Source organism: Kitasatospora sp. NPDC001660 (genome assembly GCF_053596725.1).
The window spans coordinates 1-47,521 of record NZ_JBSFGU010000056.1 but is presented as its reverse complement, the minus strand read 5'-3'; the positions used below and the strand labels follow the sequence as shown (position 1 = coordinate 47,521).

Below are 47,521 nucleotides of genomic sequence, written 5' to 3'. Positions count from 1 at the left end.
GTGCTGCAACAGCCCAGGAATCCAACCGAGTTCCCAGGCGTGGACGGTTCGAGCATCATTTTCGAGACCGACATAGACGCCCTCGCGGTCAGGTACTGGTCAGCTGCCGGTCAGACCCTGTCGGCGGCGAGCAGCACGTACGGGAAGGAGCTGTCCTTCAACGGCTGACCCCCGCTCGCGCGGGGCGGACAGCGAACCCGAACGTGGCTGGCCCCACCGCTCGCGCGGTGGGGCCAGGACCCGGTGTCCTTATCGGTCTTCTAGTCGGTGAGGCGGTGTTCGTCGTGGCAGCACTCGCCCTCGCCGTCTCTGTGGTGCTTGATGGTGGTGGGGTCGGTGGCGGTGTTGGTGGTGGTGTCGCCGCCTCCGGTGACGGTGGCGGTGTTGGTGACCTGCTGGGGGGCGCTGCAGGAGACCCTGACCGTCAGCGTGATGTCCGGGTAGTTCTGGCCGGCGGGCAGCGCGTCGCTGCGGGCGCAGGTCAGCGCGTGCAGGTCGCAGGTCCAGCCGGGGCCGTTGATGTCGGCGGCGGTCAGCCCGGGCGGGAGTGTGTCCGTCATGGTCACCGTGGTGCCGTTGGTCGGCCCGCTGCCGTTGTTTCCTACGGTGATCGTGTAGAGGCCCTCTCTGCCTTGGGTGAAGTTCCCGGTGTGCGTTTTGCTGATGGTCAGCGACGGCGGGGTGCCGCGGATGACGCGGTCGGTGGCGGTGTGGGTGGTGGTGTCGCCGCCTCCGGTGACCGTGGCGGTGTTGGTGAACGCGTGGGGGGCGGCCGGTGAGACGTTGACCTTCAACGTGATGGGCGGGTAGCTGGATCCGCCGGCCAGCACGTTGCTGCGGGTGCAGGTCACCGCGTGCAGGTCGCAGGTCCACCCGGTGCCGTTGATGTCGGCCGCGGTCAGCCCCGGCGGGAGCATGTCTGTCATGATCACGGCGGTGCCGTCGGTCGGCCCGGCTCCGTCGGCGTTGCCCACCGTGATCGTGTAGACGCCTCCCTGGCCCGGGTTGAAGTTCCCGGAGTGGGTCTTGCCGATCGTCAGCGACGGCGATGTCGGGGCGGGGTTGATGGTGGTGGGGTCGGTGGCGGTCGCGGTGGTGCTGCCGCCTCCGGCGGTGGCGGCGGCGTTGGTGACCTGTGCGGGGGCGGTGGGTGAGACGTCGACCGTCAGCGTGATGTCCGGGTAGTTCCGGCCGACGGGCAGGGCATCGCTGCGGGTGCAGGTCACCGTGCCCACATCACAGCCCCATCCCGGGCCGCTGATGCCGGCCGCGGTCAGTCCCGGCGGGAGCAGGTCTTCCACGATGACCGTGCTGCCGTCGGTGGGGCCGGACCCGTTGTTGCCCACGGTGAGCGTGTATGTGCCCTGCTGCCCCTGGACGAAGTTCCCGGTGTGGGTCTTGCTGATCGTCAGCGACGGCGATGTCGGGGCGGGGTTGATGGTGGTGGGGTCGGTGGCGGTGTGGACGGAGGTGTCACCGCCGCCGATGGTCGTCGCCGTGTTGGTGACCTGTGCGGGGGCGGTGGGTGAGACGTCGACCGTCAGCGTGATGTCCGGGTAGTTCTGGCCGCCCTGCAGGCGATCGCGACGGGTGCAGGTCATCCCCCCGGTCAGGGTGCAGGTCCATCCCGGGCCACTGGCGCTGACCGCGGTCAGCCCCGCCGGGGGAACGTCGAACACGTTCACCTCGGTGCCGGTGGTCTGCCCGGCTCCGATGGCGTTGCCCACGGTGATCGTGTACGTGCCCTGCTGACCCTGTGTGAAGTCCCCCGTGTGAGTTTTGGCGATCGTCAAGTAGGGGCCGGTCGCGGGAGGTGAGTTGGTCAGTGCGAAGGAGGTCGGGGGGACGGAGAGTTCGCTGGGCAGGCTGGCGGTGAGGGTGTAGGAGCCCGGTGTCCCGTTGGCGATGAAGCCGGAGGCGGTCGCCACGCCGTTCGCATCGGTGATCTCGGTGACGGAGGTCAGGGTGGCCCCGAAGGTCCCGGACGGGCCGGTTTTCGGCGCGGTGAAGGTCACCGGTGCCCCGGGCACGGGATCGCCGCTGGTGTCGGTGACCGTGGCCTGGAAGGGAACGCGGAAGAGGGTCCCGATGCGGGTGGACTGCGGGGTTCCGGCGGTGGCGGTGACGGAGGAGACCATGCTGTAGTCGATGGTCACCCGGCCGTTGTTGTTGGCCGTGCCGACCGGGGACGTGCTGTAGCTGGTGGCGGTACCCGAGGGAGTGGCGAAGCTGCTGCCGCCGCCGGCGCCGCCCCCGGCGGCGTATGCCGGCAGGGTGGTTTCGGCAGGGATGTATTCGGCGGAGCCCCCACCACCGCCGCCGCCGAAGTATCCGCCGCCGCCACCGCCGCCGCCCCTGCCGCCGATACAGAGCTCGAAAGAGAGATTCGGTGAGCCGCGGCCCCCGGCACCGCCGAAGCCTGTCGTGGCACCGGAGAAGCTGCTTCCCGTCCCGCCGGCCCCGGCAACGCAGAGCCGGTCAAGCCTGGTGAGCTCGCCGCCCGCACCTCCCGTGCCGGGGGACTGGGCGGGGGTACTGCCGCCCTTTCCGCCTTTCCCCGGGCTGGTGAGGTAGATGGAGAAGGTGTGGCCTTGGTCGCCGTCGCCTGCGCTCAGTCCCCCGTCACCGCCGCGCCCCCCGGACGCGAGTCCCGAGCCGTCGCCGGCACCGCCGCCACCACCCGCGACGACCAGCATCTCGCCGTTCGCGCTGACGCTGGACGCCCCACCTCCACCCCCGCCACTGTGATCACGGCCGGGCACGCTGGGTCCGCCCGGCCCGCCGCCGTTGTACCCGCCCGCGGCGATATTGCCGCAGCCCTGCTCGCCGGCGCCCCCGACGTTGACCGTGTAGGTGGTCGCCGCCTTGGTGACCAGCGTGGTGACCACCCGCCCCCCGGTTCCCCCGGGCTGACCGTAGAAGATCGAGCAGATGTGCGGGTCGCCGCCGCCGGCGCCGTCCGCGGTGATTCTCACCAGTGCCCCGGCCGGGACGGTGTAGCTCTCCTGCTGGCGGGTGAACTCGAAGGTGTGGCTCACCACTGCCCGCACACCACCAGCGCGGGGGACGGCCACCGGCGCGGCAGCGGCTGGCAGCACCCCCGCACCGGTCAGCAGCGCGCCCACCGCCGCGCCCATCCCCACGCGCCACGCGCCCCGCCGTCGCCGAAACTCCGCCGGGTCGGCCGCAGCCGACACCGGCGACGAGGCAGCCCGATGAGGGAGCATCAGTGGACGGGCAAAAAGCCGTGATCTGAGTCTGCGCGCCGTGCCCCCGCAGGGATCAGCGCTTCCGCGAGCGTCACCGGTCATCGTGGAGGAACCTCTCCTCGTAGCGAAACCCGCCGCCCTCCCCTTCGGAGCGGAGGGATGACACGGCGCCGGACGGCGCCGTCGGCGGTCACCGGACAGCATAGAAGCGGCAAACTGTCAAATTCGGGAAATATGGGACCGGTTACGGTGCGTTGCAGCAGGGACAGCTCGTGCCGCACGAAGCCGGCGTTCGGCAGGTCATGGCGGCTCGGTGTCGAGGAGGGTCAGCACGGTCCGGGCCGTGTTCGGCTCCTCTCCTGGTAGACGATCCGCAGCACTGCCGACGCCGGAACGACGTGGACGTCGAAGGTCGCGTTCCCGGGGTGGATGGTGGTCCGGCCGGGTTGGCGGGGGTCGACGTGGAGGAAAGCGCCGCCGATGGCCACGGTGGGGGCGCGCGCATCGGGGCCGGTCGTCTGAGGCTCGGCGGCAGTCGGCGCGCGTCGGGCGCAACGGGACGGGGCGGCACGAGACTGGACCGGAACGGGCGGGGCACCGGCGGACGGGAGATGGCGCGGATGAGGTCCCATGTGGTCGTGATCGGCGGTGGGCTGGCGGGAACGCTGGCCGCTGCCGCCGCCGCGCCGTACGTGGACCGGGTCACCGTCGTCGAACGGGACGTCCTGCCGGCCGGTCCCGTGCCGCGCAGGGGAACCCCGCAGGCGCGGCACGCCCACCACCTGTGGTCCGGCGGCTGCCGCGCCGTCGAGGACCTGCTGCCGGGCATCACCGAGCGATGGATCGCCGCCGGGGCCCGGCGCGTCAACCTGCCGGACGGCTGGATGATGCTGGCGGGCCATGTCTGGGTGCGCCGTTTTCCCGGCCGGCACTACTCGATCGCGTGCAGCCGGGATCTGCTCGACTGGGTTATGCGGGAGCAGGTGCTCGCCGGTCCCGGGATCGCGCTGCGGGCCGGCACCCAGGCCCTCGGCCTGACCGGCGACCGGACCCGGGTCGCGGGCGTGCGGGTGCGCGACGAACGGACCGGCGCCGAGGGTGTGCTGGAAGCGGACCTGGTCGTCGACGCGGCCGGGCGCGGGTCGCGGGCCCCGCAGTGGCTCGGCCGGCTGGGGCTGCCCGCCGTCGCGGAGGACCGGGTGGACTGGACCGCGGGCTTCGCCTCCTGCCTGTTCCGGGCCCCGGCCGACACCGCCGCGGCGCCGCCCATCGTCATGCTCCAGCCCGACTTCTGCGCGTCCGGCCCGCTGCGGGCCGCCAACCTGGTGACCGTCGAGGACGGCCAGTGGATGGTCACGCTCATGGGCACCCGCGGAGACGAGCCCGGCGCGCAGCGGCAACGGTTCGCGCAGTTCGCGCGCCAGGTGCGCGATCCGCTCGTCGCCGACCTGATCGACCGGGCCGAGCCCGTCGGCCCGGTGCACACCATGCGGGCCGTGCACTGGCGCCGGCGGCACTTCGGCCGAACCGGGAACTGGCCGGACGGCCTCGTCGTCCTGGGGGACGCCGCCGCCAACTACAACCCGGTCCTGAGCCAGGGCATGTCGGTGGCCGCGCAGAGCGCCGTCGCCCTGCGGGACGGGCTGCGCCGCGGGTGGCGCCCGGGCAGCGCCCGCCAGGTCCAGCGGAGCGTCGCCCGCCTCGTTCGTGACGCCTGGACAGTGGGCACGGTCATGGACCCGCTGTGGCTCGACGCCGACCCGGGCCCGGCGCTGCGGTTGTACCGGCGCGGCTTCGAGCGGCTGGTCGCGGCGTCCAACGAGCGACCGGCAGCCGCCGAGGCCATGTTCGACGTCCTCTCGACGTCCAGCCCCGTCAGCCGCCTCCTGGTACCGGGCATACTGCTGGCCGCCCTCCGGGGCGGGCGGACGGACCCGGGCCCGTGACGCGGGTCGCACGGCCGATGTGTGTCGCACGGCGAACCGGTGGCCGGCCGTGTCGATCGCGATGTCCGCCCGTTCTCCAGTACGTGGATCACGAGAGGTTCCAGCACCCGGACCGGGCTGGCGTCCCCGGATCCGCGCAGGCCGCGGCCGGATACCCACCCGAGCCGTGGCGACTGCGCGGGACGATGTGGGTCTCGCTGTGGCCCGTGCCCGAGCGCGACCTTCCGCCCTGGCGCCTGCCGCCGGGCGTGCGGCCGGTCGTCGTGGCCGGTCGCCGCCTGCTGGCCCTCTTCTGGGTGGACTACCGCCCAGGCGGTGTCCTCGCCTACCGGGAGCTCCTGCTGGCCCTGGCGGTGCGGGACGGACCGCGGATCGCGTTCACGGTTGTGTCGGCCTGGGTGGACAGCGAGCAGGCGGTGGCCGGCGGGCGGGCACTGTGGGGGATCCCGAAGGAGCTGGGCGAGTTCGGCCTCGACCGGCTGGGCCGCGAGACGCGCCTGCGGATGACCGGCGAAGGGGCCGGCCCCGTGCGGGCGGCCCACCGTCACCTCGTCGCGCTCCCCGGCAGGCTGTCGGTGCGGGCCCGGCTGGTCCAGTGCCGTCCGGGCGGGCTGTCCCGGGTGCCGCTGCGGCTGACGGGCGAGATGAGCCTCGGGCGGGTCCGTCTCGTGGCCGCCGCCGACGGCGCCCTCCCCTTTCTCAACGGCCGCCGCCCCCTCACGGCCCTGGCGGTCAGCGACTTCCGGGCCATGGTGGGCGGGGACTCCTCGTCTGCGGAGGGAGGCACGGCATGACCGCGACCGCGTCGTCGAGGAGGCCGCCGCCACCATGGCTGCGGCTGGCCTCCCGAAGCCCGCAACCGGCGGAGTGGGGGCCCGGCGACGTACCGGACCTCTCCGGGACGACGGTGGTGGTGACCGGAGGCAGCGGCGGGATCGGCCTGGCCACCGCCGTCCACCTGGCCCGCAACGGCGCGCGGGTGGTTCTGGCCGTCCGCGATGCCGGGCGAGGACGCCGGGCCGCCGACCAGCTGCGCGGGCAGCTTCCGGACGCGGACGTGAGCCCCGCCGTGTGTGACCTCGCGGACCTCGGCCGGCTCCCGCGGGCGGCGGACGGCATCCTGCGCCTGACCGGCGGGCGGGTGGACGTCCTCGTCAACAACGCGTGTGTGGCCGGGCTGCCGCCGACCCGTACCCGGGACGGCTTCGAGGCGCACTTCGGCGTCAACCACCTCGGCCACTTCGCCCTCACCGCCCACCTGCTGCCCGCACTCACCCGCGCACCCCGGCCGCGGGTGGTCACCGTCGCATCCGTGCTGCACTGGCTCGGGCGGCTCGACGCCCGGCACGCCCACCAGCCACCGACCTACCACCGCTGGCCCGCCTACTGCCGCTCGAAGCTGGCCAACCTGCTGTTCACCGCCGGGTTGGACGCCTGGTCGAACCGTACGGGTGCGGGCCTCTGCGCGGTCGCGGCGCACCCCGGACTGGCCGACACCACCCTCGGGTCCCGCCAGTTGCGTGCCTGCGGCCGACACGTGCAAGCCCGGGCATTGGCCTGGATCCTCGCCCACTCGCAGACCCCGGCCGAGGCTGCGCTGCCGCTGCTGCGGGCCGCCACCGACCCCGCCCTCCGCGGTGGCGACTTCGTGGGCCCTGGCGGTTGGTGGGAACTGCGCGGACCGCCGGTGCGGGTGCGCGCCGCCTCCCGGGCCTGCCGCCCGGAGGCGGTGCGGCGCCTGTGGGAGGTGTCCGAGCGGCTCAGCGGGGTGTCCTACCCCTGTCCGGACGGTGCGCCGGGCACGGCGTGACCGCCCAGCAGCCGCCCGAAGTGCCGGCCACCGCCGACGACGAACCTGGCCCGACGAGGTTGGTCCTCGCCGCGGGCCCGTCCGGTGACGGCCGCAGCCAACATCTGAGCAGCGGGTCCACCGGCGTTGAATCCCGACGCGGGTTTCCGACGCCGGCCACCTGCGGGTTCGCGAGCGATGGCCGGAGTGTCGACAGACGTTCGTCTGTCGACACTCCGCGGTCTCTAGGCCGGTCGCCGTTGCACGGCGTCGGCGATGACCGCCGTCACGAGCTTGTTGACGGCTGCCGTGGTCGGCGGGCCAGGGTCACGGTCTGCGAACAGGAGATGCCCGCCACCGACCAGGGAGAGAGTGAGTGAGTCGACGTCGGCGTCGGCTGCGATGCGGCCCAGCTCACGCTCGTCGGCCAGGTAGGCGGAGATCGCGGTCGTGGCCTGGGCGAGGATCGCGATGCCGCCTCCGGGCCTGGCTTGTCGCAGCCGTGCGCGCAGCTCCTCCCGGAAGGTGATGAGCGGGATGATCGCCACCGGAACCGGCCCGAACAGGGTGGTCAGGGCGGTGGTGAGGTTGTCGGCCACCGTGCCGGTGCCGGCGGACTCGCGCAGCGCACTCGCCTGCGTCTCAAGCTGCGCGGCTCGGTCGAGCACGAGGCCGGTGAGGAAGGCGTCGAAGTCGCTGAAGTGTCGGTGCAGGACGCCTTTGGCGCAGCCCGCCTCGTCGGTGACGGCCCGGCTGGTCAGCGCGTCCGGCCCGTCCCGCAGAAGCACGCGTTCGGCAGCGTCGAACAACTGCTGCCGCGCGTCACGAAGGTGCACTCCAGTCGGCACTCACAGATCCTCTCGTGCGTCAATCCGCTGGCGTCCGTTGCCAGGTGGGCATGTGCCCACCTAAGGTGGGCACATGCCCACCTTACCGCGAGAGCAACCAGAACCGTCCCGAGCGGAGCTGCACAGGGCCCGGCGGATGGCCGAGTCGTTCGGCACGGACGCGCAGCGCTACGACCACGCCCGACCCGGCTACCCCGACGCATTGGTGACGCGGATCGTCGCCGGGAGCCCCGGGTCCGACGTGCTCGACGTCGGCTGCGGCACCGGCATCGCAGCCCGCCAGTTCCAGGCGGCCGGCTGCACCGTGCTCGGCGTCGAGCCCGATGCGCGGATGGCCGACTTCGCGCGAGCCCGTGGCCTGCCGGTCGAGGTGGCGACCTTCGAAGCCTGGCAGCCGGCCGGCCGGACGTTCGACGCGGTCGTCGCCGCCCAGTCGTGGCATTGGGTGGATCCGGTCGCCGGCACCGTCAAGGCGGCACGTGTGCTGCGCCCAGGGGGACGGCTGGCGATCTTCGGGCACGTTTACGAGCCGCCAACCGAGGTGGCCGAACCCTTCGCCGCCGCCTACCGGCGGGTGGTACCGGACTCGCCGTTCGGCACTCAGCCGGCCCGACGTCCGCTGGACATGTACCAAGCGGGGTACGCGAAGTTCGCCGACGCGATCCGTCAGACCGGGCGCTTCAACGACCCCGAACAGTGGCGATTCGACTGGGAACGGCCCTACACGCGCGACCAGTGGCTGGATCTGCTGCCCACCACCGGCGGTCTCACCCAACTCCGTCCCGATCAGCTGGACGAGGTACTCCATGCGGTCGGGGGCGCCATCGACTCTCTGGGTGGGCGCTTCACGATGAACTACACCACCCTGGTCGCGACCGCCGTACGCGTCGGCGGCTCCTGAGCATGTTCGCCAAGTTGCGGCCGGGACGTGTCATGAGAATCAGTCCGAGTGGGGCCGCATCAGCAGCAGGTCCTCGCCCCAGGCGTCCAGCACCGCCGCGTGGCCGGCGGCCCGGGCGGCCGCCTCGACCCGGGCGAAGAGCCGCTGCTGCGGCGCCACTTCGCCGGTCGCGGTGATCCGGGCGACGGTGTCCAGCAGTGCGGCGCCCTCCCAGCCGGGCAGCGGGAACCGGTCCAGCTCCCAGGCCAGGTACTTGTTGTAGGGGCGCGGTCGGCGATCCAGGGCGAAGAGCAGGTCGAGCAGGAATCCGACACTGGCGGCCGCGTCGAGGCGGCCGGCGAGCGGGTTGCCGTCACGGTGGTTCTTGACCGAGCGGTAGAGCGCGTTGGCGTAGGCGTCCAGCAGGGCGGCGCCGGAGCGGAAGGCCTCCTCGGCGCCGAGTCGTCCCATCGCGGCGACGATCCGGGTGACCTCCCCGTCGCGGCGGTCGACCAGCACCCGGGAGCGGGCGATGGCGTACCGCTCCCAGTCGGCGGGCCGGCGGAACCGTTCGAGGGTGGTGACGACCAGGTCGAGCCGCGCGGAGCGGTAGCCGTCGAGCGCAGCCAGCTCGCTCGCCGCGTCGTCGGCGAGGAGGACGTAGAGGTCGTGGTCGGAGTGACGGGTGGTCATGCCGTCGTGGGCCCGGGAGCCCTTGAGGACGAGCCCGACGACGGCCGGGTCGGCCGTCGCCTCGGCGACGAACGCCGCGAAGTCCGGCGTCACGCCAGGTGCTTGCGCATCAGCGTGCACATCGTCTCGTACCGCTGGAGCGAGCCGTCCTCGGCCTCCACGTCCCAGGAGTCGAGCTCGCGGCCGAAGGCCCGGTAGCCCAGACGTTCGTAGAGGGCGCGGGCGCGCGGGTTGCCTTCCTCGACGCCGAGTTCGGCGCGGGTCAGGCCGCGGGCGCCGATCCGCTGCTCGGCGGAGCGGATCAGCAGCGTGCCGATCCCGCAGGACTGCAGGGCCGGGTGGACGCCGAGTTGCCAGAGCGTGCCGGCGCCGGGCCTGACCGTGTAGTCGATGCCGCCGACCGCCACCGGGAGCCCGACCGGCGTGCAGACCGCCAGGTAGTCGATCTCGCCCGCCTCGGCGCGGCGGATCTGGTGGACGAGCTCGCGCACGTGCTTGGGGGAGCCGGCCCAGCCGCAGGACGGCAGGTCCGCGTCGGTGAGGCCGCGCACCGACAGGTGCAGCCTGATCTCGGTCATCGCCGCATCCCTTCGACTCCAACGGCGGCCGTCTCCCATTTCAGCAGGCCGGTCCCCGTGCCGTCCAAGGGTTTCGGACCGGCCCCGACGCCGGCCGGAAGGGCTGTGTCACCCCTGCCACACCGACCGCAAGGCCGCCAAGACCCACCGCAAGGTTCTCCGCCTCGGCCTCACTGGTCCTCAACGAAGAGCGGGATGATCAGACCATCGCGAGGTGGGTCACCGTTGATCCGCCGTTCAGCGGTCAGTCTTCACCCGACGCCGAGAGCCAGCAGCAGCCGCGCCGGCTGCCGAGGTCGGCCGCACAGGCGCATGGAGCAGCCGAAAGGGAATCTGACTGTTGGTACGAAGGACATGCACAGTCACGCTGACCGAACCGACCGGAGCCGGGGACGACCCAGCGCTGGAGAGCCAGGTGCAGGCAGGCGTCCGCTTCACCGGTCCACCAGTACAGCTTCATGCATTCGAGCAGCCCTCGGGCGAGCCGCCGGGCGAGGTCCGGACGGCTGCAGTGCGCTGCCTGCCGGATCGCCTGCTTGATGTGCGTCAGCTCCTGGACACACCACCGAAGGGCTTGCTCTCCGCTCCTGAAATAGGGCAGCGGGGCCGCCGGAGCCTCGTCCACGAATGATCGATGGCCGAGACCCGGGTCTATGGCGTTGCAGGCGCTGTCCATCGCCGCCGCGTACCAGATCATCAGACGGACCCGGGCCGCGTCACGGGCCTCGGAGGCCTCCTCCTCGGCAACGCGTTCGGCGGCGAACTCGCCCAACAGGTCGTGGAGCCGGTACAGCAACGGGCCGGGGCTCTGCAGCAGGTGGACATCGACCAGTAATTCGAGCAGGTCGGCGGTGGTGTCGGCGGAACGCCCGATGAGAGCGGCGGCGGACTCGACGCTGAAGACGAGACCCGGCCACAGGCCCAACAGCCGAAACGCCCGCGCCGCCTCGCGTTCCGACGACTTCTCACCGTCACCAAGGGCGAGATAGCTGGAGGCGAACGTCGCCCGCACACCCAGATGCCCTGCCGACAGCGCCCGCAGCCGCCCGTCACCCGCATCCAGCCGCTGCGCGAGTGTGCTCAGGGACCAGGCCGGTCTCGCCGTGAGACGGGCACCGGTGATCCGCAGTGCCAGCGGCAGCCCCGCACAGGCGGCCAGCACCCGCAGTGCGCCGTGCGGATCGTCCCGCAGCCGACCGGGCCCGCACAGCGCGGACAGCAGTGAGCGCTGCTCCTCGATGTCCAGGGGGTTCAGGGTGGTCTGGATCGCGCTGGGCAGGTCGGTGAGCGTCGTGCGGCTGGTGACGAGCACCGCACACCGTCCGCTGCCGGGCAGTAGCGGGAGCACCTGCGCGGCGTCGCGGGCGTTGTCGAGGAGCAGGAGTACGCGGCGGGTGGCGAGGACGGTGCGCAGGTGGGCGGCGCGTTCGTCGGTGTGTTCGGGAATCGGTCGGCGTCGGGCATCGGTGTCGTCGCTGTGGCTGAGGTCTGTGAGGAAGCCGGCCAATATGTCGCGCGGCTCGCGGGGCTCGCCGGTTCCGAAGCCGCGCAGATCCACGTACAGCTGTCCGTCGGGGAACAGGTGCCGCACCCGGTGGGCGGCGTGGACGGCGAGGGTGGTCTTGCCGATGCCGCCCATGCCCGAGATGACGATGACGGAGGGACTGTCGCAGGCCGCGGCCGCCAGACGGTCGGTCAGGGCGTTCAACTCTCCTGTTCTGCCGGTGAAGTCGGTCGTGTCGGCGGGGAGCTGGGCGGGAACCGGCGGTGTCCGTGCGTGCGTTGGGGAATCGAGCGGTGCCGGATCGTTCTCATCGGTGTCCGTGGTCTCGCCGGTGCCGTTCCCGGTACCGGCGGAGACGGGGTGGAGGGACCCGGGCCGCCAGAGGAGTTCGGGGTCGGCGAGGAGGACTTGCCGGTGCACGGCGCGTAGAGCCGGTCCGGGGTCGACTCCGAGTTCTTCCCTCAGCCGGGTGCGGATGTCCTCGAAGGCGGCCAGGGCGTCTGCCTGGCGTCCGCTCCGGTAGAGCGCGGTGGCCAATTGGACGTGGAACGCCTCGTGCAGGGGGTGCTGTGCGGCCCAGCGGGTGAGCTCGAAGATCGTGCTCTGGTGCCGTCCGAGATGCAGCTCTGCCTCGAAGTGCCATTCGGCGGCCTGGAGCTGAGCTTCCTGCAGGGAGTGAATGTAGGGGAGCTCCTGCTCGGCGAGCGTCGGCAGGTCGTCGAGGGGCGAGCCGCGCCACAAGGTCAGTGCGGCCGCGGTGTGCTCGCTGACGCCGAGCCAGTCGTCCTGTACGCGTGAGGTGCGGGCGGCGGCAAGCCGGTTGGTGAAGTCCTCCGTGTCCAGCTCGTTCTCGTAGATCCGCAGCAGATATCCCGGTGAAACGGTGCGCAAACGGTCGCCGCCGCCCGGTCCGAGGAAGCGGCGAAGCTGGGCGATCTGGTTGTTCAAGGCGTACACGGCAGTTGCCGGCGGCTGCTCCCCCCAGAGGGCTCCCAACAGCCGGTCACGTGACACCGGCCGGTTCGGTTCAAGCAGCAACACGGCAAGCAGCGCCCGGCCCTTGGCCGAACGCAGTGTCAGGGCAGCACCCGACTCGTCCTGAATCGTGAGGTTGCCCAACAGACCAAATCGCACCTACGCCCCCGCCCTTGCGTGCCCCCGGGCGGGCTTCACCGGGCTCGCTCAGGGATCCCGCCAGACCGCCACCGAGATCCATTATCCACACGTTATAGGTCGGTTGAATCTGGCGGACAAGATTGGGTCGAGCCCGAAGAACCGGGCTCTGGCGTTCGGATTCACCGTCGCTCCGCCTGGGGCGCGGGGTCTCGGAAGCCGTGGTCGTACCGAATCAGGGGGTGCCGATCGAACCGAAGTTCCGATCGGGTGATTGCGGGGTGGTCGATGGTGCGTGACCTGGTGCCGGCGTCGGCGTGGACGGAAGGCCGGGGCGGGCGGCCGGAGGGCTGCTGCCACCGCACACGCTCGAATGGAACTGACCGTTCATCGGTTCCTGCCGTTAGCAGTGGGCGTAATCCCGTTAGAAGTGCGGGAGTTGCGCCTTCGAACTATGTCAGCTCGGGGACGTTGGCTTTTCCCGGGCATGCAAGAGTCCGGGGAGTCATTTTGCGTGTAAATCGGAGACTGATATGGCCGCTGGCGGCGGCATTGGCAGTAAATGTACTGGCCACCGTCTCCTCCTCCGCATCGTCGGCGACGGCGGCGGAGTCGGCCGTACCGTCTGCGACGGGGGACCTCCCCTATCCGGCGATCGCCCGCATCACCATCGGCGACCCCGGCCACCCGGGCTCGCGTGCCTGCACCGGCACGCTGATCGCCCCGCAGTGGGTGCTGTCGGCTGCCAGTTGCTTCGCCGACAACCCCAACGACCTCAGCACCGTCCCCGCCGGCCTGTCGAAGAACCAGATCACCGCCACCATCGCCGGCCGTGACTTCGGCGCCTTCGCGCTCGTTCCCCGCACCGACCGTGACGTCGTCATGGTCCGTCTGGTCGATCCTGTTAACGATGTCACCCCGGTCGCCGTCGCCACCACCGCTCCTGCCACGGGCGAGGACTTCCAGGTGCTCGGCTTCGGCCGGACCAGGACCGAATGGGTACCCGCCCAGCCGCACAGCGCGACGTTCACCAGCGGCACCGTCACCGCCTCCGGCTTCGCCCTCGCCGTGAAGACCCCGGCTGACGCCACCGTCTGCAAGGGCGACGCAGGCGGTCCCGCCCTGCGTGCCAAGAACGGCGGCTACGAACTCGCGGCCGTCACCAGCCGTGCCTGGCAGGGCGGTTGCCTCGGTTCGAGCGAGACCCGGACCGGTGCGATCGATGTCCGTGTCGACGACCTCGCCTCCTGGATCCAGCAGACTCAGGCCAGCGACTGGAAGGTGCCGGTGGTCAACACCAACAGCGGCAAGTGCCTGGAGATCGACAACTCGCAGCTGACCGACGGAGCCCGCGCGCAGCAGTGGACCTGCCACGACATGCCCGGCCAGCGGTGGACCTTGCACTGGGCCGGAAACGGCTGGGCAGTGCAGAACGCCAACAGCGGCAAGTGTCTGGAGATCGAGAATTCGCAGCTGACCGACGGAGCCCGGGCGCAGCAGTGGACCTGCTACGACATCCCCACTCAGCGGTGGGATCTCGTCAAGGGCGGGACTGGCTACGCACTGAAGAACCGCAACAGCGGCAAGTGTCTGGAGATCGAGAATTCGCAGCTGACCGACGAAGCCCGCGCGCAGCAGTGGACCTGCTACGACATCCCCACTCAGCGGTGGACCTTCTGGAACTGACCTGAGCTGTCCGTCGAACGGGCCGGGGGTGCACGGACGAGCCGTGCACCCCCGGCCCGGCCTTCGGCCTGAAGGCCGAGGGCGGATGAACGGCGTTTACGGTCGAGGCAGGTCGTCCTGCACCTGTTGCGCCACTGTCCCGGACTGCCGCACCGGCCCGGGACAACCGGGGCGGGGGCGGGTGGTGACGGCCTCCCCGGCGACCGGCCTGCGCCCGACCCTGCTGGTCCGGCCCGACGGCTATGCCGCGTGGGCGGCCGAGGACCCCGACCCGGATGAGGTGCGCTGCGCAAGGCTCTGACGCAATGGCTGGTCACAGTGGACCGCCGGGCGGCGTGAACGGGCCGGCGGTCTCCGAAGCGGATCCCGCCCGCCCGCGTCGGGCAGAGCCACGTCTCACCGTTCTGGTGGGGGCGCTGAAAACCGTCACCGGCGGCGCTCCGCCCACGGCAGCGGGAGTCAGACGAAGGTCCGGCGCAGATGCGCCGTCAGGCGTTCCGGTACGGCCGGGTGGAAGCGTCCGGAGAGGTAGCCGTCCGGGCGGATCAGGAGGGCCTCGCCGTCGCGCGGCGCATAGGCGTCGCGGAACTCGCCCGCCGCGTCGCGCACCCGCGGCGGACGCAGGCCGACCGGGCGGGCGTCCTCCGGTACGTCTGCGGCGGTGACCACATAGGCGTCGAGCAGGCCGTGGGCGGCGCGATGCGCCTCGGCGGCGCAGGCCTCGAGCCGGGTGGCGCCGTCGCCCGAGGCGTGCTCCGAGCCCGCGAACAGCAGCAGCACGTGCCGCGGGGTGCGCAGCAGGTCGAACAGCCGCCGCGGGTAGGTGGCGAGGTCGCTCAGCAGGCCGCGGCAGTCCGGTGCGCGGTCGCCGGGGGCGGGACCGGCCGCGGGTGTGCCGTCCGCCGCCTGCGGCTGGATCAACGGGCTGTCCGGGTAGGCGACCAGCAACTGGGCCTGGCGCCGCAGCATCATCTCGGCGTCGTCCCCGTTGCTGCCGAGGCCGGAGCGGGCATGGCGGACGGAGCGGGCATGGCGGACGGTGCGGTCGACCACCTCCTGCGCGACCGGGTGGCGTTCGGCGTGATAGCTCTCCAGCACGTCGTCCGTGGCCAGACCGCGGACGGTCAGGGCCAGCTTCCAGGCGAGGTTGAAGGCGTCCTGCACGCCGGTGTTCAGACCCTGCCCGCCGATCGGCGGGTGGATGTGCGCGGCGTCCCCGGCGACGAAGAGGCGGCCGTTCCGGTAGCGGTCCACCAGGCGGTGGTTGGTCCGGAAGGTGGACGACCAGCGCAGCGTGGAGGCGGTCGTCGGCTCCGGGGACAGCCGGTCGAGCACGGCCTGGATCTGGTCGAGGCCCGGTCCGCGGCCATTCCCCGGGCCGAGGGCGATCCCGTCCGGCGCGTTCGAGCCGTCTTCGTCCCCGGCTTGGGCGCAGGGGTGCAGCATCGACAGCCAGTACCGCCGGACGCCCGGCATCGGAATGCAGACGAGCATGTCGTCCATCGCACCGTTCGCGTCCAGGCTCACGGCCCGCATGCTGTAGCCGGCGGGCAGTTCCCAGTCGACCTCGACGTCGCCGATCATGTACTGCTCGGGGAAGGCGTCGCCCTCGAAGGTCAGCCCGGCCGCCTTGCGGACCAGGCTGTGCGCGCCGTCGCAGCCCACGACGTAGAGGGCGTGCAGACGTTCGATCCGGCCGTCGGCGTGCGCGAGGACGGCCTCGACCTCGTCCGGGCGCATCTCCACCGAGCAGAGCTCGGTCGGCCGCTCCACCTCCGTGCCGAAGCGCGCAAGATGCTCGGCGAGCAGCCGCTCGGTCGCGTACTGGGGCAGCGTGGCGAAGGGGTAGGGGATCTCGGGCGGCAGAGTCAGCTCGACCGGGGGGCCCGGCTTGCCGTCGATGAAGACCAGCTGGCCCAGGTGCGGCACCGCGTCGTCCAGCGCCCCGCGGACCAGGCCCATGGCGTCCCACACCTCCAGCGTGCGGGGCAGGACGCCGATGGCCTTGGCATAGGGTTCCGGGACGGCCAGCCGGTCGACGATGCGGCAGTCCACGCCGTGCCGCCGCAGTTCGGCCGCCGCCGTCAGGCCTACCGGGCCCGCGCCCACCACGAGTACGTCGACATCGGCCATGATCAGGCTCCCTCGTCGTCCGGATTGGTTCCCGAGCCAGTGTGCTTCGCCAGGTTGTGCCGACCCGACAGGGTTGAGGCCTCCCCGGCCTGCGGTAGTTGCTTATCAGCTGGTCAGGACGGGTTGACGGGATTTCAGGTTCACTGATTCGGCCGTTGCCGGGTTGGCGTAGTGCTTCTGCTCGAACTCGATGGGGCTGAGGCAGCCGAGTCGTTTCCGGATGCTTGGGCCCGACGGCGGACCTCTACCGCAACCCAGGTCGCCGAGCCGCCCGTCGCCCGACGGCGCTTGCTGGGAAGACCTCCGGCATGACCTCCCCCTTCGCGTCCTCCACGTCCTCGGCGACCGCCCGTTCGCTGGGGTCGGTCAGCCTGTACTCGCCGGTTCGACGAGGAGCGTGCCCTGCTCGCGTCACCGCCGAGCAGTTCGAGCAGCCGGAAGCCCTGGCGTCGGCTGATAGAGCCGCCCCGGGCCGGGGCCAGTGTTCCCTGGTCGGCGCTACGCTGCGGCGGCCCCGAGAAGACACCGGAGGCCGCCACCTTGTGGGTGGCGGCCTTCCGGCGTTGCGGCGGTGCGGTCGGGCGGACGTATGTGGGCCTCGCCCATGGCGGGCGGCCGCGGTGCAGTCAGCCCGGACGGCGGCGCGGTGGTCGCGGGCCGGTGGAAGCGGACCCGGGGTTGGTTGGTCTACCAGTGCTCGTGGCGGTCGCAGCGCATGTCGTACTTGTCGTGTTCGTCGTGCCTGTGGTGCTTGATCCTGGTGAGGTCGGTGGCGGTGTGGGGGGTGGTGTCGCCGCCCCCGGTGACAGCCGCGACGTTGGTGACCTCGTCGTCGGCCCTGCAGGAGACATCGACCTGCAGCGTGATGGGCGGGTAGCTGCTCCCGGCGGGAAGGACGTCACTGCGGGTGCAGGTGAGCGTGACCTGGTCACAGGTCCAGCCCGTACCGCTGATGCTGTCGGCCTTGAGCCCCGCGGGGAGGGTGTCCTGCATGGTGACCGCGGTGCCGTCGGTCGGGGCGGCCCCGGCGGCGTTGCCAACGGTGATGGTGTAGGTGCCGTCCCGTCCCTGGGTGAAGTGCCCGGTGTGGGTCTTGGTGATGGTCAAGGACGGGACCGTGTAGGAGATGATCACCTGGCCGTTGTTGTTCGCCGTCCCGATCGTCGACAGCGCATAGCTCGTGCCGGTACCCGTGGGGGTGGCGAAGCTGCTGCCCCCACCACCACCGCCGCCACCCGCCGAGGTGCCGTTGACGTTGACGGCGCCGCTGCCGCCGCCCCCGCCGCCGAAGTACCCGCCCCCGCCGCCGCCACCACCGGCGATTTGAGTGGCGGCGCAGCCGCCGTCAAACCTGCCCCCGGCGCCGCCGCTGCCGACCGTGACACCGGAGAACCCGCTCCCCGGCGCGCCGTTCGTGACCGCACAGAGTGGAACGACGCCGGAGGTCCCGCCGGGACCCCCGGTGCTGGTGCTGGTGCTGCCTCCGCCCCCGCCCTGCCCCGGCGCGGCCCCGGGGCCGGTGGCACTTCCCGCGGTACCGCCGGTGGCATCCGGCGTCGTCCCGCCGTTGCCCCCGTTGCCCCCCGTGGAGCCCGCTCCGGTGCCGCCGGAGGCACCGCCGCCCCCGGCGACCACCAGCAGGGAGCCGCCCGTGCTGACGCTGGAGGCCCCGCCCCCACCCGGACCTTCGAACTGGAAACCACTGAGCGGGAAACTCCCCCCCGGGGCGCCGCCGTTGAACCCGCCGGCACCCGCCGTGCCGGTGCCGTTGCAGCCCTTGCCGCCGGTGCCGCCGACGTTGACGGTGAAGGTCGTCGGGGCGACGGTTTGCGGCAGGGTGGTCACCACCCGCGCCCCCGTCCCACCGGTCCCCGTGACGGAACAGGGGGTGCCGGTGTTGTCGGCGCCACCCGCGCCGTCCGCGATGATCGTCACCACCGCCGCCGCCGGAACCGTCAAGGTCTGCGAAGCGCCGGTGAAGGTGAAGGTCTGCGACGGATCAGCCTCCTGCGCCCGCACCGGCACGGCCCCAGCCGGCGCGGCGGCCACCGGTGGAGCCGCGGCCCCCAGCAGCGCAATACCGGACAGCAGCGCGCCCCCCACCGACACCACCCCCACACCGCGCTCCCCACGCCGTGCACCCGAGCCAGCCGGATCGGACACAACGACGGCACCAGCCGGGGTCGTCCCACCGACCAGGGCCCTGTTGAGCACGGTCGCGGGCCACTGACGGCCGACCCGGTACCATGGCAGATCGCCCAGTCCACGTGTACGAGCACTCATCCGCAGGTTCACCTCTCCTCACAGCAAAGCGTCTCGCACCCCTCACGCGACAAGGCAGAAGTGCGACAGGACACCTGACGAAAGATCATGACAAACCACAATTAAATACCCCGATTCGATCACTTCGAGGTAGCGAGGTCATGAGAAGCCTCGTGTGTCGCAACGCCCCGCGCGAGCCGGCGAGGAACCGGCATCTGGCCAGGTCACCGTCTGGTCCCGGCACCCTCTCCGGCCTCGCCCCATACCTCCACCAGCACACCGCCGACCGCATCGGCAGCCTCGCCCGCCTCATCCGCGAGGCCGCCCTCACAGCGGTCCTCGACGGCACCGAACGCATGCAGCCCGGCGTCAGCCGATCGCGAGCTGTCCGCCGCGTGCTTCGAGAATCGCGCCGGTGATGTAGCTGGCGCGGGAGGAGGCAAGGAACACAACCGCTTCCGCGATCTCTTCAGGGTCTGCGACCCGCCCCAGTACGGTGGTTCGCCCGATCACCTGGAGGATTTCATCTCCCATCTCCTCCGTCCCGGGGGTGTGGACAGGGCCCGGGGCCACGGCGTTCACTCGGACGCCCTGGGCGCCGAACTCGTCAGCCCATACTCGTGTGAGAAGTTCGAGGGCAGCTTTGGAGGCCCCGTAAGCGCCCGTTCCCCGCACCGGCGTGGTAGCCGCCGCTGTACTCACACTCACGATGGCGCCACGGCCCCGCGCAGCCATTCCCGGGGCGAGGGCACCGACCAGGAGCATCGGCGCGCGTGAGTTGACGGCCATCTGAGCGTCGAACATCTCGGTGGTGGTGTCCGGCGTACTGGCGAACCGGTAGATACCGGCGTTGTTGATCAGGATGTCCACTTCGCCTGCTTCGGCGGCAAGCCGCAGGACATCCTCAGAGCTGCTCAGATCCGCAGCGACGAACCGGGCCTTCCCGCCTGCGGCAGCGATCTCTTGGACGGTCTCGGCACCTCGCTGCTCGTCCCGCCCGTGGACGATGACCGAGGCCCCCAACGCTGCCAGGCGAAGCGCAATGGCCCGGCCGATGCCGGCGGTGGCGCCGGTGACAAGAGCGGTGGATCCGTCCAGTTCCGCAGTCATGGAACGCTCCTCCAAGCCGAGAGGAACGACATGCTGTCGGTTGTTCCTCGTGTAACTGATGATCCTGATGGTTCATTCCACGGCGAGGACGGACCCACGCCGGGCCGATCGTTGATCACGGTCCAGCCCGGGGCCGTGGCCCGCGTGGTCGTGGGAGGCCGGTGAGATCGCCAACAGGGGATCATGTTGTCGCGCTTGCGGGGGTACCTTCCAAGGCCGGTCGGCAGCCACCCTGAGCCTCAATCAGGTGCGACCGGCGCAGGCACTCTGCTTGAGCGTCGGAGATTCCCAAGCCGATGGCACAGATTCGCACTGAGGAGCGCACCTACGGCTCCGGGAGCACCGGCGGGGCCTTCGAACTCGGCCGACGCGTCGTCGAGATCGAGAGCGCCTGCCACGAGGCCGAGATCGACGCCGTCCTGTGCCCCGGCGCCGGCTGACCCATCGGCACCGCGGTCCTCGATCGGCGGATGGGGTACACGAGGCCCGGACGCCCGCAAAGGCGTCCGGGCCGTGGCGGGCCTACTTCACGGCGTCCTTGAGCTTGGAGCCGGCGGTGGCCTTGACGCTGTAGCCGGCCGGGATCTGGATCGGTTCCCCGGTCTGGGGGTTGCGGGCCGTACGGGCGGCGCGGTGGGTGCGCTCCAGGGTCATGAAGCCGGGGATCATCAGCTTCTCGGTGCCCTGCTGGACGACCTCCCCGGCGATCTGGGCGAACGCCGAGAGGACGGCGTCGGCGTCCTTCTTGTTGACGGACGCCCGGACGGAGAGAGCTTCCACCAGCTCGGTGCGGTTCATCATGCCCACTTTCGACCATGGAATCGGTGTCCACGGCATGCTGCCAGACAACTCGGGCATCCCGCGCAAGTAAGGGCTCGGCACGCCGACGGGCTGTGTCGCGGGAAGGGTCCCGACCCGGTTCGGCCCGCGCGCCCAGCCCGTCCGCCCGTCGGCCGCACTAGGGCGTACATCACCTTCAGCGTGCCCGCGTAGAGGTAGAAGAGGGCGAGCAGTCCCGCGACGATCCGTTAGGCGATGTTCATGGTTCCCGTTCATGGGTCGCCGGTTCACGGGGACCCGTCGACTGCTTCAGGCGGGGTCGGTGGCAGGCTCGGTCGCGTAGCGGCTCATCGCGTCGATATTGGCCTGCGGCGTGAACGGCCGGCCGTCGGCGAGCACCTCCTGGAGGTCTCGGAAGTACTGCACGTACAGGTCCGGGGTGAATGTGCTGAGCATGACGGCGGGTTGGTCGGTCAGGTTGGCGAAGGTGTGCGGGGTACCGGGCGGAACCATCACGAGCGTGCCCGTGGTGGCGTCGTGCTCCTCGTTCCCGACGGTGAACCGCACGGTGCCGGAGAGGATGTAGAAGCCCTCGTCGTGCTGGGCGTGGCGGTGCTGCGGCGGTCCCTGGGTGTGCGGGGCGAGGACGGACTCGGCGATCGCCAGGCGGTGCCCGGTGTGGCTGCCGTCCTCCAGGACGCGCATGTGCGTGGTGCCCAGAACGATCGTCTCGCCGCCGCCGGGACCCACCACCGATACGGCGGGGTCGGCCTGCGGCGCGTTGGTCTCTGCTTCTTCGGTCATGCCCACAAGTGCACCGCCGGGGGCCTGTCAGTGTCCAAGACCCGTCCCGCAGCGCCGATACGCCGTGGGTATCGTTGCAGCGTGGAGCTACGGACCTTGCGCTATTTCGTGGCCGTCGCCGAGGAACTCCACTTTGGCCGGGCAGCCACTCGACTGCACATGAGTCAGCCGCCGCTGAGCCGGGCGATCAAGCAGTTGGAGGCCGATGTCGGGGCCCTGCTGTTCGCCCGCTCACCCGCCGGCGTCACGCTCACTTCGGTGGGTGCGGTGCTGCTCGACGAGGCGCGGGCCCTGCTCGACCACGCCGACCGCGTCCGTGTGCGCGTGAGCGCGGCAGCCGGCGCGGCGACCATCACCGTCGGCATCCTGGGCGACGGCGCCGACCCGGGAATGGCCAGGCTGGCCGCCGTCTACCGCCGAACCCACCCCGACATCGACATCCGCATCCGCGACACCGATCTGACCGACCCGACGTGCGGGCTGCGCGCCGGACTGGTCGACATCGCCCTGACCCGGGCGCCGTTCGACGAGACCGCCCTGACGGTGTGTGCGCTGCGGACCGATCCGGTCGGCGTGGTCCTGCGCGCCGACGATCCGCTGGCCCGCCGCGACCGGCTGCGGCTGGCCGAGCTGAGCGACCGCCGCTGGTTCCAGTTCCCGCAGGGCACCGACCCCATCTGGCAGTCGTACTGGAACGGCAGCACGCCGCGCGAGGGCCCGGTGGTGCGCGCCGTCCAGGAATGCCTGCACGCCGTGCTGTGGAACGGCACGGTCGGCCTGGCCCCGCTCGGACACGACCTGCCCGCGGAGTTGGCCGTGGTGCCGCTGGCCGACATGGTGCCGAGCCGGGTGGTGGCGGTGTGGAACGAAGGTGACACCAACCCGTTGATCCGATCCTTCATCGAGATCGCGACAGCCGCCTACCGCCACTGAGCGCCGGAAACCGGTGCTGCCGGTGCTCGTGAACAATTCGAGAACAGTGACCCTCGCAACTGCCTCCCGAAATGGGCTGGAGGCAGTGAAGCGGCTGCCCGCGCTGTCGCGGCGCAAGGTGAGGCTCAAGCCGCTGCTGCCGCGAGAGATCGACCAGAAGCTGGTGCCGCCGGTTTGGAAGAAGGTGGTGTTCTCCAACCCCGAGCCGCCGCAAGGGGCGGTCGAGCGCGACGCCCACGTGGTGTGCGTGGTGGGACAGCTCTACCGGGCGTTCGGCCGGGCCGAGCGGCTGGACGAGGCCGGGCAAGCGAGTGACCCAACGTCACCACCGTTACACACGGCGACGGCAGATGGTGCGGCGACCCGTACGGCCGGTCAGGGCGCCACCTGGGCCGCCTCGCCGCCCGCGAGGTCCGTATCCGCGGTGTCGGCGGTGTCGCTGAGTCCCAGGCGCAGGTGCTCGGTGTGATAGACGGCCTGGTCGAGGAGTTCGGCGACGTGGTTGTCGTACAGCGCGTAGACCACGGAGCGGCCCTGGCGCCGGCCGACGACCAGGCCGAGGTTGCGCAGCAGTCGAAGCTGGTGGGAGCAGGCGGACTGCTCCATGCCGACCTCGTGGGCGAGTTCGGTGGCGGCGCAGGGGCCTTCGCGCAGGCGGGCGAGGATCAGCAGCCGGGACGGGGTGGCCAGGGCCTGGAGGGTGGTGGCCACCCGGGCGGCGTTGGCTGCGTCCAGGCGCGTGCGCGGGACGGCGTTCTTCGCGGGAGCGGCTCCATGACCCATGTGCCAATACTACAGGTCATAGATGAAGGACTGTTCATGTGTTCCTGTATCGTGAATTGGGTCGTTAGCCCTGCCCATGGCCTGTGCGAAGGGTCCTGTCTGCCATGTCCTCCACCCTGATCGAGCGCCCCGCCCCCGAGGTGGCCGCCGCATCCGCCGGTGCCGCCCCGCGGCGGCGTACGCGGGTGTTCGCGCTGCCCGAGGCCCGGTGGGCGCTGGCTGCGACGGTGCTGTTCCTGATCGCGCTGCCGCTACAGCTGACCGGCGCCCCGGCGTGGGCGTGGGGTCCGCTGTACGCGCTCGCCTACGCGACCGGCGGCTGGGAGCCGGCCTGGGCGGGCCTTCAGGCGCTGAAGGAGAAGACCCTCGACGTCGACCTGCTGATGATCGTCGCCGCGCTCGGGGCCGCGGCGGTCGGGCAGGTGATGGACGGCGCGCTGCTGATCGTCATCTTCGCCACCTCCGGCGCGCTGGAGGCCATCGCCACCGCTCGGACCGCCGACTCGGTGCGCGGCCTGCTCGACCTCGCCCCCGCCACCGCCACCCGCTTGCTGGACGACGGCACCGAGGAGACCGTCCCGACCGGGCAGCTGACCGTCGGCGACACGGTCCTGGTGCGTCCCGGTGAGCGGATCGGCGCCGACGGGCGGGTGCTGGACGGCGCGAGCGAGGTCGACCAGGCCACCATCACCGGCGAGCCGCTGCCGGTGACCAAGGAGACCGGCGACGAGGTCTTCGCCGGCACCCTGAACGGCACCGGCGCCCTGCGGGTCAAGGTCGAGCGGGACGCCTCCGACTCGGTGATCGCCCGCATCGTGAAGATGGTCGAGGAAGCCTCCGAGACCAAGGCCCCCACGCAGCTGTTCATCGAGAAGGTCGAGCAGCGGTACTCGATCGGCATGGTGATCGCCACCCTCGCGGTGTTCGCCGTGCCGCCGGCCTTCGGCGCCGCGTTCACCGGCTCGCTGCTGCGGGCGATGACCTTCATGATCGTCGCCTCCCCGTGCGCCGTGGTGCTGGCCACCATGCCGCCGCTGCTGTCCGCGATCGCCAACGCCGGACGCCACGGCGTGCTGGTGAAGTCCGCCGTCGTGATGGAGCGGCTCGGCCAGGTGGATGCCGTCGCGCTCGACAAGACCGGCACCCTCACCGAGGGCACCCCGCGCGTCACCGACATCCGCCCCCTGGCCGGTTCCTGCCTGGTCGAGGAGGAGCTGCTGGCGCTGGCGGCGGCGGCCGAGCACCCCAGCGAGCACCCGCTCGCCCGCGCGGTCGTGGACGCCGCCCGCACTCGCGGCCTGGTCCTGGCCACGGCCGAGGACTTCGCCTCCGCCCCCGGCATCGGGGTGACCGCCACCGTCGCCGGCCGCGCTGTCGCGGTCGGCGCCCCGGCCCGGCTGCTGAACGACGCCGAGGACGCCGTCTCGGCCCGTGCCGCCGCCGTCGCCGCCGAGCTGGAGGACGGCGGGCGCACCGCCGTTCTGGTCGAGGCCGACGGTGTTCCGGTCGGCCTGTTGGGCATCGCCGACCGCCTGCGCCCGGACGCCGCCGCCACCGTGACCGCGCTGACGGCCCTGACGGGCACCGCGCCGATGCTGGTCACCGGCGACAACCCGCGCGCCGCCCAGCGCCTTGCCGTCGAGGTCGGCATCACCGACGTGCGCGCCGGGCTGCTGCCGCAGGACAAGGTCACCGCCGTGAAGGACCAGGAGCAGGCCGGCCGCAAGGTGATGGTGATCGGGGACGGCGTCAACGACGCCCCCGCCCTGGCCGCCGCCCACACCGGCATCGCGATGGGCCGGGCCGGCTCCGATCTCGCCCTGGAGACCGCCGACGCGGTGATCGTGCGCGACGAACTCGCCACCGTTCCCGCCGTGGTGGCGCTCTCCCGGCGGGCCCGTTCCTTCGTGGTGCAGAACCTGGTGATCGCCTCGGTGTTCATCACGGTGCTGGTGGTGTGGGACCTGGTCGCCACCCTGCCGCTGCCCCTCGGTGTCCTCGGCCACGAGGGCTCCACGGTCATCGTCGGTCTCAACGGCCTGCGGCTGTTGCGCGAGGCTGCCTGGACCAGGGCCCGCGCCGAGGGCCGCCGGTGAGTCGGCGCACCCGCAAGCGGGCCGCCGCTCCCGCCCGGGGGCGGCGGCCCGCTGCACCGTCATGGTCTGCCGGGGCTGCTGCTGCGGCACCCCGACCGAAGGATCGACGGTATTCGCCGAAGCGCGTGCCATCTCGGCAGACCTGGCCGACCGCGGCTTCGCCGCCGACGACTGCCTCGGCGCCGTCGCTGCCGCCGGTGTCACCTCATTCGCCTCGTCAACGGCGCCCTGGTTGCCCCAGGCGGCAACACTGACGCTGCGTCATATGCGAATCATGCCGAAGATGTTGGACGCACAGGCATAGGTCTCCCCAGTGATCAAAGGGCGGCGTAACTCCGTGATCAGGGGACCTGCGCCTGCCCTGTCTGCCGACCGGCCGCGCCCGCCGCCTGGCTGCGCAGGCCGGCGTGATGTCGTCAGGGAAGGCCCGGTCGGCGCGCGAGGCGGAGTCCGCCGAGCTGCTCACCCGCATCCGCGCCGAACGCCCCGAACGCCCCGAACGCTCGGCCCGCTGGCTGCAGGCCTTCGAACGGGACTGGGCCAAGGCCCTGGATGACTCCCGCCAGACCTACGACCTCTCCCCGCTGCACGAGGTCGTCCGCACCTGGCCCGTCGTCCGGTCGCTCCCGCCATCCCCGCTCCCGCCGCCCCGGTCCTCGCCATGAGGCTGCCGGCCCCGGTCCGGGCGGGCGGCGGCCCTCTTGCGCCCCGGAGCGCGACCTCGTTCTCCAGCGCGCGCTGCCCCGTGAGTGCCACCACCGCGACTGGGTCATGCACCCCTGCCGGCACGTCTGCCGGATGATCTCGGACGGCTCGCCCCGCCGTCCGGCGAAGAACAGACCACACGACCGACCGGGCAGACGGTGGGCGCCGGAGGCATGTGATGTGCGTCATGGGAACTGGCTTGAGTCGTCGCACCAGATAGTGGGCGTGGACTATTCAGATCCAGAGATGCGGACTCGGGTGCGTGCCGGTGACCGGGACGCGTTCGGGCAGCTCTTCGACGCGTACGCGCGCTCGGTGTACAACCATGCGTACCGGCTCACCGGGGACTGGTCGACGGCGGAGGACGTGATGTCGCTGACGTTCCTGGAGGCGTGGCGGCAGCACGGCCGGGTCAGCGCCGAGGGCGGGTCACTGCGGCCCTGGCTGCTGGGCATCGCCACCAACCTGGTCAGCAACCAGCGCCGGGCGGCCCGGCGACACCGGCACGTGATGGCCCAGCTGCCGCCCGTGCCCGAGGGCGTCCCCGACTTCGCGGAGGAGGCGGCCGGGCGGATCGACGACGCGGCGCGGATCGCCGCCCTGCAGGACGCGTTGGCGCGGCTGCGGCGGCCGGACCGCGAGGTGCTGGCCCTGTGCGTGTGGGCCGGCCTGGATTACCAGGAGGCCGCCGAGGCCCTCGGCGTACCGGTGGGCACCGTCCGCTCACGGCTCTCCCGCGCCCGGGCCAAGCTGCACCGCCTCACCGAGGCGGCCGCCCGCCGGGCCCCGCAGAAAAGAGGGGAACTCAGCCGCGATCCGCACCAGATGAAGAGTGGGCCCGCGACCGCGGCCCTGTCCCCCAAGGAGGCACACCAGTGAACGCCGACCAGCGGCCGGATCCGGTCGAGCGCGCCGAACCGCTCGGGCACCTGCCCCTGCCGACCGAGCGCGACCTCCCGCCAGGACGCCACGCCCTACACCGGGAGCGCCTGATGCGCCAGATCGACCTCGACACCCCCGCCACCTCGCCCACCAGGCAGCCCGCCCGGCCGCGCTTGCGGCGACGGCTGGCCTTCACGCTCGCCGGCGCCCTCGCCGCGGGTACGGCCGTGGTGGGCGTGGCACTGTACGACCGGGCGAACAGCGGGCCGCTGAGCTCCGCCGAACTCTCCAGCTGGACCAGCCGCCCGACTCCCGTGGACACCTCGACGGGCCGGGGCGCCGACACCCTCAGGTGGTGCCTGGACGGGATGCCGGACCCCGGCGGGCCCGTCACGATCACCAACGCGGACCTCCGCGGCAAGGTCACCTCCATGGTGGTCGCCCGCGGCGGCACCGTCATGCTCTGCTACGTCGCCTCGAAGAACAGCGGCCTGTCGATGTCGGTCGGTGAGGTGAAGCCCGTCCCGCGCGATGTGATCACCTACGACACCGGCGGCTCCCACGGCAGCGGCTCGGCCACGTTCAACTACGCCGAGGGTCTCGTCGGAGCCGACGTCAAGGCGGTCACCATGACGGACGCCGGGCGAACCTTCGAGGTCACCCTGGACAACGGCCGCTGGACCGCCTGGTGGCCCGGCTCCGACCACGACAACGGCGGCCTGCCCGAATCGGTGACCCTCACCCTCGCCGACGGCACCACCCGTACCGTCACCGGGGACTCGTTGCTCCCCAAGTAGGCCCGGTAGGCCTGGTAGGCCGAGCGGTGGCGGCGTCCGGCCTGTCGACCGGACGCCGCCGCCGCGAGCCCGGGTCGGCTCGGTGATCGATCGTTGGGGCGGGGCCTCAGCCCCAGTGGCCCGCGGCGGCGGCCTCGGCGATGTCCTCGGCCTCCGGAAGTACCGGGCCGCAGGACCGCCCTCGACAGTTCCCAGGAAACTCCCAGGAAGAAGCAACCGAACGGCCGTTCCAGGCTGTCCCCCATGCGACCGGGCACACGGGCCCGGACGGCACAGAAACCGGCACGAACGCAATGAACCTGACTAGCACTCCCCTCCTCGTCCTCACCGTCGTCCTGTTCGCGGCCTCCATAGCGCTGGCCATGGTGCAATGGCTGGGCGGAGGAGCCCTCTTCGGGCCGGCGCGGACAGTGGAGCGACGGCGCACGCCACTGCGCGCACTCTCGTACCTCGGCACCGTGCTGCTCTGCCAGTTCACCGCCGTGGCCATGGTCTTCGTGATCGTCAACGACGAGAACCAGCTCTACGACAGCTGGGGCGACCTGCTGGGCAACTCCAGCCACGTCCGGGCCGTGCCCGTGCCCCCGAAGGACGAAGGGCTGGTCGGCGACCGGAATGCCGCCCCCGCCGGCCCGTCCGGCACCCCCGCGCCGAAGGTGGCGCAGGCCTTCCACGCACCCGACTCGGACGCGGTGCCCAGGAACGTGAAGCAGGCCGACCTCAAGGGCCCGCTCTCCGGAGTCGACGGCGAGGTGCTGGTCTGGACGCCGCCGCAGTACGACGACCCGGCCTACAAGGACAAGACCTTCCCGGTGGTCGAACTGCTCGTCGGGTTCCCCGGATCCTCCAGCGCCTGGTTCGGCGATGCGATGGAAGCGACCAAGCAGCTCGAACCGCAGATGAAGGCCGGTCAGGTGACGCCGTTCATCCTGGTCGCACCGCGCGTCACCCTCCTCGGCAACACCGACACCGGGTGCGCCGACATCCCGGGCAAGGTCAACGCCGACACCTGGCTCTCGCGGGACGTCCCGCAGATGATCGCGGACAACTTCCGGGCCGACACCACCGCGGACCGCTGGGCCCTGTCCGGCTACTCGGCCGGTGCCCACTGCGCCCTGCGCCTCGCGCTCTCCCACCCCAACCGGTACCGCGCCGCGATCAGCATGTCCGGCTACAACGACCCGGCCGGCGAGCCCGGCTCACTGACCGCCAAGGACCCGAAGCTGCGTGAGAGTGCCAACCCGCTCCACATCCTCACCCACGCCCAGACCCCGCCGAACGTCGCGCTCTACGTGACCGGAAAGCGGGGCGACGGACTGGAGGACGCGACCGCCCTCCAGCAGGCGGCGAAGAGCCCGACCACCGTCACCCCGTTCGAGACCACCGGCCCGCACCTGACGTCGACCTGGAAGCCGCTGGTCGTCCCGACCTTCAAGTGGCTGACCGGGATCATCCCGCCCCGCTGACGGCCCGGTTGCGGGCGCGGCGCGTACGCCCGCGCCCGCAACCAACCGTCCTGAGGTTGGGAGGAGCGCATCCCCGGCAGCCCGCCGCCGGTACGCCGGAACACTGCGCGCGACCTCCTCGGTGGCCTCACCGGGGACCACTGCCCGGTTCCGTCCGGCGGGGCCTGACATCGATCGGAGAGTTTTCACCATGCAGCAGCCACAGTCGCAGCCCGCCCGTACCCGTGCGGTCCTGGCCGGTATCACCGCGCTCGCACTGTCCGCCGCTCTGGCGGCCTGCAGCAGTGGCAGCAGGCCGGCCGCCGATCCCAAGGCGGGCGACAACACGGCGGCGGGCACCGCGTCCACCCCGTCCGCTGCGGCGAGCAGCGCGCCGCCGAAGGACTCCAAGGTCGTGATGCCGGCCGGTCCGGCCGCCGACCTGAAGAAGTCCCGTGACACCAAGGCCGGGCCGATCATGATGACCACCCTGGAGGGTAAGAAGTCCGGCGTCTCCGCGCAGGTCTGGGTCTGGCTGCCGCCGCAGTACAGTGACCCGAAGTACGCCCGGTTCGGCTTCCCCGTGCTCACCCTCTACGCGGGCGGTCAGAGTTACGGCTACAACACCTGGACGGACAACCAGCTGCCGATCCAGGAGATCGACGCCCAGCTCGTCCAGGAGCAGAAGGCGCATCCCTTCATCATGATCATGCCGGTGCAGAACCTGACGGCCGACGAGCACCGGTCCCTGGACTGCTCCGACATACCCGGCCAGCCCAAGATGGGCACCTGGCTGTCCCAGGACATCCCGGACTTCGTCCGCGCCAACTTCCGTACCCTCAAGGGCCCTGAGAGCTGGGGCCTGATGGGCACCTCCAGCGGCGCGGACTGCAGCGCCAAGCTGGCCATGCAGCACCCCGACGTCTACAGGGCGGCCGTACCGATCGACGGCGACTTCAAGGCGGACTCCCTGCTCTGGAAGGGCCACGAGGCCGAGCAGGCCGCCAACGGTCCCGACAAGCTGATCGCCACCAGCAAAGCCGACGTCAGGATGCTCGCTACCGCCGGTGGCGGCGTCTCCTACGAGGTCAACCTGGTCAAGGACTGGGTCGCCAAGGCCGTCCCCCCGACCACCGTCGAGTACTACGAGCAGCCCGGCGGCAGGCACAAGACCGTGGACTTCGAGAAGCTGATTCCGATGGCCCTGGAGTGGCTCACCAAGAACCTCACCGGTCCACAGAGCGACGGTTGAGTCGGTTCAGGCCTGGGACGGCCGGTGCCCTCGTCCCGTCGTCACCGATGAGGACCTGCGCGACCTCCTCGACCTCCCCGCCATCGCCGACGCGCGCTCCCAACGTTCCAACGAAGACCTGCTGCGCCTGACCCTGCAGATCGCGGTGCTGACCCGGGCGGGGCCCGTCGGCCCATTCCCGGGTGTCGGGTACGGTTCGCGGATGAAGTTCATCGGGCGGTTCCTGGGGCGGATCCTGGTTCACGGGTTGTTCCGGTTCCTGTTCACCACGGTGGCCGGTTGGGCGGTGGTCGGTGTACTGGTGACGGCGATCGTGGCGCTGGTGGCGGTCCACGCGGTGCGGGACGAGCGGGCCGGGTGACCGTCCGTCGATGCGCGTCGAACACGCGGAGGGCTCCGGCCGGACCACTCGGTCCGCGCACTGCTCGGGTCCGTTGGCCGCACGGCCGCCGGCGCCTCGACGCAGCTGCCGTGAGCACTGGGCAGCGCGTGGTGGCCCGGCAGCAGGGTCTGGCGGGCCACGCTTCGGTCAGCGGGTGTCGGTGCGTTCGAGGCGGGTGCCGCGGCGAAGGGTGATCGACATGAGGTCGCTCGGAGCGTCCAGTTCCAGGCGGTGCCAGCGGCCGCGGGGAACGATCACGGCGGCGCCCGCCGGCAACTGCACCGCCTCGCTGGATTCGCCGGGTCCGGTGGGGCGGAAGTGCAGCCGCGCGCCGCCGGCCAGGCAGCACACCGCCTCGTCTGCCTCCGGGTGCATTTCCCAGTGGTCGGCGTGGACGTCGGCGTCCGTCTCCACGTGGAAGGTCGCGATCTGCCATGCGCCTGAGTCGCTGCTCGTCATTCGGCGTTCGGCGGCTCGGACGTCACCGTCGGGGTGGAACAGCAGTGCCGAGGCGAACAGGTCGATGGGTGTCGAGGTCATGACGTTGTTCCTTCCGGTTGGTTCTCGGTGAGGGTGGCGGCTTGCGGGGTGGTTGCCGTGGTCCGGCGGCGAGGCAGTACGGCGATCGCAACGGCCGCGGCGAGCAGGAAGAGCGCGGCGGTGACCGCCAGGCCCAGGGCGTAGCCGTCGTTCAGTGCGGCGGGGCTGGTGGCCGCGCCGGTGCGGTGCGCCGCGAAGGTCGCGAGGACGGCCAGGCCCACGCAGCCGCCGAGTTGGCGGGAGCTGTTGAAGACTCCTGAAGCCATGCCGGCCTCGCGGGGGGCGACGCCTGTGGTCGCGGCGGCGGCGACCGGAGCCAGGACCAGTCCGGTGCCGATGCTAGTGAGGATGGACGGGCCGAGTACGTCGGCGAGGAAGCCGCCTTCCGGTCTGATGGTGGAGAACCAGGCCAGCCCGGCGGCGGCCAGCAGAGCGCCGGGCACCAGAGCCGCGCGCGGGGAGCGAGAGGAGGTGACGCGGGTCGCGGCGATGGTACCCGCGACCAGGCCGACGGAGAAGGGCAGGAACGCGGCGCCGGTGGCAGCGGCGCCCAGGCCGAGGACCTGTTGCAGGTACAGGGACACGAAGTAGAAGGCGGTGAACTGCCCGGCCGCCGCGAGGAACACCAGGACGTTGGCGCCGGCGACCCAGCGGCTGCGCAGCAGCCCGAGGCGCAACAGCGGTGCGGGGGTCCGGGATTCGGCGACGACGAAGGCGGCCAGCAGTACGGCCGAGGCGCAGAGGGCCACCAGTGTGGCCGGGGAGGTCCACCCGACGGTGTCGGTGCGGACGACGCCGAACACCAGCAGCCCGATTCCGCCGGTTGCCAGGACGGCGCCGAGCGCATCCGGAGCCTCGCGCCGGGCGGGAGGTGCGTCGGCGGGCACACCCGCGGGGACCAGTGCGAGAGCCGCCGCGACGATGGGCAGGTTGATCAGCATGACCCACCGCCAGCCCGCGTACTGCGTCAGCAGCCCGCCCGCGAGCACACCCAGTGCGCCGCCCGCCGCGTTCACCGCGCTCCACACCCCGAGCGCCCGGGTGCGCTGAGGCCCCTCGGGGAACGTGGCGGTCAGCATGGCCAGCGCGGCTGGAGCGGCTGCGGCGGCACCCAGGCCCTGGCCGGCTCGGGCGGCGACCAGTTGCCAGGGCGCCCGGGCCAGCCCGCCCACCAGTGAGCACACCCCGAAGACCGCCAGGCCCAGCACGAAGAGCCGACGCCGACCGTAGAGGTCGCAGGCACGGCCACCCAGCAGCAGAAGTCCGCCGAGTGTGAGCGCGTAGATGTGCACGACCCAGGAGAGGCCGAGCGGGGTGAATCCCAGTGCGAGGCGGATCGCTAGCAGTGCGACGTTGACCACTGCCATGTCCAGGGCGACGACGAACTGTGCGACGGCAGCCGCCGCCAGCACGGCTCCGGGGCGCCCCCGTAAGTTTTTGTACATGTACGAAAACTAGCGCCTGGTGCGCCACGCTGTCGACACCCGGGGGATGATGGGGGCATGTCGCAGACGCCTCCACCGCGCAAGACTCCCGGCCGACCTCCCCGGATCTCCCGCGAGGAGATCATCGGGACGGCCCTTCGGATCCTGGACGAGGGAGGCGTGGACCGGCTGACGATGCGTCGGCTGGCCATGGAGGTCGGCAGTACGCCCATGGCGCTCTACCATCACGTCCGCAACAAGGACGAGCTGCTCGTGCTGCTGCTGGACGACTACGCGACGCGGACACTGCGCCGGCCCGAACTGCCCGCTCAGCCCCGTGAGCGGATCATCGCCGCCGCGGAGGCGATCCACGAGGTTCTGGCAGCCTGCCCTTGGATCGTGGCGGTGCTGACTGCTGACGACCTGCTGTCCAGGACCGCGCTGTGGTTCGTCGAGCAAATCGTGGACGGGTTCGTCGACTGCGGGCTGACCCTCGACCAGGCCGTGCACGGCTACCGCGCGATCTGGTACTACACGGCCGGAGAGATCACGGTCCGGGCGGCAGCGGACCGGCGACGCGCGGACGACGACCGGCCCGTCTACCGAGAGAGCGTCTTCGCCGACCTCGACCCCGACGAGGTTCCCCGGTTGGTACAAGTCGCCGACCGGTGGGAGGCGTTGACCGCCCAGGACACCTATTCGGACGGGCTCCGAGCCCTGGTGGACGGCCTCGCCACCCGGTAACGGCGCACCACCGCCACCACCTCGCCCACCAGCCGGCGGCCCACTGCCCGATCGCGCGGTAGGAACGCGCCCCGGCCGGCACCGCACTGGCCGCGACCAGTAGTACGCACACCAGCGGGTGACGCCGGCCGCGCAGCTCGCGAGGGTCGGGCAGGATCGTCAGCCGGTCCATCAGGAAGGCCCCGCCATGGAGTTGACACGCGGATGGGCTGGTCGGGCGGACCATGGCAGACTGGCGACGCATCGAAACTCCGGCTGGCACGGGCGACTTGACGGTCACTTGTCTGACCGGGGTTTCGTTGCATCCGACACGGCCCCGCCCAGCGCACACCCCTCCGACCTGCACCTGGGCGGACGTCAGCTCCATAGCTCCATGCACCGTATGAACGCGGGCATGTTCACGGGCTTGGACCTGTGCGGCGCCTGCCCGCGGCCGCACGCATGGAACCGAACGGCGAAAGGCCGACAGACATGACCACACACAGAGACAGCGCCACCGAGCAGCCCTCGGCGGACCCCGCCGACCGCGCGGTGTCGCGGCGGCGCCTGCTTCGGCTCGGGGCCGGCGCCGTGGGCGGCGGTGCGGTGCTCGGGGCTGCAGCCGCGGGCGGGATGCTCGCCGGGTGCCTGCCCGGTGGGGTGGAGCTGAAGAAGGTGCTGGGGCTGACCGGGACGGACGGCACGGTACCGGACGTGGCGCCAGGACCGGTGCACGTCGAGCAGGTGCACTCGGCGGCGCGGAGTCGGGAGGTCACGATGGTGACCATGCTCCCGCCCGGCACCACGGCGAGCACGAACCTGCCGGTCTGCGTGATGCTGCACGGGCGTGGGAGCGACGCGCAGGGCATGGTGGCGCTGGGGACGCCGCAGTTCCTGGCGGCCGCGGTCAAGGGCGGCGTGCCGCCGTTCGCCGTCGTCGCGGTGGACGGCGGGGACGCCACGTATTGGCACCAGCACTCCTCCGGCGACGGCGACGACCCGCAGGCGATGCTCCGCGAGGAGCTCCCCGGCTGGCTGCACGCCCGCCAACTGCCCACGCCGCGGGCCGCGATGGGGATCTCCATGGGCGGCTCAGGCGCCCTGCAGTACGCCCTCGGGCGTACGCAGAGCAGCCGCAACCTGGACGCCGTGGCGCTGCTCAGCCCGGCCGTCTTCCGCACCTGGGCGGATGCCCGCACCACCGGCGAGTACGCCGACGAGCCGGACTGGCAGGCCCACGAGCCGACACTGCGCCTCGACCGGATGCAGGTCGGTACCCTCGGCGTGTGGTGCGGCCAGGAGGACCCGTTCTGCCCCGCCGCCCGCCAGGTCGCGCGGCAGGCGCGAGCGCGAGAGGCGCGGTTCCCCGACGGAGAGCACACGGATGGCTTCTGGCGGCGGGTGATACCCGACGCGATGTCGCTGTTGGGGCACACACTCGCCACCGCTTGAGACAGGGACTGCCGCCTCTGTCTGCTGGGCGAGTGGATGCGTCTGGAGAGCGGTCATAGTGCTGGCCCACCTGCGCAATGACGGGCGGCTGGCCGACCTGGCCGGCGGCAACGCGGTCTCGGCCTCCACGGTGCGCCGGTGGGTGCTGGAGGTGATCGACCTGCTGGCCGCACGCTCTCCCCGTCTGGACCGCGCGTCGGCGAAGGTCGCGAAGGACAGCGGGTGCGTAGTGCTGCTGGACGGCCGCCCAACGCCGGCTGCACACGATCGAGGGCGGCCCCGAGAAGACCGCCCCTGACGGGCGCCAGCCCACCACACTCACCGCGCAGTCCTCTGATCAGGCAGAACGTCGAAGTCCTGTCGGAGTACTAGTGTCCTGGCTGCGGCCGGACGTCCACGGGGAGTTGGCCGCCGTCCCGCGGGTGCAGCGTGCAGTAGGCGAAGTGTTCGGCCCCCGAGAGCCAGTCGGCCTTGGACGGGCCGAGCACCACCTGCCCGAAGCGCAGGTCGGGGTGGGCGGACTCGACGTCCAAGGCGGCGACCCGGCAGGCGGAGCCGAGTATGGCCAGGGCGGTGTTCCACTGCGCCTCGGACGTCGGCGCCGCCATCGTGAGGACCTTGCTCACCTGAGCCTGGTGCGGTTGGCCGCAGTCGACCGGCTTCCAGCCGACCTGGGCGTCCAGGTTCACATCCTCCGGGCCGACCTGCGAGGAGTAGCTGACGCAGTCACCGGGGTGGAGCTGCGCCGGACGCGCCGAGGCCGTCGGGTGGTCCGGGTTCCACGCCGCGGCCGCAGAGTCGTCGGACGAGCCGAGGGGCAGCTCGGAGACCAGCCGCATGGCGATCATGGCGACCACCAGCACGCCCGCACTGAACAGGACGGCGTTCCTGGCCTGCTTCTTCCGCTTCGGTATCGGCCCCATCATCTGAGGGGCCTTCCTGCGGCCGTAGCGCTCGGCCAGCTTCCACAGTTGCTTGGCGACCGGCGCGGCGCCCGCAGGGCGACGCGCCGGATCCAGTTCCAGCAGGGAGCGGATCAGCCTCTCCAGCTCCTTGGGCACATCCGGCCGCACGTCCCGAAGCTGCGCGGGCGGGGTGTGCTGCACCCGGGCCGCCCAGCCGCGGATCGGCGGATGCCCGACCAGCAGGGCGTACAGGGTTCCGCCCAGTGCGTACAGATCGGCCCGGGCATCGACGATGCGGCCGCGGAACTGCTCGGGGGCCATGTAGGCAAGGGTGCCGGCGGCGGTGGTGTGGCCGGCCTGCTCCGAACCGTCCTGGACGGCCTGCGGGCGCTCGTGGACGAGGCCGAAGTCCAGCAGCTTGACACCGCCGTCCTCGGTGAGGAAGAGGTTGCTCGGTTTGACGTCGCGGTGGACGAGTCCGGACGCGTGCGCCGTCGCCAGCGCCTCCGCTACCCGGGCGCCCACCTCGGCCACCCAGCCCACCGTCACCGGGCCGTCGTCCCGGCGGGCCTCCAGCGAGCGGCCCTCCAGCATTTCCATGACCAGGAAGGGCGCGTTCTCGAACTCGCCGAAGTCGTGGACCACCACGATCCCTGGATGCTGCAGTCCGGCGGCTGCCCGCGCCTCCCGCAGGAAGCGGGCCCGGGCGTCCTCGTCGGTCTCGTGCAGCAGCTTCACCGCTACCCGTCGGTCGAGCAGTTGGTCCTGGGCGGCCCAGACCTCGCCCATGCCACCCGCGCCCATCGGGCGGTCCATCAAGTACCGCCCCGCCACGACCGTGCCGCTCTGCACCGTGTCCGCCTTCCCACGATTCCCGGAAAGCAACTCAGGGTAGGGCCATGCGCTGACGCTCCTGCCACCGGGGGATGACATCCCGTCGCCCGCCGCTGCCACTACCAACGCTTTCACGCCGGATCACCAGCGGCTCCGGACCGCGCTCGCGACAGGTGTGAGGGGAGGCTTGACCCAGCAATACTAAGCGCGCATACTACTTGCATGATGACTCTCGGAACCGCCCGGATCTCCTCCTCCGCCGCTCCTGCCGCCTTCTTCGCCCACTGGGCCGACACGGCCACCTGGCCCGAGTGGAGCACCGACACCGAGTGGGTCCGCCTCGACGGGCCGTTCGCTCAGGGAACCACCGGGGTGCTCAAGCCGAAGGGCGGCCCCAAGACCAAGTTCGTCATCACCGTGCTGACCGAGCGCGAATTCACCGACGTGTCGCTGCTGCCCGGCGCCAAGTTGACCTTCCGCCACCAGGTGGACGTGGACGAGACCGGCGCGACGGTCGTCCGGGTGACCGCGAGCCTGGCCGGCCCGATGGCGTGGATGTGGAACAAGATCCTCGGCAAGGGGATCGCCACCACCGTCCCGCGCGACCTCGACGGGCTCAAGGCCGCCGCCGAGGCGAAGGCCGAGGTCGCAGCGTGAAGTACTGGCTCGGAGTCGTCTGCCGCGAGCACGTCCAACGCGGCAGGCGGCTGGGCATCGCCCAGCTCGGACACGGCAAGAGGCCCCCGCTCGCGCGACTGCGCACCGGGGACTGGCTGGTCTACTACTCGCCGCGCACCCGCCTGCGCGACAGCGACCCGCTCCAGGCGTTCACGGCGCTCGCCGAGGTCGCCGACGAGACGATCTGGCAGGCCGACGAGGGCGACTTCAAGCCCTGGCGGCGCCGCATGCACTACCACGCCACCACCGACACGCCGATCGCCCACCTGCGCCACGCCCTCGACCTCACGGCCGACCCGAACTGGGGCCACCAACTGCGCCGTGGTCTCATCGAGCTGAGCGAGGGCGACTTCACCCTCATCCGAGCAGCCATGAGCGGGACGGCGACGTCGACCGGGTCGACGATGTCCGCCGTGTCCCAGGAAGGACTCTTCGCCCATGACCGAACGTGAACTGGCCACCTCCTTCGACGACGCCGAGGAGAGCCCGGGATTGCTGCTCTGGCAGATCACCAACCGCTGGCAGGCCGCCCAGCGGGCAGCCCTCAAGCCGCACGGCCTCACCCACGTCCAGTTCGTCCTGCTGGCCGCCCTCACCTGGCTCGGCAGCGACGGCCCGATCACGCAGAAGCAGTTGGCCGACCACACCGCGACCGACCCGATGATGACCTCGCAGGTGCTGCGCACCCTGGAGGCGGGCGGCCTGGTCGAACGCCTCCCTCACCCGACCGACAAGCGCGCCCGTGCCCTCCAGGTGACACCGGCGGGCCGTGACCTGGCCAACCGGACGGTCCGTGTGGTGGAGGAGTGCGACCACCGCTTCTTCGAGCCGCTGGGCGAACTCGCCGCACCGTTCACCCGCTCGCTCCAGCGCCTCAAAGCCGGCGGCGACGCGGCGCGCTGAGCCGCGTCAGGCCACGCACACACCAGCGAGGATCGGCTCGCCCACAGGGCCTGCGCGGGAGCGGTAGGCGTTCCGTGTCGTGCGCAATGGCCACAGACCCCAGGCCGGGCGCCAAGTCGGCCGCACGGTGGCACCGGCAGGGCTTCAGTGGGTCCGACGGCCGTGGACCGTAGACGGGTGAGAGCACCGATCAAGGGGTGCCGGGGATGAATCCGCACGGCGGGAGAGGGATCCGCGCGGCGGCGAAGCCGACGGAGACGACAGCTCTCTGGTGGCCAGTCAATCCCCGCCGACCTGAGGGAAGCACCTGGAGCAACGACTGTGGCCTCCGCCCGATCTCGGGGCAGGATCGCCCCCGTCCCCGCCCGGGGGCGCGCTGCTCCTCATGCGCGCCCGCTGCGGCCCGGTGCGCGCCGTGTGGCCAGGCGAACCGTGGATCGATCCCTACGCTGGGTGCCGGCCCGTCAGCCCACCGAAGGACCCGCCCATGCGTCGCTCCCGCCTCGCGCTGTCCCTGGCCCTCACCGCCGCAGCCGCCTCCACCCTGATCGCGGCCGACGTCGCGCAGGACGACCCGATCCCGTCGGTCAGCCTGCCGGTGCTCCGCGACCCGCAGGCCCAGCAGAAGCTCCACCGCATGACGGACCCGGTGCAGGACTGGGTGGAGTCCGGCGACCCGGCGGCAGCCGGCTACGCCGGGACCGTGATCGACGCGGCGAACCAGCACGCCGACATCTACTGGAAGGGCGAGGCCCCGGCCAGGGTCCGGGCACTGCTCGACGCGCACGCCAGCCACGGCTACACCGTCGACATCCACCGCAGCCCGTACTCCCGCGCCGAGATGAGCGCCGCGATCGACCGCTTCACCGCCGCCGTGACACGCGAGACGTGGACGTCGATCGGCCCGCAGGAGGACGGCGCCGCCATCGCCATCACCTACTCACCGACGAAGGCGACTCGACTGACCGGCGCCCCGGCCACCGAGCAGACGTACGCCCGGCGGGCCGCCGAGATCGCCGGCATGCCGGTGACCGCGACCGCCGAGGGCACCCCGGTGCCGCTGTCCGGTAGCCGGCACTCCGACAACGCGCCGTACTACGCGGGCGCCGAGGTGAACACCGGCAAGGTCACGTTCTGCTCGACCGCGTTCAGCGGGTGGAGGGAGAAGACGAAGGTCCTGCTGACCGCCGCGCACTGCGGTGGCGGCCGTTACTACAACGGCACCGGCGGCTACATCGGTGACCTGTACGCGATCGCCGACGGCCTGGACGTCGGCATGATCGCGATCAACGGCACCGGCGGCGGCCGGTTCTACGACGGCGCCTGGTCGGACAACAGCGGCTCCTCCCGGCGCACGTACGGCGCCGGACGGAACAACGTCGGTGACCTCATCTGCCTCAGCGGCGCCCAGTCGGGGTGGAAGTGCGATGTGGAGGTCAGGAATGTCGACGTGGAGACGACGAACGACGAGGGCACGAAGGTCAAGCCGGTGGATGTCGCGGAGTCCAAGGGCGGGGACCGGCGCGCTATCGCCGCGAAGGGCGACAGCGGGGGACCCGCGCTGGCGAACCCGTCCGGCGCGAACGGCGACATGGAGGCCCGCGGCGTGATCGTCGCCGGCCGGTCGGAGGTCGGCTGCGCGGCCGGGGCGACGGCACACTCGACAACCTGCTACTCGCAGGTTTTGTACGTGCCGATGACGCCGGTGGTGAACCAAATGGGTTTCTCGATCTCCTGACCGGGCACCGTCGTCGGGACCGACGAAGCGTCCCTCTTGCTTGCGCCGCCGGGACAGGCCAGGAGTGGACGCTTTGTCCAGTGTGGACGTATAGTCCAGTGCATGGAGGCTGGCGAAGAGAGCACAGATCACCGGGTCCGGATGTGGGCGCCCGTGGGGCAGGCCGTCGCGCTGCTGCTGGGCCCGTATGCCGAGGTGGTGCTGCATGACCCGGACACCGACCGGATCCTGGCGGTCTGGAATCCGATGGGCTCCCGCGGCCCAGGGGATCCTTCGCTGCTGGGCGAGCTGGACACGCTGGACCCGTCCGCGCGGGACGTGTTCGGCCCGTACGAGAAGGTGCTGGCGGACGGCCGGCGGCTGTCGTCGGTCAGTGCCGTCCTGCGCGAGCCGGACGGGAAGGCCGCCGCGGTACTGTGCGTCAACCTCGACCGCACGCCGCTGGAGCAGGCCGCGGCCGTGCTGTCCGCGTTCGGCGCCCCGACGACGCCCCGGCCGGAGCCGCTGTTCGAGCAGGACTGGCACGAGCGCGTCCAGCACATCGTCGGCACGTACGTGCGCGAGTGCGGCCGCCCCGTCGAGCGTTTGACCCGGGCCGACCGCCTGGCCGTCCTCGGCCGCCTGGAGGAGGCCAAGGTCTTCGCCGTGCGCCGCGCCACCCCCGTCGTCGCCGCCGCCCTGCGGGTCTCCCGATCCACCCTCTACGGCCTGCTGGCCGAACTCCGAACCCCCAGCACCAAGGACCACACGCCATGACCCGGCTGCCCGACTTCCGCCTGGAAACCTACTTCTCCCGGTGGGAGTTCACCGCGCGCCACCACCTGACCGCCTCCGACGTGCAGACCATGACCCTGGGCGAGCTGCTCGCCCTGGCCGATGACGGGGACCGTGCCGCGTTCGAGAACCTGTCGCTGGGCTACACCGAGACCTACGGCGCCCCGGCCCTGCGCGAGGCGATCGCCGGCATGTACGAGCGGGCGGACGCCGCCGACGTGATCTGCTTCGCCGGCGCCGAGGAAGCCCTCTACCTGGCGATGAACGTGCTGCTGGGCGCGGGCGACCACGCCGTGGTGGTGACCCCCAACTACCAGGCGGCCGAGACCGTGCCACTCGCCCTGTGCGAGGTCACCGGCGTCGCCCTGGCCCCCGACCGGGACTGGGCCCTGGACCTCGACGCGATCCGGGCGGCGATCCGCCCGAACACCCGGGTCGTCTCGGTGAACTTCCCGAACAACCCCACCGGCAAGGTCATCAGCGCCGCCGACTTCACCGAGCTGGCGCGGCTGTGCGACGAGCGCGGCATCCACCTGTTCAGCGACGAGGTCTACCGCGGCCTGGAACGCGATGCGGCCCTCACCCTGCCGCAGGCCGCCGACCTGTCCGAGCGAGCCCTGTCGCTGAACGTCACCTCCAAGTCGCTCGGCCTGCCGGGCCTGCGGATCGGCTGGATCACCTGCCGCGACCGCGAGCTGCTGTCCCGTCTGGAGCGGGCCAAGCACTACACCACCATCTGCAACTCCGCCCCCAGCGAGGTCCTGGCCCGCGTCGCGCTCAAGGCCCGCGCCACGATCCTGGACCGCAACCGGGCACTCATCGCCCGCAACCTGCGGATCTTCGACGCCTTCTTCGCCGAGCACCCCGACCTCTTCGAGTGGCGGGCCCCGGACGGCGGCTGCGTCGCCTACCCCCGCTACCTCGGCCCGGAGGGAGTGGAGGAGTTCTGCACCCGCCTGGTCGAGGAGGCCGGCGTCCTGCTGCTGCCCGCCAGCATCTACCGCTCCGAGCTCACCCCCACCCCCACCGACCGCTTCCGCATCGGCGTCGGCCGCGCCAACCCCGAAGAGGGCCTGGCCGCCTTCGCCCAGTGGCTGCGAGCGAACCGATGACCCCACCCGTCCTCGGCGCCGCTGCGATCAAGCGCGCCACCACCCCGGAGCTGGTCCTCGCCGCCGTCCGTGACGCGATGATCGCCCACGCCCACGGCCGCACCACCGTGCCGCCACCGCTGCACGTGCAGTTCCCCGGTGCCGACGGCGACTGCCACGTCAAGGCCGGCTGGGTCACCGACACGCCCGACTTCACCGTCAAGATCGCCACCGGCTTCTACCGCAACCCCGCCGCCGGTCTGCCCACCAACCACGGCCTGGTCTGTGTCGTCAGCGCCCGAACCGGCCGGATCCGCGCGATCCTCGACGACCAGGGCCTGCTCACCGCCTGGCGCACCGCCGCCGCGGGCGCCCTGGCAACCCACGCCCTGGCCCGGCCCGACGCCGCCACCCTGGCGGTGTTCGGCACCGGAGAACAGGCCCGCCTCCAGGTCGAATGGCTGGCCAGGCTCCGCCCGATCGACACGGTGCTCGTCCACGGCCGCAGCCAGGACAAGACCAGGTCGCTGTGCGGGGCGTTCGACGCCCTCGGGCTCCACGCCCGGCCCGCCTCGGCCGACGAGGCGGCCGCAGCCGACATGGTCGTCACCACCACACCGGCCACCGCTCCGGTCCTGCGGGCCGCTGACGTCCGCGCGGGCGCGCACGTCACCGGCATCGGCACCGACATGCCCCACAAGAACGAACTGCCGTCGGCCCTCTTCGCCCGCGCGGCACTGATCGCCACCGACGACCACCAGCAGTGCCTGGACCACGGCGACTTCGGCCACGCCGTGCGCGCCGGGGCCACCACCGACACCAGCGACACGCCCATCGGCCTCCTGCTCGAAAGGCCCGCCGAGCGGCCGGACGGTGCGATCACGGTCGCCGACCTCACCGGAGTCGGCGCACTCGACGCGGCACTCGCCTCGGCCGTGCTGCGCGAGCTGGCCCCGTAGGCGCCCGAGATCGCCGGAGCGAGGCAGCGGACGGACGCGCCCTGCGGCATCGATGGCGATGGCACGTCGGTCGGCGTGGGGGCGAGCGGGCGAAGTCATCAAAACCAGGCTCACGGGCCCAACTTCGGGATATCCCGCCCGGCCAACGCTCAAGTCGCCAACTGAAGCGCTCAGTCACGGCGGCCGCTGTGACTGAGCGCTTCGGTTGGCCAGTGGGCAGTCGAGTTGACCAGTCGAGCGTTTCCGCTTTCAGCCGGTCCGTCCCGTGCCGGTGAAGGCGACGCCGGCGCAGGCCGGCATGTTGGTGGCCGTGGCATCGAGGAAGAGCGTGAATGCCCATGATCGATCTGCCGTGTCGATCCAGCCGATACGGAGGGGTTCGTCTCCTGTGCGTTCGAGGATCCCAACGGTCTCCGCGAGGCCAACTGCCTGGCCCGGGCACGGTTCGACCGGTCGGCGGCAAGGGCCCGGGGCTGCTCGAAGGGCCCCCGGGAACGAGGCGTGCGGACGCTACCGTCCGGTGTAGGTGAACTCGTCGGCCGGGCTGGTGGGAGAGGTGGCCTTGCCGACCGTCACGGTGATGTCCACCGTCTGGCGGTCGTCGAGCTGACCGGGCGCGGTTGCGGTGATCTGGCCGGTGGAGACGAACGTGACCGAATCGGATGCCTTGTCCTTGAAGTGCACGGTGGCGCCCGCGGCGAAGCCCGAGCCGCTGATGGTGACCGGGGTGCCGACCGTTCCGCTGGTCGGGCTGACCGCACTGACCACCACGGGCGCGGGTCCGCCATAGGCGAACTGCGCCATCGCGACGGCCGGGGAAGTGCCGAGGGTGTTGGTGACGCGGACGTGGACGACGCCGGTCCCGTCGGGGACCTGAGCGGTGATCCTGGTGCCGGAGGGGTCGATGCCGTACTCGGTGCAGGCGAAGTGGCCGAAGTCGACCACGCTGTCCGGACTGAAACCGGTGCCGTCGATGGTCACCGTGGCGCCTCGTGCGCCGAAGGTGGGGGTCACATCGGTCACCACCGGCCCGGAAGGGACGGCAGGCGCCCCCACCAGGTCCAGGTAGGTGGAGTTGGCGTGCTGGAAGGCGATTTGGCCGAGGAAGTCCTGGGTGGTCTTGTTGACCAGGTTCTTGGCAAGGCTCGTGTATCCGGTGTTCATCAGGCAGAGCGTGCCGGGCTGGACGTAGACGTGGCCATTGCTGCGCTTGGAGATCGCCCCGATGAGCAGCTTCACTTCTTCGGTCGCCTGCGGTCCCGGGTTCGGGTACCAGTCGGCGGTGGTGTCGAGATCGGCCCACGCGTGCGGTACCAGGTCGTAGGCGTTGTTCTGGCGCTCGTCGATGACCCACGGCACGGAGTTGAAGTAGTCGACGAAGCTCTGCACGCCGGCGGTGGGAGCGGCATAGGTGATCACCGCGAACTTCGGCTGTTTCGGCCAGGTCTGTGCCTGCAGGTACGGCGCGAGCATGGTGGCGATGCAGCCGCCCAGGCTGTGACCGGTCAGATAGACGGTCGGCTGCGGCGAGGAGGGCGCCGACTTCAGCGCGGCGGCGAGCGCCTGAGCGAGCGTGACGTTCGGCGAGGGCGAGGCGATCGAGCGGGTGTTGACAACCCGTTTGAACGCATCCATCGCCCCCTTGGAAACGGCGATGGGCTTCGGTGATCCGCTTTCGGGGAACGGGACGACTGTGCCGACGTCGAGGTCCTCGAGGACGTCGGTCAGATCAGCGTCCGTTCCGCGAGCGACCACGGCGAACTCGTTCGAGCCGGTGGTGCTCCGTGCGATGTAGGCCATATTGGCGTTGGCCTCGCTGAGGGCGAGCCACACCAGCTCCCACGTGCCCTGCGTCGCAAGGCCGGGATCGCTCAGTTGCGCGTCGATGCCGGTGATGATTCGTTCGGTCTGATGCTTCAGGGTTTCCCCGGACGGGCGCGGGGTGGCCCCGGTGGCTGCAAGGGCAGCCAGGGTCATGGTCACCTGGGCGATTGTCGGATCGGGTGCCATCGTCGTTCCTGCTCCTCGGGTGTGTTGCCGGTGCGGAGGCGGGACGGCCTTTCGGCAGCATCAGGGCAGATCTGTGCCGAACCGGCCGCCAGAGTGGATCGCACACAATCAGACCTCCCCCCGGTGTCGGCCGGTGCTTTTCCTGCCTTCAGGTTGACCAGGTTCACCTTGTTGGCCGTTCGTCATGCGGGTGTGCGGCTAGGCCGGGGCGCGCCCTAAGCGGCGGCCCGGACCTCCGCCAGGATGCCCTCCGCGCCCTGGTCCAGCAGGAGGCCGGCCACCTGCACGCCCACCTTCTCCGGCTCGTACAACGGGCCGGAGCACCGGGCCTCCACCTGCCGCCTGCCGTCCACGGAGGTGACCTGCCCGTGCAGGGTCAGCACGTCGCCGTCGGCCTTGCCGAACGCGCCGACCGGCACCGAGCACCCGCCGTGGAGCTCGGCCAGCATCGCCCGCTCGGCCCGCACCTCCGCGTCGGTCACCGGGTCACCGGACCCGGCCAGGATCCGGCGGGCCAGCTCGTTGTCCTCCCGGATCTGGATGCCCAGGGCGCCCTGGCCGGGCGATGGGGGGAACAGCTCGATCGGCAGGATCTCGCTGATCTCCTCGCCGCGGCCGAGCCGCCTGATTCCGGCAGTGGCGAGGACCACGGCGTCCAGCTGCTGTGTCCTGAGTTTGCCGAGCCTGGTCGGGACGTTCCCCCGGATCTCCACCGGCACCAGGTCCGGGCGGACGTGCAGCAGTTGGGCGATCCGGCGCGACGCCGACGTGCCGATCCGGCCACCGCGCGGAAGATCGGCCAGGGTGCTGCCGCACAGCGCGTCGTGCACGTCGGCGCGGGTGGGCGGGGGCAGGAGGATCAGGCCGGGCGGGTTCGCGGTCGGCAGGTCCTTGAGCGAGTGCACGATCACGTCGACCTCGCCGGACACCAGCGCGTTCACCTGGTTCACGGAGAACGCCGAGCCGCCGCCTCGCTCCGACACCTCCCTGAGCGCCGACCGGCGGTCCTGGTCGCCCGCTTCCGTGATCACCCGCTGGCGGAAGACCATGTCGGGAAAGCGCTCCCGCAGCGGCGCCAGGAACTCCCTGACCTGGGCCCGCGCCAGGTGACTGGCTCGCGACCCCACCACCAGTGTGCTCATACGCCAACTCCCAGCATCTGACGAGATGTTGACCGCATGCTACCCGCATCGAACACGCCCAGTTTCCGACGGTATGTCGGAAACTGGGGAAGGGGCTTTCGTGCTGAACACCGCCAGGACCGTCCACATCGGCGCCCGCACGTCCCCGATGTCGCCGGCCCGGGTCGCCCTCGTCACCGAGGGCCTGCGCGACCGCCATCCGGGTCTCTACGTCGAGCTGGTGCCGTTCACCGCGGCCGGCAACCTCGAACCCGGCCGGCACGCCGAGCTGCACGACAAGGGCGCCTTCACCGGCGAGATCGAGGACGCCCTGGTCGCCGGCGGCCGCCTTCGGCGGCTACCTGCGCACCCTGGGCCTGGTGGAGACGGCCACCACGCTCACCGTCCGCCAGGGCGAGGACACGGGCCGGCCCAGCGACCTCACGGTGCGGGCCGGGCCGGAGGACGCCCGGGGGCGGGTGAGCGGGCGGGCGGTGCGGATGCGGGTGTGACCGATTCGGGCACGGACGTCCCGGGGTCGGCGAGCGACTGACGAACTGCGCCCGGGGTGTCGCCGTACCAGCGCAGCACCGCCCGGCGCAGGACTCCTGGAGCAACCGGGGTACTCCACTGATGACGTTCAGTCAGCTACTGCGGCTTGCCGAGGCTGCCAGGACCCGGGCCGTGCGACCCGTACTGGACCCCTGAGCGCGGAGCCTCCCGCTCCACCCTGCCCGCCGCCTTAGGCCGACCACCCGCGGACCACCCCGGTGGGCCGGGGTCAGCGAGGGGCGAGGAGACAGAACTCGTTGCCTTCCGGGTCGGCCAGAACCGTCCAGGAGATTGCGGACTGGTCGATACCGGGGTCGGTGGCGCCCAGGGCGCGCAGTCGGGCTTCCTCTGCTGACAGGTCGTCACCGGGATAGGGGCGGACGTCGAGGTGGACGCGGTTCCACCCGCTCTTGGTGTCGGGGGTGCGGAGGAACTCCAGGTAGGGGCCGACGCCTTGGGCGGAGCGCATGGTCGCGTGGTCGTCGGTGACCTCGTGCAGCGTCCAGTCCATCGCCTCGCCCCAGAACCGCGCCATGGCCCGCGGATCCGCGCAGTCGACCACCACCGCGGCGATCTCCCCGGTGTCCCGGTAGATCGGGCGAGGCTCCAGGACGCAGAACTCGTTGCCCTCCGGGTCGGCCATGACCGTCCAGGGGACGTCGCCCTGACCCACGTCGGCGAGCGTCGCGCCGAGATCCTTCAGACGTGCGACCAGCTCCGCCTGATGGGCGGTCGAGGTGGTGGCCAGGTCGAGGTGCACCCGGTTCTTGACCGTTTTGGGTTCCGGGCGGGCGATGATGTCGATGCAGACCGCCACGGGGTCGGGGTAAGCGAACCCCACGGGTTCGAGGTTGGTCACGCCGGGTCCCTCGCTGTCGACACCCCAGCCGAGCGCCTCCGCCCAGAACCGGCCGAGCACGGAGTCGTCCTGGGCCTTCATGTTGATCTGCACAAGTCGTGTTGCCATGCTGCAGATCCTAGTGCCGCATCAGACAATGTTCGCCCTCTTGTGACGAGGCGCCCGGTTGCTGCGGCTGGCGGCTCCGGGCGGTCAGAATGATCGCGTGGCTGAACGCGTGCAGGTCCGTGAGATCGATGACGACGAGGGCAGGCGGCTGCTGCGGATCATCCGCAGAGGCACCGGGTCGGTGGTGACCTGGCGGCGGGCCCAGATGGTGCTGCTGTCCGCCCAGCGCATGCCGGTGGC

General features: G+C 71.5%; 42 protein-coding genes and 5 pseudogenes. 29 read left to right on the top strand and 18 right to left on the bottom strand.

From position 1 onward, the window contains the following. Nucleotides 1-260: 260 nt before the first annotated feature. Nucleotides 261-3,137: an Ig-like domain-containing protein gene (locus ACWCXH_RS34815; RefSeq protein WP_449805519.1), complete on the bottom strand. Its 2,877-nt coding sequence runs from the start codon at nt 3,135-3,137 to the stop codon at nt 261-263. 692 nt (nt 3,138-3,829) lie between these two features. Between ACWCXH_RS34815 and ACWCXH_RS34810 the strand changes: the two genes are divergently transcribed. The 3 genes from ACWCXH_RS34810 to ACWCXH_RS34800 all read left to right on the top strand — a co-directional run bounded on the left by ACWCXH_RS34810 (nt 3,830) and on the right by ACWCXH_RS34800 (nt 6,965). Next, complete coding sequence (locus ACWCXH_RS34810; RefSeq protein ID WP_449805518.1) at nt 3,830-5,155, top strand: FAD-dependent oxidoreductase; 1,326 nt, start codon at nt 3,830-3,832, stop codon at nt 5,153-5,155. Nucleotides 5,156-5,238: 83 nt separating this feature from the next. After that, a complete protein-coding gene (locus tag ACWCXH_RS34805) occupies nt 5,239-5,949 on the top strand; it encodes an acetoacetate decarboxylase family protein (RefSeq protein ID WP_449805517.1) in 711 nt (236 codons plus the stop codon). After that, nucleotides 5,946-6,965, top strand: coding sequence for an oxidoreductase (locus ACWCXH_RS34800; RefSeq protein ID WP_449805516.1), 1,020 nt, complete (start codon nt 5,946-5,948; stop codon nt 6,963-6,965). The genes ACWCXH_RS34805 and ACWCXH_RS34800 overlap by 4 nt, the downstream gene beginning before the upstream one ends. Before the next feature lie 224 nt (nt 6,966-7,189). Here the strand turns inward: ACWCXH_RS34800 and ACWCXH_RS34795 are convergent, their stop codons facing one another. After that, nucleotides 7,190-7,792, bottom strand: coding sequence for a TetR/AcrR family transcriptional regulator (locus tag ACWCXH_RS34795; protein WP_449805515.1), 603 nt, complete (start codon nt 7,790-7,792; stop codon nt 7,190-7,192). Between the two features lie 73 nt (nt 7,793-7,865). Here ACWCXH_RS34795 and ACWCXH_RS34790 point away from each other — a divergent pair, with 73 nt between their 5' ends. Further along, nucleotides 7,866-8,693: a class I SAM-dependent methyltransferase gene (locus ACWCXH_RS34790; protein WP_449805514.1), complete on the top strand. Its 828-nt coding sequence runs from the start codon at nt 7,866-7,868 to the stop codon at nt 8,691-8,693. A gap of 39 nt (nt 8,694-8,732) precedes the next feature. On the opposite strand, the gene ACWCXH_RS34785 is transcribed toward ACWCXH_RS34790, so the two are convergent. The 3 genes from ACWCXH_RS34785 to ACWCXH_RS34775 all read right to left on the bottom strand — a co-directional run bounded on the left by ACWCXH_RS34785 (nt 8,733) and on the right by ACWCXH_RS34775 (nt 12,581). Continuing rightward, nucleotides 8,733-9,458, bottom strand: a complete 726-nt coding sequence (locus tag ACWCXH_RS34785) for a hypothetical protein (protein WP_449805513.1) — start codon at nt 9,456-9,458, stop codon at nt 8,733-8,735. After that, the gene (locus ACWCXH_RS34780) at nt 9,455-9,943 is read right to left on the bottom strand and encodes a GNAT family N-acetyltransferase (RefSeq protein ID WP_449805512.1); all 489 of its coding nucleotides are present in this window, start codon (nt 9,941-9,943) and stop codon (nt 9,455-9,457) included. The genes ACWCXH_RS34785 and ACWCXH_RS34780 overlap by 4 nt, the downstream gene beginning before the upstream one ends. 244 nt (nt 9,944-10,187) lie before the next feature. Then, nucleotides 10,188-12,581, bottom strand: a complete 2,394-nt coding sequence (locus tag ACWCXH_RS34775) for a BTAD domain-containing putative transcriptional regulator (protein WP_449805511.1) — start codon at nt 12,579-12,581, stop codon at nt 10,188-10,190. A 531-nt stretch (nt 12,582-13,112) separates the two neighbouring features. Between ACWCXH_RS34775 and ACWCXH_RS34770 the strand changes: the two genes are divergently transcribed. Both ACWCXH_RS34770 and ACWCXH_RS34765 read left to right on the top strand, forming a co-directional pair. Continuing rightward, nucleotides 13,113-14,246, top strand: a complete 1,134-nt coding sequence (locus ACWCXH_RS34770; RefSeq protein ID WP_449805510.1) for an RICIN domain-containing protein — start codon at nt 13,113-13,115, stop codon at nt 14,244-14,246. A 184-nt stretch (nt 14,247-14,430) separates the two neighbouring features. Beyond that, nucleotides 14,431-14,547, top strand: coding sequence for an aromatic-ring hydroxylase C-terminal domain-containing protein (locus ACWCXH_RS34765; protein WP_449805509.1), 117 nt, complete (start codon nt 14,431-14,433; stop codon nt 14,545-14,547). 158 nt (nt 14,548-14,705) lie between these two features. Here ACWCXH_RS34765 and ACWCXH_RS34760 read toward each other — a convergent pair whose 3' ends face one another. The 3 genes from ACWCXH_RS34760 to ACWCXH_RS34750 all read right to left on the bottom strand — a co-directional run bounded on the left by ACWCXH_RS34760 (nt 14,706) and on the right by ACWCXH_RS34750 (nt 19,751). Beyond that, the gene (locus ACWCXH_RS34760) at nt 14,706-16,379 is read right to left on the bottom strand and encodes an FAD-dependent monooxygenase (protein ID WP_449805508.1); all 1,674 of its coding nucleotides are present in this window, start codon (nt 16,377-16,379) and stop codon (nt 14,706-14,708) included. A gap of 687 nt (nt 16,380-17,066) precedes the next feature. After that, complete coding sequence (locus tag ACWCXH_RS34755; RefSeq protein WP_449805507.1) at nt 17,067-18,497, bottom strand: hypothetical protein; 1,431 nt, start codon at nt 18,495-18,497, stop codon at nt 17,067-17,069. Nucleotides 18,498-19,010: 513 nt separating this feature from the next. Continuing rightward, entirely contained in the window at nt 19,011-19,751 is a 741-nt protein-coding gene (locus tag ACWCXH_RS34750; RefSeq protein ID WP_449805506.1) for an SDR family NAD(P)-dependent oxidoreductase, read from the bottom strand. 296 nt (nt 19,752-20,047) lie between these two features. On the opposite strand from ACWCXH_RS34750, the gene ACWCXH_RS34745 reads away from it, so the two are divergent. After that, a complete protein-coding gene (locus ACWCXH_RS34745) occupies nt 20,048-20,191 on the top strand; it encodes a hypothetical protein (RefSeq protein WP_449805505.1) in 144 nt (47 codons plus the stop codon). An 82-nt stretch (nt 20,192-20,273) separates the two neighbouring features. Here the strand turns inward: ACWCXH_RS34745 and ACWCXH_RS34740 are convergent, their stop codons facing one another. Both ACWCXH_RS34740 and ACWCXH_RS34735 read right to left on the bottom strand, forming a co-directional pair. After that, nucleotides 20,274-20,549, bottom strand: coding sequence for an HU family DNA-binding protein (locus ACWCXH_RS34740; protein ID WP_449805504.1), 276 nt, complete (start codon nt 20,547-20,549; stop codon nt 20,274-20,276). A 291-nt stretch (nt 20,550-20,840) separates the two neighbouring features. Beyond that, nucleotides 20,841-21,335, bottom strand: coding sequence for a cupin domain-containing protein (locus tag ACWCXH_RS34735; protein WP_449805503.1), 495 nt, complete (start codon nt 21,333-21,335; stop codon nt 20,841-20,843). A 96-nt stretch (nt 21,336-21,431) separates the two neighbouring features. Here ACWCXH_RS34735 and ACWCXH_RS34730 point away from each other — a divergent pair, with 96 nt between their 5' ends. Together ACWCXH_RS34730 and ACWCXH_RS34725 are read left to right on the top strand one after the other, a co-directional pair. Continuing rightward, the gene (locus ACWCXH_RS34730; protein WP_449805521.1) at nt 21,432-22,268 is read left to right on the top strand and encodes a LysR family transcriptional regulator; all 837 of its coding nucleotides are present in this window, start codon (nt 21,432-21,434) and stop codon (nt 22,266-22,268) included. Nucleotides 22,269-22,353: 85 nt separating this feature from the next. Further along, nucleotides 22,354-22,539, top strand: a pseudogene (locus ACWCXH_RS34725) (hypothetical protein); the annotation flags it as partial. A gap of 104 nt (nt 22,540-22,643) precedes the next feature. Here the strand turns inward: ACWCXH_RS34725 and ACWCXH_RS34720 are convergent. Beyond that, on the bottom strand, nt 22,644-23,051 hold the full coding sequence (locus tag ACWCXH_RS34720; RefSeq protein ID WP_449805502.1) for an ArsR/SmtB family transcription factor: 408 nt from the start codon (nt 23,049-23,051) through the stop codon (nt 22,644-22,646). Between the two features lie 104 nt (nt 23,052-23,155). Between ACWCXH_RS34720 and ACWCXH_RS34715 the strand changes: the two genes are divergently transcribed. The 7 genes from ACWCXH_RS34715 (at nt 23,156) to ACWCXH_RS34685 (ending at nt 30,589) form a co-directional block, all read left to right on the top strand. Beyond that, nucleotides 23,156-25,147 (top strand): heavy metal translocating P-type ATPase, encoded by a 1,992-nt coding sequence (locus ACWCXH_RS34715; RefSeq protein WP_449805501.1) that lies wholly within the window; start codon nt 23,156-23,158, stop codon nt 25,145-25,147. 410 nt (nt 25,148-25,557) lie between these two features. Then, nucleotides 25,558-25,812 (top strand): DUF6247 family protein, encoded by a 255-nt coding sequence (locus tag ACWCXH_RS34710; RefSeq protein WP_449805500.1) that lies wholly within the window; start codon nt 25,558-25,560, stop codon nt 25,810-25,812. 286 nt (nt 25,813-26,098) lie between these two features. Then, nucleotides 26,099-26,731, top strand: a complete 633-nt coding sequence (locus ACWCXH_RS34705; protein ID WP_449805499.1) for an RNA polymerase sigma factor — start codon at nt 26,099-26,101, stop codon at nt 26,729-26,731. Beyond that, complete coding sequence (locus tag ACWCXH_RS34700) at nt 26,728-27,531, top strand: hypothetical protein (RefSeq protein ID WP_449805498.1); 804 nt, start codon at nt 26,728-26,730, stop codon at nt 27,529-27,531. The genes ACWCXH_RS34705 and ACWCXH_RS34700 overlap by 4 nt, the downstream gene beginning before the upstream one ends. Nucleotides 27,532-27,824: 293 nt before the next feature. After that, the gene (locus tag ACWCXH_RS34695) at nt 27,825-28,997 is read left to right on the top strand and encodes an alpha/beta hydrolase (RefSeq protein ID WP_449805497.1); all 1,173 of its coding nucleotides are present in this window, start codon (nt 27,825-27,827) and stop codon (nt 28,995-28,997) included. A gap of 190 nt (nt 28,998-29,187) precedes the next feature. After that, on the top strand, nt 29,188-30,228 hold the full coding sequence (locus ACWCXH_RS34690) for an alpha/beta hydrolase (RefSeq protein WP_449805496.1): 1,041 nt from the start codon (nt 29,188-29,190) through the stop codon (nt 30,226-30,228). Nucleotides 30,229-30,430: 202 nt separating this feature from the next. Further along, nucleotides 30,431-30,589, top strand: a complete 159-nt coding sequence (locus ACWCXH_RS34685; protein WP_449805495.1) for a hypothetical protein — start codon at nt 30,431-30,433, stop codon at nt 30,587-30,589. Nucleotides 30,590-30,757: 168 nt separating this feature from the next. Here the strand turns inward: ACWCXH_RS34685 and ACWCXH_RS34680 are convergent, their stop codons facing one another. Together ACWCXH_RS34680 and ACWCXH_RS34675 are read right to left on the bottom strand one after the other, a co-directional pair. Continuing rightward, entirely contained in the window at nt 30,758-31,150 is a 393-nt protein-coding gene (locus tag ACWCXH_RS34680; RefSeq protein WP_449805494.1) for a cupin domain-containing protein, read from the bottom strand. Further along, nucleotides 31,147-32,595: an MFS transporter gene (locus ACWCXH_RS34675; RefSeq protein WP_449805493.1), complete on the bottom strand. Its 1,449-nt coding sequence runs from the start codon at nt 32,593-32,595 to the stop codon at nt 31,147-31,149. The genes ACWCXH_RS34680 and ACWCXH_RS34675 overlap by 4 nt, the downstream gene beginning before the upstream one ends. Before the next feature lie 57 nt (nt 32,596-32,652). On the opposite strand from ACWCXH_RS34675, the gene ACWCXH_RS34670 reads away from it, so the two are divergent. Further along, on the top strand, nt 32,653-33,318 hold the full coding sequence (locus ACWCXH_RS34670; protein ID WP_449805492.1) for a TetR/AcrR family transcriptional regulator: 666 nt from the start codon (nt 32,653-32,655) through the stop codon (nt 33,316-33,318). A gap of 43 nt (nt 33,319-33,361) precedes the next feature. On the opposite strand, the pseudogene ACWCXH_RS34665 reads toward ACWCXH_RS34670, so the two are convergent. Beyond that, a pseudogene (locus ACWCXH_RS34665) lies at nt 33,362-33,490 on the bottom strand (transposase family protein); the annotation flags it as partial. A 299-nt stretch (nt 33,491-33,789) separates the two neighbouring features. On the opposite strand from ACWCXH_RS34665, the gene ACWCXH_RS34660 reads away from it, so the two are divergent. Continuing rightward, entirely contained in the window at nt 33,790-34,749 is a 960-nt protein-coding gene (locus tag ACWCXH_RS34660; RefSeq protein WP_449805491.1) for an alpha/beta hydrolase, read from the top strand. A 58-nt stretch (nt 34,750-34,807) separates the two neighbouring features. Further along, nucleotides 34,808-35,047 (top strand): hypothetical protein, encoded by a 240-nt coding sequence (locus ACWCXH_RS34655; protein WP_449805490.1) that lies wholly within the window; start codon nt 34,808-34,810, stop codon nt 35,045-35,047. A gap of 70 nt (nt 35,048-35,117) precedes the next feature. Here the strand turns inward: ACWCXH_RS34655 and ACWCXH_RS34650 are convergent, their stop codons facing one another. Next, nucleotides 35,118-36,506, bottom strand: coding sequence for a protein kinase domain-containing protein (locus tag ACWCXH_RS34650; RefSeq protein WP_449805489.1), 1,389 nt, complete (start codon nt 36,504-36,506; stop codon nt 35,118-35,120). A gap of 204 nt (nt 36,507-36,710) precedes the next feature. Here ACWCXH_RS34650 and ACWCXH_RS34645 point away from each other — a divergent pair, with 204 nt between their 5' ends. From ACWCXH_RS34645 to ACWCXH_RS34615, 7 genes are all read left to right on the top strand, one after another. Continuing rightward, nucleotides 36,711-37,145, top strand: coding sequence for an SRPBCC family protein (locus tag ACWCXH_RS34645; RefSeq protein ID WP_449805488.1), 435 nt, complete (start codon nt 36,711-36,713; stop codon nt 37,143-37,145). Next, nucleotides 37,142-37,618, top strand: a complete 477-nt coding sequence (locus ACWCXH_RS34640) for an EVE domain-containing protein (protein WP_449805487.1) — start codon at nt 37,142-37,144, stop codon at nt 37,616-37,618. Before ACWCXH_RS34645 ends, ACWCXH_RS34640 begins: the two co-directional genes overlap by 4 nt. Continuing rightward, nucleotides 37,605-38,069: a MarR family winged helix-turn-helix transcriptional regulator gene (locus ACWCXH_RS34635; protein ID WP_449805486.1), complete on the top strand. Its 465-nt coding sequence runs from the start codon at nt 37,605-37,607 to the stop codon at nt 38,067-38,069. The genes ACWCXH_RS34640 and ACWCXH_RS34635 overlap by 14 nt, the downstream gene beginning before the upstream one ends. Nucleotides 38,070-38,556: 487 nt before the next feature. After that, the gene (locus tag ACWCXH_RS34630) at nt 38,557-39,807 is read left to right on the top strand and encodes a hypothetical protein (protein ID WP_449805485.1); all 1,251 of its coding nucleotides are present in this window, start codon (nt 38,557-38,559) and stop codon (nt 39,805-39,807) included. Nucleotides 39,808-39,909: 102 nt separating this feature from the next. Further along, nucleotides 39,910-40,563, top strand: a complete 654-nt coding sequence (locus ACWCXH_RS34625; RefSeq protein ID WP_449805484.1) for a helix-turn-helix transcriptional regulator — start codon at nt 39,910-39,912, stop codon at nt 40,561-40,563. Continuing rightward, nucleotides 40,560-41,693: an aminotransferase class I/II-fold pyridoxal phosphate-dependent enzyme gene (locus ACWCXH_RS34620; protein WP_449805483.1), complete on the top strand. Its 1,134-nt coding sequence runs from the start codon at nt 40,560-40,562 to the stop codon at nt 41,691-41,693. The genes ACWCXH_RS34625 and ACWCXH_RS34620 overlap by 4 nt, the downstream gene beginning before the upstream one ends. Beyond that, nucleotides 41,690-42,631, top strand: coding sequence for an ornithine cyclodeaminase family protein (locus tag ACWCXH_RS34615; protein ID WP_449805482.1), 942 nt, complete (start codon nt 41,690-41,692; stop codon nt 42,629-42,631). Before ACWCXH_RS34620 ends, ACWCXH_RS34615 begins: the two co-directional genes overlap by 4 nt. 510 nt (nt 42,632-43,141) lie before the next feature. Here the strand turns inward: ACWCXH_RS34615 and ACWCXH_RS34610 are convergent. Together ACWCXH_RS34610 and hemC are read right to left on the bottom strand one after the other, a co-directional pair. After that, entirely contained in the window at nt 43,142-44,608 is a 1,467-nt protein-coding gene (locus ACWCXH_RS34610; protein ID WP_449805520.1) for an IPT/TIG domain-containing protein, read from the bottom strand. Nucleotides 44,609-44,856: 248 nt separating this feature from the next. Further along, nucleotides 44,857-45,783, bottom strand: a complete 927-nt coding sequence (gene hemC, locus ACWCXH_RS34605; protein WP_449805481.1) for a hydroxymethylbilane synthase — start codon at nt 45,781-45,783, stop codon at nt 44,857-44,859. A 25-nt stretch (nt 45,784-45,808) separates the two neighbouring features. Between hemC and ACWCXH_RS34600 the strand changes: the two are divergent. Together ACWCXH_RS34600 and ACWCXH_RS34595 are read left to right on the top strand one after the other, a co-directional pair. Beyond that, nucleotides 45,809-46,045 (top strand): annotated as a pseudogene (locus tag ACWCXH_RS34600) (hypothetical protein); the annotation flags it as partial. A 58-nt stretch (nt 46,046-46,103) separates the two neighbouring features. After that, nucleotides 46,104-46,274: pseudogene (locus ACWCXH_RS34595) on the top strand (PhzF family phenazine biosynthesis isomerase); the annotation flags it as partial. A gap of 269 nt (nt 46,275-46,543) precedes the next feature. On the opposite strand, the gene ACWCXH_RS34590 reads toward ACWCXH_RS34595, so the two are convergent. Then, a complete protein-coding gene (locus tag ACWCXH_RS34590) occupies nt 46,544-47,281 on the bottom strand; it encodes a VOC family protein (RefSeq protein ID WP_449805480.1) in 738 nt (245 codons plus the stop codon). Between the two features lie 97 nt (nt 47,282-47,378). Between ACWCXH_RS34590 and ACWCXH_RS34585 the strand changes: the two are divergent. Further along, nucleotides 47,379-47,521, top strand: a pseudogene (locus ACWCXH_RS34585) (IS630 family transposase); the annotation flags it as partial.

What these genes read in the sequence shown, in the direction of transcription:
- ACWCXH_RS34660 (WP_449805491.1), top strand. Translation starts at nt 33,790, where the DNA reads ATGACCACACACAGAGACAGCGCCACCGAGCAGCCCTCGGCGGACCCC.
- ACWCXH_RS34760 (WP_449805508.1), bottom strand. Translation starts at nt 16,379, where the DNA reads ATGGCCGATGTCGACGTACTCGTGGTGGGCGCGGGCCCGGTAGGCCTG.
- ACWCXH_RS34615 (WP_449805482.1), top strand. Translation starts at nt 41,690, where the DNA reads ATGACCCCACCCGTCCTCGGCGCCGCTGCGATCAAGCGCGCCACCACC.
- ACWCXH_RS34625 (WP_449805484.1), top strand. Translation starts at nt 39,910, where the DNA reads ATGGAGGCTGGCGAAGAGAGCACAGATCACCGGGTCCGGATGTGGGCG.
- ACWCXH_RS34630 (WP_449805485.1), top strand. Translation starts at nt 38,557, where the DNA reads ATGCGTCGCTCCCGCCTCGCGCTGTCCCTGGCCCTCACCGCCGCAGCC.
- ACWCXH_RS34610 (WP_449805520.1), bottom strand. Translation starts at nt 44,608, where the DNA reads ATGACCCTGGCTGCCCTTGCAGCCACCGGGGCCACCCCGCGCCCGTCC.
- ACWCXH_RS34745 (WP_449805505.1), top strand. Translation starts at nt 20,048, where the DNA reads ATGGCACAGATTCGCACTGAGGAGCGCACCTACGGCTCCGGGAGCACC.
- hemC (WP_449805481.1), bottom strand. Translation starts at nt 45,783, where the DNA reads ATGAGCACACTGGTGGTGGGGTCGCGAGCCAGTCACCTGGCGCGGGCC.
- ACWCXH_RS34645 (WP_449805488.1), top strand. Translation starts at nt 36,711, where the DNA reads ATGATGACTCTCGGAACCGCCCGGATCTCCTCCTCCGCCGCTCCTGCC.
- ACWCXH_RS34780 (WP_449805512.1), bottom strand. Translation starts at nt 9,943, where the DNA reads ATGACCGAGATCAGGCTGCACCTGTCGGTGCGCGGCCTCACCGACGCG.
- ACWCXH_RS34685 (WP_449805495.1), top strand. Translation starts at nt 30,431, where the DNA reads ATGAAGTTCATCGGGCGGTTCCTGGGGCGGATCCTGGTTCACGGGTTG.
- ACWCXH_RS34590 (WP_449805480.1), bottom strand. Translation starts at nt 47,281, where the DNA reads ATGGCAACACGACTTGTGCAGATCAACATGAAGGCCCAGGACGACTCC.
- ACWCXH_RS34790 (WP_449805514.1), top strand. Translation starts at nt 7,866, where the DNA reads ATGCCCACCTTACCGCGAGAGCAACCAGAACCGTCCCGAGCGGAGCTG.
- ACWCXH_RS34620 (WP_449805483.1), top strand. Translation starts at nt 40,560, where the DNA reads ATGACCCGGCTGCCCGACTTCCGCCTGGAAACCTACTTCTCCCGGTGG.
- ACWCXH_RS34810 (WP_449805518.1), top strand. Translation starts at nt 3,830, where the DNA reads ATGAGGTCCCATGTGGTCGTGATCGGCGGTGGGCTGGCGGGAACGCTG.
- ACWCXH_RS34690 (WP_449805496.1), top strand. Translation starts at nt 29,188, where the DNA reads ATGCAGCAGCCACAGTCGCAGCCCGCCCGTACCCGTGCGGTCCTGGCC.
- ACWCXH_RS34750 (WP_449805506.1), bottom strand. Translation starts at nt 19,751, where the DNA reads ATGACTGCGGAACTGGACGGATCCACCGCTCTTGTCACCGGCGCCACC.
- ACWCXH_RS34675 (WP_449805493.1), bottom strand. Translation starts at nt 32,595, where the DNA reads ATGTACAAAAACTTACGGGGGCGCCCCGGAGCCGTGCTGGCGGCGGCT.
- ACWCXH_RS34735 (WP_449805503.1), bottom strand. Translation starts at nt 21,335, where the DNA reads ATGACCGAAGAAGCAGAGACCAACGCGCCGCAGGCCGACCCCGCCGTA.
- ACWCXH_RS34705 (WP_449805499.1), top strand. Translation starts at nt 26,099, where the DNA reads ATGCGGACTCGGGTGCGTGCCGGTGACCGGGACGCGTTCGGGCAGCTC.
- ACWCXH_RS34720 (WP_449805502.1), bottom strand. Translation starts at nt 23,051, where the DNA reads ATGGGTCATGGAGCCGCTCCCGCGAAGAACGCCGTCCCGCGCACGCGC.
- ACWCXH_RS34635 (WP_449805486.1), top strand. Translation starts at nt 37,605, where the DNA reads ATGACCGAACGTGAACTGGCCACCTCCTTCGACGACGCCGAGGAGAGC.
- ACWCXH_RS34815 (WP_449805519.1), bottom strand. Translation starts at nt 3,137, where the DNA reads ATGGGCGCGGCGGTGGGCGCGCTGCTGACCGGTGCGGGGGTGCTGCCA.
- ACWCXH_RS34695 (WP_449805497.1), top strand. Translation starts at nt 27,825, where the DNA reads ATGAACCTGACTAGCACTCCCCTCCTCGTCCTCACCGTCGTCCTGTTC.
- ACWCXH_RS34800 (WP_449805516.1), top strand. Translation starts at nt 5,946, where the DNA reads ATGACCGCGACCGCGTCGTCGAGGAGGCCGCCGCCACCATGGCTGCGG.
- ACWCXH_RS34715 (WP_449805501.1), top strand. Translation starts at nt 23,156, where the DNA reads ATGTCCTCCACCCTGATCGAGCGCCCCGCCCCCGAGGTGGCCGCCGCA.
- ACWCXH_RS34680 (WP_449805494.1), bottom strand. Translation starts at nt 31,150, where the DNA reads ATGACCTCGACACCCATCGACCTGTTCGCCTCGGCACTGCTGTTCCAC.
- ACWCXH_RS34740 (WP_449805504.1), bottom strand. Translation starts at nt 20,549, where the DNA reads ATGAACCGCACCGAGCTGGTGGAAGCTCTCTCCGTCCGGGCGTCCGTC.
- ACWCXH_RS34670 (WP_449805492.1), top strand. Translation starts at nt 32,653, where the DNA reads ATGTCGCAGACGCCTCCACCGCGCAAGACTCCCGGCCGACCTCCCCGG.
- ACWCXH_RS34710 (WP_449805500.1), top strand. Translation starts at nt 25,558, where the DNA reads ATGTCGTCAGGGAAGGCCCGGTCGGCGCGCGAGGCGGAGTCCGCCGAG.